General features: G+C 62.2%; 39 protein-coding genes, 1 tRNA gene, 2 pseudogenes and 1 riboswitch. Of the genes and pseudogenes, 25 read left to right on the top strand and 17 right to left on the bottom strand.

Annotated elements, in window-relative coordinates:
- Positions 1–142: 142 nt before the first annotated feature.
- The gene (locus VXJ37_RS19660) at positions 143–637 is read left to right on the top strand and encodes a hypothetical protein (RefSeq protein ID WP_331324692.1); all 495 of its coding nucleotides are present in this window, start codon (positions 143–145) and stop codon (positions 635–637) included.
- Positions 638–663: 26 nt separating this feature from the next.
- Here the strand turns inward: VXJ37_RS19660 and VXJ37_RS19665 are convergent, their stop codons facing one another.
- Both VXJ37_RS19665 and VXJ37_RS19670 read right to left on the bottom strand, forming a co-directional pair.
- Complete coding sequence (locus VXJ37_RS19665) at positions 664–1,719, bottom strand: LacI family DNA-binding transcriptional regulator (RefSeq protein WP_331324693.1); 1,056 nt, start codon at positions 1,717–1,719, stop codon at positions 664–666.
- A gap of 2 nt (positions 1,720–1,721) precedes the next feature.
- Positions 1,722–3,452 (bottom strand): glycoside hydrolase family 13 protein, encoded by a 1,731-nt coding sequence (locus VXJ37_RS19670; RefSeq protein WP_331324694.1) that lies wholly within the window; start codon positions 3,450–3,452, stop codon positions 1,722–1,724.
- A gap of 192 nt (positions 3,453–3,644) precedes the next feature.
- Between VXJ37_RS19670 and VXJ37_RS19675 the strand changes: the two genes are divergently transcribed.
- Positions 3,645–5,015 (top strand): FAD-binding oxidoreductase, encoded by a 1,371-nt coding sequence (locus VXJ37_RS19675; protein ID WP_331324695.1) that lies wholly within the window; start codon positions 3,645–3,647, stop codon positions 5,013–5,015.
- Positions 5,016–5,018: 3 nt separating this feature from the next.
- Here VXJ37_RS19675 and VXJ37_RS19680 read toward each other — a convergent pair whose 3' ends face one another.
- The 4 genes from VXJ37_RS19680 to VXJ37_RS19695 all read right to left on the bottom strand — a co-directional run bounded on the left by VXJ37_RS19680 (position 5,019) and on the right by VXJ37_RS19695 (position 10,178).
- A complete protein-coding gene (locus tag VXJ37_RS19680; RefSeq protein ID WP_331324696.1) occupies positions 5,019–6,437 on the bottom strand; it encodes a DUF4032 domain-containing protein in 1,419 nt (472 codons plus the stop codon).
- A gap of 112 nt (positions 6,438–6,549) precedes the next feature.
- On the bottom strand, positions 6,550–7,632 hold the full coding sequence (locus VXJ37_RS19685; RefSeq protein WP_159632896.1) for an ABC transporter ATP-binding protein: 1,083 nt from the start codon (positions 7,630–7,632) through the stop codon (positions 6,550–6,552).
- A 217-nt stretch (positions 7,633–7,849) separates the two neighbouring features.
- Positions 7,850–8,686, bottom strand: coding sequence for a trehalose-phosphatase (gene otsB / locus VXJ37_RS19690; RefSeq protein WP_331324697.1), 837 nt, complete (start codon positions 8,684–8,686; stop codon positions 7,850–7,852).
- The gene (locus VXJ37_RS19695; protein WP_331324698.1) at positions 8,676–10,178 is read right to left on the bottom strand and encodes an alpha,alpha-trehalose-phosphate synthase (UDP-forming); all 1,503 of its coding nucleotides are present in this window, start codon (positions 10,176–10,178) and stop codon (positions 8,676–8,678) included. The genes otsB and VXJ37_RS19695 overlap by 11 nt, the downstream gene beginning before the upstream one ends.
- Positions 10,179–10,358: 180 nt before the next feature.
- Here VXJ37_RS19695 and VXJ37_RS19700 point away from each other — a divergent pair, with 180 nt between their 5' ends.
- The gene (locus tag VXJ37_RS19700; protein WP_331324699.1) at positions 10,359–11,246 is read left to right on the top strand and encodes a DsbA family protein; all 888 of its coding nucleotides are present in this window, start codon (positions 10,359–10,361) and stop codon (positions 11,244–11,246) included.
- A 145-nt stretch (positions 11,247–11,391) separates the two neighbouring features.
- Positions 11,392–11,465: transfer RNA gene (locus VXJ37_RS19705), tRNA-Thr, on the top strand.
- A gap of 122 nt (positions 11,466–11,587) precedes the next feature.
- Here the strand turns inward: VXJ37_RS19705 and VXJ37_RS19710 are convergent.
- The 3 genes from VXJ37_RS19710 to mobF form a co-directional block, all read right to left on the bottom strand.
- Positions 11,588–12,778, bottom strand: coding sequence for a tyrosine-type recombinase/integrase (locus VXJ37_RS19710; protein WP_331324700.1), 1,191 nt, complete (start codon positions 12,776–12,778; stop codon positions 11,588–11,590).
- A gap of 16 nt (positions 12,779–12,794) precedes the next feature.
- Positions 12,795–13,040, bottom strand: coding sequence for a helix-turn-helix domain-containing protein (locus VXJ37_RS21150; RefSeq protein WP_366307345.1), 246 nt, complete (start codon positions 13,038–13,040; stop codon positions 12,795–12,797).
- A gap of 123 nt (positions 13,041–13,163) precedes the next feature.
- Entirely contained in the window at positions 13,164–16,739 is a 3,576-nt protein-coding gene (gene mobF, locus VXJ37_RS19715) for a MobF family relaxase (protein WP_331324701.1), read from the bottom strand.
- Between the two features lie 608 nt (positions 16,740–17,347).
- Between mobF and VXJ37_RS19720 the strand changes: the two genes are divergently transcribed.
- The 8 genes and pseudogenes from VXJ37_RS19720 (at position 17,348) to VXJ37_RS19750 (ending at position 26,386) form a co-directional block, all read left to right on the top strand.
- Positions 17,348–18,049, top strand: coding sequence for a hypothetical protein (locus VXJ37_RS19720; RefSeq protein WP_331324702.1), 702 nt, complete (start codon positions 17,348–17,350; stop codon positions 18,047–18,049).
- Positions 18,050–18,181: 132 nt separating this feature from the next.
- The gene (locus VXJ37_RS19725; RefSeq protein ID WP_331324703.1) at positions 18,182–18,934 is read left to right on the top strand and encodes a hypothetical protein; all 753 of its coding nucleotides are present in this window, start codon (positions 18,182–18,184) and stop codon (positions 18,932–18,934) included.
- Between the two features lie 85 nt (positions 18,935–19,019).
- Complete coding sequence (locus VXJ37_RS19730) at positions 19,020–19,655, top strand: helix-turn-helix transcriptional regulator (RefSeq protein WP_331324704.1); 636 nt, start codon at positions 19,020–19,022, stop codon at positions 19,653–19,655.
- 13 nt (positions 19,656–19,668) lie between these two features.
- Positions 19,669–20,238, top strand: a complete 570-nt coding sequence (locus tag VXJ37_RS19735) for a hypothetical protein (protein WP_331324705.1) — start codon at positions 19,669–19,671, stop codon at positions 20,236–20,238.
- A gap of 528 nt (positions 20,239–20,766) precedes the next feature.
- On the top strand, positions 20,767–21,090 hold the full coding sequence (locus VXJ37_RS19740) for a hypothetical protein (protein WP_331324706.1): 324 nt from the start codon (positions 20,767–20,769) through the stop codon (positions 21,088–21,090).
- A gap of 239 nt (positions 21,091–21,329) precedes the next feature.
- Positions 21,330–21,641 (top strand): trypco2 family protein, encoded by a 312-nt coding sequence (locus VXJ37_RS19745; RefSeq protein ID WP_331324707.1) that lies wholly within the window; start codon positions 21,330–21,332, stop codon positions 21,639–21,641.
- Between the two features lie 8 nt (positions 21,642–21,649).
- A pseudogene (locus VXJ37_RS21155) lies at positions 21,650–22,201 on the top strand (trypsin-like peptidase domain-containing protein); the annotation flags it as partial.
- A gap of 879 nt (positions 22,202–23,080) precedes the next feature.
- Entirely contained in the window at positions 23,081–26,386 is a 3,306-nt protein-coding gene (locus VXJ37_RS19750) for a hypothetical protein (protein WP_331324708.1), read from the top strand.
- A gap of 263 nt (positions 26,387–26,649) precedes the next feature.
- On the opposite strand, the gene VXJ37_RS19755 is transcribed toward VXJ37_RS19750, so the two are convergent.
- The gene (locus VXJ37_RS19755; protein WP_331324709.1) at positions 26,650–27,360 is read right to left on the bottom strand and encodes a hypothetical protein; all 711 of its coding nucleotides are present in this window, start codon (positions 27,358–27,360) and stop codon (positions 26,650–26,652) included.
- Between the two features lie 765 nt (positions 27,361–28,125).
- Between VXJ37_RS19755 and VXJ37_RS19760 the strand changes: the two genes are divergently transcribed.
- Both VXJ37_RS19760 and VXJ37_RS19765 read left to right on the top strand, forming a co-directional pair.
- On the top strand, positions 28,126–31,791 hold the full coding sequence (locus VXJ37_RS19760; RefSeq protein ID WP_440589836.1) for a tetratricopeptide repeat protein: 3,666 nt from the start codon (positions 28,126–28,128) through the stop codon (positions 31,789–31,791).
- Between the two features lie 967 nt (positions 31,792–32,758).
- Complete coding sequence (locus VXJ37_RS19765) at positions 32,759–33,829, top strand: IS110 family transposase (RefSeq protein WP_331324711.1); 1,071 nt, start codon at positions 32,759–32,761, stop codon at positions 33,827–33,829.
- A gap of 37 nt (positions 33,830–33,866) precedes the next feature.
- On the opposite strand, the gene VXJ37_RS19770 is transcribed toward VXJ37_RS19765, so the two are convergent.
- The gene (locus VXJ37_RS19770; RefSeq protein ID WP_331324712.1) at positions 33,867–34,367 is read right to left on the bottom strand and encodes an Hpt domain-containing protein; all 501 of its coding nucleotides are present in this window, start codon (positions 34,365–34,367) and stop codon (positions 33,867–33,869) included.
- Positions 34,368–34,661: 294 nt separating this feature from the next.
- Complete coding sequence (locus VXJ37_RS19775; RefSeq protein ID WP_331324713.1) at positions 34,662–35,000, bottom strand: YegP family protein; 339 nt, start codon at positions 34,998–35,000, stop codon at positions 34,662–34,664.
- A gap of 1,086 nt (positions 35,001–36,086) precedes the next feature.
- Here VXJ37_RS19775 and VXJ37_RS19780 point away from each other — a divergent pair.
- From VXJ37_RS19780 to VXJ37_RS19790, 3 genes are all read left to right on the top strand, one after another.
- Positions 36,087–36,512, top strand: coding sequence for a ChaB family protein (locus tag VXJ37_RS19780; RefSeq protein WP_331324714.1), 426 nt, complete (start codon positions 36,087–36,089; stop codon positions 36,510–36,512).
- A gap of 84 nt (positions 36,513–36,596) precedes the next feature.
- Positions 36,597–38,765 carry an elongation factor G-like protein EF-G2 gene (locus VXJ37_RS19785; protein ID WP_331324715.1) on the top strand — a complete coding sequence of 723 codons (2,169 nt, stop codon included), beginning with the start codon at positions 36,597–36,599 and terminating at the stop codon, positions 38,763–38,765.
- Between the two features lie 33 nt (positions 38,766–38,798).
- Positions 38,799–40,052 carry an MFS transporter gene (locus VXJ37_RS19790; RefSeq protein WP_331324716.1) on the top strand — a complete coding sequence of 418 codons (1,254 nt, stop codon included), beginning with the start codon at positions 38,799–38,801 and terminating at the stop codon, positions 40,050–40,052.
- Between the two features lie 19 nt (positions 40,053–40,071).
- Here VXJ37_RS19790 and mmsB read toward each other — a convergent pair whose 3' ends face one another.
- The 3 genes from mmsB to chvE all read right to left on the bottom strand — a co-directional run bounded on the left by mmsB (position 40,072) and on the right by chvE (position 44,120).
- Positions 40,072–41,349, bottom strand: coding sequence for a multiple monosaccharide ABC transporter permease (gene mmsB / locus VXJ37_RS19795; protein ID WP_331324717.1), 1,278 nt, complete (start codon positions 41,347–41,349; stop codon positions 40,072–40,074).
- Positions 41,350–41,353: 4 nt separating this feature from the next.
- Positions 41,354–42,883, bottom strand: coding sequence for a multiple monosaccharide ABC transporter ATP-binding protein (mmsA, locus tag VXJ37_RS19800; RefSeq protein ID WP_331324718.1), 1,530 nt, complete (start codon positions 42,881–42,883; stop codon positions 41,354–41,356).
- Between the two features lie 106 nt (positions 42,884–42,989).
- Positions 42,990–44,120, bottom strand: coding sequence for a multiple monosaccharide ABC transporter substrate-binding protein (chvE, locus tag VXJ37_RS19805; protein ID WP_369605611.1), 1,131 nt, complete (start codon positions 44,118–44,120; stop codon positions 42,990–42,992).
- Between the two features lie 265 nt (positions 44,121–44,385).
- On the opposite strand from chvE, the gene araB reads away from it, so the two are divergent.
- The 6 genes from araB (at position 44,386) to VXJ37_RS19835 (ending at position 50,105) form a co-directional block, all read left to right on the top strand.
- The gene (gene araB / locus VXJ37_RS19810) at positions 44,386–46,134 is read left to right on the top strand and encodes a ribulokinase (protein WP_331324720.1); all 1,749 of its coding nucleotides are present in this window, start codon (positions 44,386–44,388) and stop codon (positions 46,132–46,134) included.
- Complete coding sequence (locus tag VXJ37_RS19815; protein WP_331324721.1) at positions 46,131–46,859, top strand: L-ribulose-5-phosphate 4-epimerase; 729 nt, start codon at positions 46,131–46,133, stop codon at positions 46,857–46,859. The genes araB and VXJ37_RS19815 overlap by 4 nt, the downstream gene beginning before the upstream one ends.
- A 29-nt stretch (positions 46,860–46,888) precedes the next feature.
- The gene (gene araA / locus VXJ37_RS19820) at positions 46,889–48,409 is read left to right on the top strand and encodes an L-arabinose isomerase (RefSeq protein ID WP_331324722.1); all 1,521 of its coding nucleotides are present in this window, start codon (positions 46,889–46,891) and stop codon (positions 48,407–48,409) included.
- 4 nt (positions 48,410–48,413) lie between these two features.
- Positions 48,414–49,424, top strand: a complete 1,011-nt coding sequence (locus tag VXJ37_RS19825; protein ID WP_331324723.1) for a LacI family DNA-binding transcriptional regulator — start codon at positions 48,414–48,416, stop codon at positions 49,422–49,424.
- Positions 49,425–49,506: 82 nt separating this feature from the next.
- Positions 49,507–49,710 carry a hypothetical protein gene (locus VXJ37_RS19830; protein WP_331324724.1) on the top strand — a complete coding sequence of 68 codons (204 nt, stop codon included), beginning with the start codon at positions 49,507–49,509 and terminating at the stop codon, positions 49,708–49,710.
- Positions 49,711–49,802: 92 nt separating this feature from the next.
- The gene (locus VXJ37_RS19835; protein WP_018762118.1) at positions 49,803–50,105 is read left to right on the top strand and encodes a DUF4193 domain-containing protein; all 303 of its coding nucleotides are present in this window, start codon (positions 49,803–49,805) and stop codon (positions 50,103–50,105) included.
- A gap of 154 nt (positions 50,106–50,259) precedes the next feature.
- Here the strand turns inward: VXJ37_RS19835 and VXJ37_RS19840 are convergent, their stop codons facing one another.
- A complete protein-coding gene (locus tag VXJ37_RS19840) occupies positions 50,260–51,816 on the bottom strand; it encodes an APC family permease (RefSeq protein ID WP_331324725.1) in 1,557 nt (518 codons plus the stop codon).
- Between the two features lie 161 nt (positions 51,817–51,977).
- Complete coding sequence (locus VXJ37_RS19845) at positions 51,978–53,534, bottom strand: MFS transporter (protein ID WP_331324726.1); 1,557 nt, start codon at positions 53,532–53,534, stop codon at positions 51,978–51,980.
- An 87-nt stretch (positions 53,535–53,621) separates the two neighbouring features.
- Between VXJ37_RS19845 and VXJ37_RS19850 the strand changes: the two genes are divergently transcribed.
- Positions 53,622–54,158 (top strand): TetR/AcrR family transcriptional regulator, encoded by a 537-nt coding sequence (locus tag VXJ37_RS19850; protein ID WP_331324727.1) that lies wholly within the window; start codon positions 53,622–53,624, stop codon positions 54,156–54,158.
- Between the two features lie 94 nt (positions 54,159–54,252).
- Positions 54,253–54,349, top strand: a riboswitch (glycine riboswitch).
- 186 nt (positions 54,350–54,535) lie between these two features.
- Positions 54,536–56,212, top strand: a pseudogene (locus VXJ37_RS19855) (glycine dehydrogenase (aminomethyl-transferring)); the annotation flags it as partial.

A 56,212-nucleotide genomic window follows, 5' to 3' on the forward strand; every position in this document is an offset into this window, starting at 1 on the left:
CTGCACCCGGGAGGGTGTGGGAGAGTAGGTCACCGCCGGACACACGTTCAGTAGGGCCCTGACAAGGAATGTCAGGGCCCTACGACTTTAACCACTGCACCACAATCAGCCTTGCCCAATACCGCGGATAGGATGGTCCCCCATGAGCAGCATCTTCAGCCATGCCCAGGATCCCTTCGGAGACGACGGGCCGCCCGCGCCCGACTCCCTTGAACCGGTGATCAACACGGTTGTTGTGCCAGGTCCGGTGGCCCGCGCGTTCGCTGGGTTTACCGACCACACCCACCTGTGGTGGCCGCTGGAGCAGCACGGCGTGTACGGTGCCGGCTCCTACGTGGAGTTCGAAGAGAACCTGATCCTCGAAACAGCAGACGATGGCCGGACCAGCATCTGGGGAACCCTTGATGATTGGCAGCCGCCCCTGTCGTTCCACGCGACGTGGCACCCCGGCACCACCGCCTTATGGTCCACGGAGCTCTTGGTGGTGTTCCGCGCCGTTGAAGCCGGAACTGAAGTGCGTGTCTTCCACGAAGGATGGGAAGGCGCCGAGGACCCCGGTGCTGCCCGGCAGGAGTACGTGGAAGCCTGGCCGGTGATCCTGGAGAAGTTTGCCCGGTTCATGGGGACGGACGCCTGAGCCGTCAGGTGCCTTCCCTGCGTCGCCTACGCCGGAGACCTGTCTCCGTCCGGTGGCACGGCGGTACTGGTCCGGATGACAAACTCCGTGGGATATTCCTGGTCCTGCACGGCAGCCGCTTCCGGGCCCCCGTCGGCATCACGGCCCGGGCTGTCCAGTAAAGCCAGGGCAGTGGCTGCCGCGAGCCTGCCCTGTCCCCGCGGGTCCTGGTTGATGGTGGTGAGTCCGAAGGTCTCGGCGAGATCGTGCCCATCAATCCCCACGACGGAAAGATCCCGCGGCACCTGAAGCCCGAAATCGCGGGCGGCGAGCATGACGCCCACAGCCATCTCGTCACAGGCTGCGAAGACCGCGGTGGGACGTTCGGAACTGCTCCCCAGAAGTTTGCGTCCGGCCGCGTAAGCGCCCTGGATGGTGAAATCGGCAGTGGCGGTCCACTCCTGCCGGGTGGTCAGCCCCGCTGCTGCCATGGCCTCGGTAAAACCCTTCTGGCGGAGCTTGGGAAGCTTGAAGTCACGGTTCAGCTCGCTGTCGCCCGTGATGTGGGCGATCCTGGTATGCCCCAGCCCGATCAGGTGGCGGGTGGCCAGCGCGGCCAGCCCCTCGTCGTCGATCCTTATGGTCGAGGCGCCACGCAGCGCCCCTCCAATGCCCACGATGGGACGGTGGACGGCCAGCAGCTGCCCAATCTCATCCTCGCTGAGGACGAGCGCCACCGCGATGACAGCGTCGAGGCGCTTGCGCAGCAGGAAGTCGGTCAGGATGCTGCTGCGGCGCCCGGGCTGCTCGCCGACGTTGTAGAGCGTCAGGTCGTAACCGGCGTCCAGCAGGGTCTCCGAAACACCTTCCAGGACCGAGGAGAAGTACCACCGCTGAACGTTGGGTACCACGAGGCCAATATTGTGGTTGCGTCCGGACGCGAGGCTGGACGCATGGTAGGAAGGCACGAAGCCGAGTTCCTTTGCGGCCTCCTGTGCCAAGCGCCGGCTCCTGGAGGAAACGTTGGATTTGCCGCTGAGCGCCCGGGAAACGGTGGCCACCGAGAGTCCGGCCCTGCTGGCAACTTCTTTGATGCCCGCCATGATCAGTCGGTTGCGGCGTCCGGCCCAATTTCTATCCAGGCGGTCTCACCGGAAGCAAGGGCATGGGCTGCACCTCCGGGCAGGCTGCGGATCAGCACCTGGCCGGCAGGCATTACAAGCGGCTCGTGGTTGAGGTTCATAAGCACCAGCGTAGTGCCGTTCAGGTAGCCCAACGAGGATCCCGTGCACCAGTCCTCGGCCCAGGACAGTGATCCCCTGCCCAGGGCCAGCTCCCGGCGGCATGCGATGGCGTCCCGGTAAAGGGACAGGTGCGACGACGGCGAGGCAGCCTGCCGGTCCCGCGCCAGAGCCCCGAAAGAGGCAGGAATGGGAAGCCAGGGGTCTTCCCCCGAGCCAAAGCCAAGGTGGCGGTCCCCGGCGCGCCACGGCAGCGGTACCCGGCAGCCGTCACGTCCCAGCCGCTGGCCGGCGGTCCGGGCGAACGTCGGGTCCTGGCGAAGCTGCCCCGGGATTTCTATGCCGTCCGGCAGCCCCAACTCTTCGCCTTGGTAGAGGTAGGCGGCCCCGGGCAGTCCCAGCATGAACAGGGAAGCAGCGGCGGCACGGCGCCTGCCAAGTTCTTCATCGGGCTGGGGATCTGCGGGCCCAATGCCGTCCCCATCCCGTGGACCTTGTCCGTTGTAGCCAAACCGGGTGGCATGGCGGACCACATCGTGGTTCGAAAGCACCCATGTGCTTGGTGCCCCCACGCCATCGAGGACTGTCAGGGAGTCGGTGATGACCGAACGCAGCCGGTACACGTCCAGGCCCGCGTGGAGGTAGGGGAAATTGAACGCCTGGTGCATCTCATCGGGCCGCACCCAGTGGGCCAGTCGCTGCAGGTCCACACTTGCTTCGGCACAGAGAATCCGGTCCGGGCCGTACCCGTCCAGGATCAGCCGCCACTTGCGGTAGATGTCATGGACAGCCGGTTGGCCGAACATGGGAGCCTCGTGGCCAGGGTACCCGTCGCTGCTGCCGCCATCGGCGCGACCGCCCCACGCCGGAAGGCCAGGCGCCTTGACCAGGGCGTGTGCCACGTCCACGCGGAAACCGGAGACGCCGCGGTCAAGCCAAAAACGTAGCACGCGCTCGAACTCGGCGTGGACGGCGGGGTTGTCCCAGTTGAAGTCCGGCTGGGAAGAATCGAAGAGATGCAGGTACCACTGGCCCGGTTGTCCATCCGGGCCCGCCACACGGGTCCACGCGGGTCCGCCGAAGTGTGACTGCCAGTTGTTTGGCGGCTCCTGCCCGTCCGGACCGGTTCCATCGCGGAAGATGAACATCTCCCGCTCCGGGCTTCCCGCCGGCGCCGCGAGGGCCGCCTGGAAAGCAGGATGCTGATCCGAGCAATGGTTGGGGACCAAGTCCACGATCACCCGCAGACCCAGACGGTGTGACTCGGCCATCATGACGTCGAAGTCGCTGAGCGTACCGAAGACCGGGTCCACGTCGCAGTAGTCACTGACGTCATATCCGGCGTCCCGCTGGGGCGAGCGGAAGAAAGGGGACAGCCAAACGGCGTCCACGCCCAGGTCCGCGAGGTGCGGCAGTTCCGCAGTGATGCCCGCCAGGTCACCCACGCCGTCACCGTTCAAGTCGCGGAATGACCGCGGGTACACCTGGTAGATCACGGCAGAGCGCCACCAGCCGGGAGCCGCATCGGCGGCGTGGATGAGGGTCAATGGACCGGCTAGCGCCAAAGTGTCCTGGATCACAGTATCGACAGACATGGAAGCCAGCATAGCCATGGGAGGCCGATTAAGTGAAAGCGCTTCCATTCTTTACGTTACCGATTGCGTGCTTCCCGCCAGGCGTTGCTCCCAATAACAACTGGAAGCGATTACAGCCAAGGTGTCCCCCCTGCCCGGCACGTGCCGCGACCTAGACTGGGAAAGACATGTCCAACGACGGGTGGAGGCTTTGTGGGAAGCATAGTGGACGAGCTGGAAGCCCTCCTCGGCCCCAATCAACTGGACGTCAGCGAGGTGTCGCTCCGCCGGTACGCCGTGGACCAGGCGCCCGTCATCGACTTCCAGCTTCCCATCGCAGTGGTGTTCGCGGAGAGTGTGGCGGATGTGCAGGCGGTGGTAAAGGCCTGCGCCGACAGCGGTGTGGCGATCGTGCCCCGCGGCGCCGGCACCGGCGTATCAGGCGGCGCCCACGCTACGAGAAACTGCATCGTCCTCTCCCTGGAGCGGATGGACCGCATCCTCGCCCTGAGCCCCGACGACGAGACCGCCGTGGTGGAGCCCGGGGTGGTTAACGCAGTCCTGAATGAAGCCGCCGCCGAGTACGGCCTGATGTACGCTCCGGATCCCGCCAGTTTCCGCAGTTCCACCATCGGTGGCAATGTGGCCACGAATGCCGGCGGCCTGCGGTGCGCCAAGTACGGTGTCACCAGGGACAGTGTTCTGGCCCTGGACGTGGTCCTGGCTGACGGTTCGCTCATCCATACCGGCCACCAGACCTTCAAGGGCGTAGCGGGGTATGACCTCACCGGGCTCTTCGTGGGGTCCGAAGGGACGCTGGGAATCGTCGTCGGAGTTACCGTGCGGCTGAAGTACCTGCCCCGGGAAGTCCATACGGTGGCCGCTTTCTACCCGGACTTCAGGACGGCTGCTGCCGGCGTGCTTGCCGTGGGCAAGGCGCGCGTCCAGCCGGCGATCATGGAATTGCTCGACGGCGGTACGCTCACCCAGCTGGATGACATCCACGGCTCCGACCTCTCCGCACGCGGCCGCTCCCTGCTGCTGGTCCAGACTGATGGGTTCGGCGCCTCGGCTGAAGCCGATCTGGTGCGCCAGGTCCTGCGTGAAGGCGGGGCCACCGTGACCACGGAAGCCAGCGCCGAAGCCGAGCGGCTGGTGGAGCTCCGGCGGCACAGCAGGGGCACCGAGGTTGATGACGAATACCGTGTAGGTGAAGATGTGGCCGTGCCAAGGTCGCGCCTGGTTGATTACGTTGCAGCGCTGGAGGCCATGGCCGCAGCGCAGCAGGTTCACCTCAAAGTCGTGGCCCATGCCGGCGACGGAAACCTGCACCCGACATTCTGGATCGACAGGCAGGGCGCGGCTGTCGAGGGCAGCGCAATGGACCGGCTGCAGGCGGCGCTGGACGAGTCCATCACCGTGGCCCTGGCCATGGGTGGCACCATTACCGGGGAGCACGGGGTGGGACAGTACAAGCTGCGGTGGCTGGGCCAGGAGCAGCCGGAGCCGGTCCGGGAGCTTCAGCGCAGGATCAAGGACGTGTTCGATCCTGCGGGGGTCCTCAACCCCGGAAAGGCGATCTAGGGCTCAGTCGTCGGAATCCGGATATTCGTCGGCGGACTCGTCGGCGCCGTAGCGGGACTCCTCGTTTTCCACCTCAAGGATCTTCAACAGCTCGGTGTCCGGGTTGAGCATGATCGCGGCCTCGTCGCGCCGGTGCCGCAGGATCGAGTCGATGTAGGACTGCACGGCTTCTGCCAGCGGGATGTGGCGCTCCTGCTTCTCGGACATGTACCACCGGTGCTCCAGGACCTCATGCACCACCTCGGCGTGCTCGAGCTTGCCGGAGAGGTCCCGGGGGATGGCGCGGACAATGGGTTCGAAGATCTGGCTGACCCAGAGATGGGCGCTGTATTCCTCGTCCATGTCCGGGTTGTTGTCCGCCCGGAACGAGTCCATGTCATTGAGGAGGCGGCGTGCCTGGTTTTCCTGGGCGTCAAGGCCGGTAAGCCGCAACAGGCGGCGCTGGTGGTGCCCCGCGTCCACCACCTTGGGCTGCAGCTGGATGGTGGAACCGTTTTGCGTGGTCTTGATGGCGTATTCCTCAACGTCGAAGCCGAGCTCATTCAGGCGCCGGATACGTGCCCCCACCCGCCAGCGCTCGCCGAGTTCAAAGGATTCCTTTTCGGTCAGCTCCGCCCACAGCCGACGGTAGCTGTCCATGATCAGCTCGCTGGTGGCCACGGGATCCACTTTTTCCTCGATGAGGCCGCCGTCCAGCAGGTCCATCAGCTCGCCTGCGATGTTTACCCGGGCGATCTCCAGATCGTATTCCCGCTGGCCCTGTGAGAGGTCCGGGTAGAGTTCGCCCGTTTCCGCGTCCACGAGGTACGCGGCGAAAGCGCCGGCATCGCGGCGGAACAAGGTGTTGGACAGCGAGACGTCGCCCCAGTAGAAACCGATGAGGTGCAGGCGCACCATGAGCAGGGCCTGCGCATCGATAAGGCGCGTGAGGGTGTCCTTGCGCAGCATCTGCGAAAAGAGTGCACGGTAGGGCATGGAGAACTTGAGGTGGCGGGTCACGAGGACCGGGTTGAGCGGGCGTCCGTCGGGGGTGGTGCGCCCCGTGATGACGGCCACCGGCTCAACGCACGGGACATCCAGCCGGGCCAATTTGCGCAGCATGTGGTACTCGTGGCGGGCCACATGCTCGGAGGTCTCCTTGATGGCGATCACCGATCCGCCCAGGTGGGCGAAGCGCACGATGTGCCGGGAGATGCCGCGGGGGAGGGCTGCGAGGTACTGCGCCGGCCACTCTTCCAAGGCAATGTGCCAGGGCAGGTCCAGCAGTTCTGGGTCTGCCGCCGCCGCGGTGATGTTCAGTGATGAGGCTACCGAGGCTGCCTTATTGTCATCCGCACTGGCTGCCACAAACCGGGGCAGCTTGCCGATCTGCGCGTAGTCTGTGGGTTCGTCGTGCCACTGGGCGCTGTATTCCTCGGTCATGGCTCAATTCTTCCGTACTTGGGGCGGGGCAGCTAAATTCCTGCACAGGCAGGCTTAAAAGCCGACGGCGGCCCACCGGAAAGGGGGCCGCCGCAGGGTGGAGCTACCGAAATCAGTCGCCGAGGCGAAGGCCGGTCTTGGTGTCGAACAGGTGCACGTGGCCGGACTGCGGACGGACGTAGATGACCTCACCCTTCATCGGAGGACGCCGGCCGTCGACGCGGGCCACGATGTCGTGGTCCTTGCCGTCAAGGTTGGTGTGGCCGTAGACGTAGGCGTCGGCGCCGAGCTCTTCGACGACGTCAACCTCCACCTTCAGGCCTTCACCTTGCGGAGCGGTTTCGAGGTCTTCGGGGCGGCTGCCCAGCGTGACCGTGGAGCCGTGTGCCTCTTCGAGGACGTCGCGCGGCACGGGGTAAACGGTGCCGCCGAACTGCACGCCGCCGTCGACCACGGGCAGTTCCAGCAGGTTCATGGCGGGGGAGCCGATGAAGCCGGCAACGAAGACGTTCTTGGGGCGGTCGTAGAGGTTGCGCGGGGTGTCGACCTGCTGCAGCAGGCCGTCCTTCAGGACTGCCACACGGTCGCCCATGGTCATGGCCTCGACCTGGTCGTGCGTCACGTACACGGTGGTGACGCCCAGGCGGCGGGTCAGGGATGCGATCTGGGTGCGGGTCTGGACGCGGAGCTTGGCGTCCAGGTTGGACAGCGGTTCATCCATGAGGAACACCTGCGGGTTACGGACGATGGCGCGGCCCATGGCAACACGCTGGCGCTGGCCGCCGGACAGTGCCTTCGGCTTGCGGTCCAGGTACTGCTCCAGGTCAAGGAGCTTGGCGGCTTCACGGACGCGCTCGGCGCGCTCTTCCTTGGAGACGCCGGCGATCTTCAGGGCGAAGCCCATGTTGTCGGCCACAGTCATGTGCGGGTACAGCGCGTAGTTCTGGAAGACCATAGCGATGTCGCGGTCCTTCGGGGGAACGTCGGTGACGTCGCGGTCACCGATCAGGATGCGGCCTGCGTTGACGTCCTCAAGGCCTGCGAGCATGCGCAGGGAGGTGGACTTGCCGCAACCGGAGGGTCCAACGAGGACCAGGAATTCGCCATCGGCGATGTCGATGTTGAGCTTATCGACGGCGGGCTTATCTGTGCCCGGGTACAGACGCGTAGCGTTGTCAAAAGTAACTGTAGCCACAGTTATCAATCCCTTCACCGGCAGGTACGTACCGGACGATCCGTTGTGAATGGTTCATGTTTATTCAGTTTTGTTCCTGCAAAGTGCTCCGCGTTTGGGCGCGGGGCACGGCGTGACGCCGCACGCTAGTTGTGCGCCACATCACACAAAGAGTATGCCAGAGGCCGCTCCTTTTGGCGCAAATGTTACGAACGTCACAAGTGGTGCTTGCCACCTCCTAACTGGAGGCGGTCCGCGGGTCCTCTTCGGCGACGGCGATGCTCCGCTCCTGGAGCAGGGCCTCCAACAGCTCCGCGATGTGGACTGGTGCCTCCACCCGATACTGGGCCTGGGTGAAGTCGAGGCCCACTTTGACCCCGACGTCCCCGGGCTCAAGCCGGCCAAAAGCGTCCTCGTCCGTCACGTCATCGCCGGCGAACAGTACGGCGGTGGCTCCGGTGGCTTGCCGGAGGAAGGTGACACCTTCACCCTTCGAGGCATTGACCACGGAAGTCTCGAGGACGCGTTTGCCTTCTTTCAGGTAGACGCCGTTGCGGTCCTGAAGGACCGACCGGGCGGCTGACACGGCGTCCTCTGCCACGTCGTCCGAGGCCAGGCGGGTGTGCAGCACCACGCCGGCGGGTTTGTCCTCAAGGGCCGTGCCCGGCGCTTCCGCAACGATGGCTGACAGTTCAGCGCGCACTTCTGCAAGGAGCGCCTTCTGGTCCCCGTCCAGGGCGAGCTCCGTGGAGCCCGGGCCGAGCCATGCTTCCGCGCCGTGGCTGCCGATCAGAAGGGTGTCCACCGGCGGGGACGCCACCTCCCGCAGGCTGGCGAGGGCGCGTCCGGAGATGAGCGCCGTCGTCGTGCGTGGAAGCACGGCGAGGCCCGCCAACGCTGCAGCCGAGCGTGGAAGCGGCCGCGCATCCTGCGCCCGGCCGACGATAGGGGCCATGGTCCCGTCGAAATCCATGGCGACCAGCAGGTGCTCTGTCCCTGCGATCCGGCGAAGGGCTTCGCGGAGTTCGGGGGAGAGCGCCAGCGGCGCTTTCGTGTGGCGGCCGTCAGGAGTCATCGCGGACCACTTTCTCGTTCAGGGCGCGCAGGAAGTCGGCGGACCAGTGGTCCACGTCGTGGTCCAGGATCTGCCGGCGCATGGACCGCATGCGCCGGGAGGCTTCCCGCGGGCTTAGCTCCACTGCGGCCATGATGGTGTTCTTCAGGCCTGCAATGTCATGCGGGTTGACCAGCAGGGCCTGCTTGAGCTGGTCCGCGGCGCCTGCGAATTCGCTGAGGACCAGTGCGCCGTCATTGTTGTTGCGGGCGGTGACGTACTCCTTGGCCACCAGGTTCATCCCGTCACGCAGGGCGGTCACCAGCATGACGTCCGACGCCAGGTACAGCGCCACCATCTCCTCCACCGGGTAGCTGTGGTGCAGGTAGCGGACTGCGGTGTTTTCGAGGGTGTCGTACGTGCCATTAATGTGGCCCACAGTGCCTTCCACCTCCTCGCGGAGGAGCCGGTACTGTTCCACGCGTTCACGGCTGGGGGAGGCAACCTGGATCAGCGTGGCATCGCCCACTGTGAGCCGGCCGTCGGCCAGAAGCTCTTCAAAGGCCTTGAGCCGGTGCCGGATGCCCTTGGTGTAGTCCAGCCGGTCCACGCCCAGCAGGATGGTTTTGGGGTTGCCCAAGTCCTGGCGGATCTGCCGGGCGCGTTCGATGATGTCCGGGCGCGACGCAAGCTCGCTGATCTGCTTGACATCGATCGAGATGGGGAAGGCCTGCGCGCGGGCGATGTGGGTCAGCTGGCCAGTGTGGTCCTTGACGTGCACCTGCTGCTGCTTCACGCTGGCACCCAGGAAGCGGCGTGCGGAGCGCATGAAGTTGCCTGCATCGCTGACCCGCTGGAATCCCACCAGGTCCGCGCCCAGGAGGCCGTCGATAATGGCCTGGCGCCAGGGGAGCTGGGCAAAGATTTCCGGTGGCGGGAACGGGATGTGGTTGAAGAAACCGATGCGGAGGTCCGGCCGTGCCTCCCGCAGCATCCGTGGGACCAGCTGAAGCTGGTAGTCCTGCACCCAGACGGTGGCGCCGTGGTCGGCGTGGCGCACCACGGCGTCGGCGAACCTGCGGTTGACCCTCCGGTAGGCGTCCCACCACGTCCGGTGGAACTCCGGCGGGGCAATGACGTCGTGGTAGAGCGGCCAGAGGGTGGCGTTGGAGAAACCCTCGTAGTACAGCTCCACATCGTCCGTGCTGAGCTGGACCGGGACCAGGTCCATTCCGCCATGGCTGAAGGGCTTGACGGTCTCATCCGGTGCGCCGTGCCAGCCCACCCAGGCGCCATCCGTCTTGGTCATCATGGGGGCGAGGGCGGTGACCAGGCCTCCGGGGGAGCGGCGCCAGCCGGATCCGTCGTCGCTGTCATCTCCCGGGGCAACGCGGTCAACCGGCAGCCTGTTGGAGACCACCATGAAGTCGTACTTCGTATGGCCGGTGTGGCTTGAACCGGAACTGCCGGCCGTCGCCGTGCCGGCGGGTTTTTCCTGGACGGGTGTTTGCATTGCGGCCCCCTGGGGTTGCTTGTGCCTCTAAGCCACCCTAGCCGGACGGAATCATCGGGGCTATTCGTCCGTTGGTCAACCCGGAGGAATAGTTGAAACCGCAAGCTCAAAGGTTTCTCCCCTAAAATGTTGGGGGTGCCACCACGTGGTCCCCCCTACGTCGACCGACCCAAGGAACTCATGAGCCCCGCAAACGAAGTACGTAAGTCCAAGGCTGAGCGAACCGCGGAGGCCCGCGAAAAGGCGCGCCTTATCCGGGAAGCCCAGGCAAAGAAGGACAAGCGCAACAAGCTGATGATCGGCTGGGGCATCGTGGTGGCTGTTGTTGCCATCCTGGTGGTCGTCGGACTTGTGGTTGCGGGCAACATCCAGCGGAATGCCCCGGTTGCGGACCAGGGGCCCACGCCTGCCAACGCCAACGTGCACGGCGGCGTCACCCTGCTGGCCAACACCGACGTGGCCAAGACGGAGCCCGCTACGGTGGACGCGGCCTCCCTGGGGGACGCCCCGAAGACGCCGCCCGCTGAAGTGGTGGCTCCCGGTGCCGAAGCGGAGGCCGGCAAGCCAGTGAAGGTGGTCCTCTACGTCGACTTCATCTGCCCGGTCTGCAAGAACTTCGAGACGCAGTACAACGACCAGCTCACCACCTTGCGAAACGACGGCAAGATCACCCTTGAATACCGGCCGCTGGGCTTCCTGGACAGCCGGTCCACCACCAACTACTCGTCCCGCGCAGCCAACGCCGCCGCCTGTGTAGTCAACACGGCTCCGGAGAAGTACGCGGACTACTTCAACGCCCTGTACGCCCAGCAGCCTGCAGAAGGCAGCGCCGGCCTCTCCGACAACGACCTGAAGAAGATGGCCTCCGACATGGGCGTCAACATCGGTTCCTGCGTGGATGACAAGACCTACCGTCCTTACGTGAAGTACACGACGAAGGAAGCCGCGGCCATCGGGGTGAGCGGGACGCCCACCGTCTTCGTTGACGGCAAGCAGTGGGGCAAGGGAGACAGCGCCCAGACGCCGTTCCCGGACTTCCTGCAGGCAGCCATCGCCGCCAAGGGCTAAGCCCCGTCAACCGCAAAGGGCCCGTTCCGGAACGTTTCCGGGGCGGGCCCTTGCGGTTTACCCGGCCGGAGTCCGGCGTTTTTACGCCCGGCGGGAGTTGGGCTAACCTTATCTAGCGCCTTCACGGTGCCGCCCCCAGGGGCACGCCTCCTTAGCTCAGTTGGCCAGAGCACCGCTCTTGTAAAGCGGGGGTCGTCGGTTCGAATCCGACAGGGGGCTCTGACACGGCGTTGACCTGCGGTTTTATTACACGACGGGCTCCCAAAGTGGGCTCATTCCGACTTAACTCACCATAAACTCACCATTTTGAGTTTCAGGAACCTCCTCTGTGAGGGCGATTTTCAGCTCATCGATGGACCAGGCTGGGGCTTGAACGGTTCGAGGACCGCGCGGGTATCCAGGGCTTCCTTGTACTCCTCGACGTAATGCTTGGCAGTCATTGAGACCTTGGAATGCCCTGCTTGGTAGGCCGCGGCCTCAACGCCCATGGTTCTGGCTATGAGGGTGGCGTTCGCTTTGCGGAACGTCTTGAGGGTGACCCAGCCGAATCCGATGGAGTCCGCTGCCTTGCGCCAGGTCTTTCCGACGTTGTTCGCGTCGCTGACAGTACCCGTGGACGAAGGAAAAATCAGATTGAGCGGGTTGGGCGTGAGGGCCTTCACTTGTCGTTCCCGCCTGTCCTGAAGCTGGGCGACCAGGTAGGCAGGCACGGTGACATGGCGAATGCCGTGCTGGGATTTCGGATGGTTCTGGATGGCGACGCCCCCGTTGCTCGTCCTGATGACCGTTGCATTGACGAAGATCGTTGGTGGATCGGATTCCAAGTCCAGATCGTCCCAGCGCAATGCGAGGAGTTCCCCAGGTCTTACTCCGGTGCTGATGAGGAAATCGACCATTTCGTGAAGCTCTTGCGTTCGGGTCCGGCCCAGGGCAGGTTCCTTTTCCCAAGCGATCAGCTTGGTCCGGAGTTCCTGGAATTGTGCAGCGTCCAGTGCTTGGGGTTTGGCCGTTTGCGTCCTTGGAATGGATAGACCAAGGACGGGATTGACGGACACGGCGTCGTGTCGGAGGGCAATTTTGAACATCCAGGAAAGCACCGCTCCGCAGGTCCTCGCGGTGGACGGTCCCGTGTCGTCGGCAACGTTCCGGATGAAGTAGTCGATGACTCCGGGTGACGCTTCACCTATCCGGATGGAGGCCAGCTTTGGGGCAATGTATTTCTTGACGGTCGTGGCGTACTTGTCTTTGGTTCGGGAAGCCTTATCGGATCGCTCCAGCTCCACCAGGAAGACCTCGGCCAATTGAGCGATCGTGCTGGCCGCGCTCACGATGGAGTTGCGGGGTGTCTGACGATGCTGCAGCTTGAGGTGCAGTTGCTGGCGCGCCGAGGCTGCTGACGGGCCGCGGGCTTCTACCTTGCGCAGCTTCCCGTCCATGTCGCGGTAGTGCGCCCGCGCGCGCCACGTCTTGGACGTAGCCCGATCAATGCGTACGACTCCCCACGTGCCGAGAGGAGTCGGTTGCCTGCTCATGTTCCTTCGCCGCGAGCTATTGCTCCGCGTGCAGGGAAAGCCACGCGGCGAAGTCCCGACTGCTGATCCGCAGATGCCTTCCGATACGGTACGCAGGCGGACCAACGTGTTTCGCGCGCCACTGGTAGAAAGTCTGCTCTGGAATCTGGAGCTGTGCGCAAATCTCTTTTGGTGTCAGCCATTTGTCCTCCGCTGCGTCTACTGAGCTGCTGCGTTCTGGCACTGTGGTCATGAGGGTCTCCGCTGTGTCTATTGCCGGCATGGTACTGGTTCATGGGAATAAGCGCTCTGGACCGCATGACGTTGCTGCCGTCGAGCCTGTAGATGGATCTACAGGGTCGGGGGTGCGCTTGCCTGGGCTTGGCCGCCCTCTTCTGGTCCGGGCTTAAAGTTGCCAGCCAGCAGCAGTAGGTGATCCTTGCGTGTGGGGACCGTTGTAGGCCCAGTTCGTGCGTCCCAGATCCTCTGGTGGGCGGTAGCGGGCGGCTTCGTCGATGGCTTGTTCGAGGCTGGCGCGTTCCTTTTGCTGTGACCATTCGTAGTCTGCAGGCACAGGACCCAAGGGGAGCGGAGAGTCGCCGATGCCCCACCTGTCTCTGAAGATCGCCACGCCCCGAAGGACTTCCGCAACGTCTTCTGGTGGCACAACTGGAGGCAGGGACTCGAGGAGGTTCTGCTTCCAGTCGGTCTCCAGCATCAAAGAGTCCTGAGTTACCTGTTCTTGTCGGTGTTGGATCCGAGCCCGGACCTGTTCCATCAAGTTGGCGAGGTCGGGACGAGCCGTCCGGACACTTTCGGGTACATCGGCTGGCCCGTTCGTCGGCATCTTGGCGATGTATTGATGGAACTGGTGGTGAAGGACGGCTGCAGGGTCCTTTGCGGAGGCGCCCGTTTCCACAACGCCGCGTACAAGGCGTTCTGCGCCCGGGCGGTTGATTGACGATGCCCGGCGCCAGGCCGCGACGGCCGCGCCCCAGGAAGGGGATTGCTGCAACTCGGCAACTGCCCCGGTGCCGTGGCACGCGACTACCTTGGACAGGTCTTCTGCCCCGGCGATTTGAGCGAGGTAGTCGAATTCCGCGCTGAGCCGTTCCAGGCTCCCTCCAGATGCTTGTTCTGTTTCGAGGATTTCGTGGGCAGTGCGTTCAGCGCCTTCTGCGACGAGGACCTCGGCAAGGACCTGGCGCCAGGACGGCCGCGCGGCAGGGTCGAGAACCTCGTCGTCGAGCGGGTCGTTTTCGCAGACGTAGGCGTGGTTTCCTGCGCGTCCGCGGCTCATGCCCACGTAGAACAGTTCTCGGGTGAGGCGTCCTTGGGTTACGACTGTATGGCTGGTGTCGACGGTGATGCCCTGTGCTCGGTGTGCTGTGGTCGCATACCCGAGCTCGACCGAGGCTTCAAGATAGTCGCGGCGCAGAATAGCGGTTGCGCCGGTGTCTCGGCGGGTGGCCAGGAGTGAGCCGTCGCGTCCGGATACGCGGACAACGTCGAGCAGTGTTCCATTGCGGATGAAGTCGCCGTTGCTGTCCCCGAGGGTGCGGTCGTTGCGGCGGGCGATGATGGTGTCTCCCCGCCCGGCCCGTTCCCCGTCGCTGATCGTGACCGTCTCTTCGGCATCCACGGTGCCTTGATTGACGCGGTCTGTCTGGGCGCGTTCGTTGACCATGTGGACGCTGTCGTTGTCCGGGGCGATAAGGATGGATGTCTTTCCGGCAAGGGTATCGGTGCACCAGTTCAGGTAGGCCAGGTCGACCATGTCCAGGTAGCTGCCGTGGCGCAGCCGCTGGTGCTTTTCGTAAGCGGCGATGGCCGAATAGTTCCCGGCACGAAGTTGCAGGGAGGCGTCCCGTTCCCAGGGCTGGTCGAAGCGCCAGATGGTGGTCAGCCGGGCGGTTTTGTGTTGCCGGTCCAGCCAGCCCAGGATGCCGCCGGCGTCGATCGCGTCGAGCTGGGCAGGGTCACCGACCAGTAGGATCTTGGCTCCGGCGTCGCGGGCCTGGGTAACCAGGGAAGAGAGCTGGGCAGTGGACACCATTGAGGCCTCATCGACGACGACGAGCTGGTTGGGGTGGAACCGCCATCTGTTTTGTTCCGCGGCGAGCCATGTGGCTTGTTGCGCCAGACGGGTCGCCAGAGGACTTCGAGGGATCGCGGCATCGCCGAGTCGCCGCTCCAGAGTGAAGAATCGCTCTGCCCTTTGGGCGACGCCTTGACCGACTGATTCGTGCAGCCACTTGGCGACATTCTCCGTTGTCATTGCTAGTTCGCGGCCGAGGATTTCTGCGCTCGCCGCAGCCGGCGCGAGCCCGATGACACTACCCGCACCGTGCTCTGTTTCCCAGGCTGCTTTGATCGCGCCGAGCGTGGTGGTTTTGCCGGTACCGGCAGGTCCGACCACGGCGTCGAGCCGGTTGCCGCTCGAGAGGACCTCGCCGGCGACGCCGCGCTGGTCGGCGTGCAGCTCAAAGCGGCCGTGATGTCGGTATTTGGTGAGTGCCTCCATGGCGAGGGCGGGGCGCACGGCGGGTCCGCCGTCGTCGTCCCTCGCTGCCATCACGGAATCTTCGCAGGCCAAAGTCCGGGTGTCGGTGTAGAGGCGGGAGCCGTGGAAGTCGAACACCGCCCGGTCTCCATTCCGGAGGTCGGGCCCGGCGTCCGGTGGGAGGCTGTACCGGTGTTCGTTGAGCGCGACGGATTGAGTTTCTGCGGCGGTCGCGACGGCGTCGATCATCGCGTTACGGTCCCCGGGAGTGTCGCAGCGGACGTCGGCGCACACGCGTTCGGCTTCGGCGAGGAGGTTCCAGTGATTCCAGGTGGCGCGCTTGGCCGCGACCCGTTGCCGGGTCAGGGCGGCGACGGCGTCGATCCAGTTCCCGGTGAAGTCGTTGGAGGTGAACGGTGTTGGGTGTGAGCGGCGAATGGTGCCGGCCAGGACGAGGCCCGGCTCGAAACCCCTGACCTTCGCCCTTGCCTGCCATTGGGCCGAGAGCTCATGGAGCGGCGCGATGGTTTGGGGTTTAGGGGTTCTGGTGGAGAGGGTTGCTTGTTGGCGGAGTTTGAGGGTGGTGGTTGCTGTCGGGGGAGCGCCGTGTTGTGTGGCCCATTGGGCGACGAGCTTGTCGGTTTCAAGGTCGATGAGGCGGGAGCGATTCGAGAATTGACGGACAAGATCGTCGTCGATGCCAGTGAGTTGCTGGCTGGGGTTGTGAGTGCTCGAAGCGGGTGCGCGGATTTCTGTATCGGTGCCCAGGTTCCGGTGGAGGGCATCGAATAACAGGCCGTTGTAGCGCTCGCTGGCGGCGACGGCGGCCTTGTAGAGGGTACGGGAGTCCAAAGTGACCCAGGCATCGTCGGTGATGCGCTGGACACGGTTGGCGATGACCACGTGGGTGTGCAGCTGTGGATCACCGGCACGTGATTCCCAATGGTCGAAGGCGGCGGCGATCGCACCCCTGGTGCCCAGGTGGGCGATGCCGCCGCGTCCGGAACGTGTGTGGATGACCGTATCTTCGAGCCATTGCAGGGCGGCTTTGACGGCGGAGTGGTGGGTTTGCAGGATCTCGTCCTGGACCAATCGGGGACTCAATGCCCAGAGGACCGACACGGATTTCGGGACACTGAAGGTCAGGTCGAACCCGACGACGGCGTGGTGAGTTTCGGTCCGGCCCTGCGCCCTTTTGACGACCGTGGGTTTTATGTATGGCCGGCCCAAGGGAGTGGCTGTGTCCGGGTGGAGGGCGTACTCAAAGATTGCTTTCGCGTCGGTTTCCGTGACGGCATCTTCGACGGCGCGGTTGATGCCAAACAGCCCCGAACCGATCCAGCGTCCCGGTGGCGTGCCGGGCTTCAGGTAATAGCCGGTGGCATCAACCGCGGCGACTCTCAGATCATCCATCATGGTGGTCTTGAACAGGTACCTGAGCCCGGACTGGGCAGAGAGCCGGGCGATCGACATCGTCATGCGCTACGCCTTGCCTCGCGGATCGGCCTGGCGCCGGTTGTAAGAGGACCCCTGCCGACGTTCGTCCGGTCTATCGGCGCTGCAGGCGAACAGAAGCGTTTCGACGCCTGGGACGGATTAAAGCCGTCCTCGGACGCCTTGCAATAATTCGTGCTCACGTTGATTCATCCGTCTCGCATCACGTAGCCGCATGACCTCGCCGTGAGCCGGGGCTCACGGCCGCGCCCTGGGTGCCAGAGGTGTGAATGTTGACCGATTCACTGTCGGATGTTGCTGGGCCCATCTGTACAGGGCACAACCCTCTGTCTTTGAAAAGTCGGGCCGGAGTGAGGTTGTCCACAGGATTCGCAGGAGCGGGGGAGGTGAGTCTACTTTATCCACATCCCAGAGCGCCTCATGTTGAAAAAGTGTGGATAAACCGGTGTACAACATGTGGATAACCCACGTACACGGAAATCGGAAGTGTTGAAGACCTTGCATTTGAGGGGAACTACACTGATGGAGTTTTCTACACAGAAAACGCGAAGACCGATCGTGTTGCATCGGTGTTGCCCCTGTCGTGTAAGGTTGACTCGTTTCCACTACGGAAGATGAAGGGGGTGACATGCGTGGAGAATTGGACTGAATCAGCAAAGAGGGATGCCCAGGTACGGCTAGACCAGGTCGAGCGCCGACGATCGGAGTACAAGAGCAAGCTTGCGGAGCTGGATGCGGAAGCTGAGGGCCTTAGTCGTTTCATTTCGGTAATCGAGAAGATGGGCAACGACCAATACTGGAAGACGTTGCTGGGCGCCGGGTCTGAGGCTCAGCGGGAGACCGCGGCCGATGCGGAAAGGCTTGATTGGCTCAGTGCCGACCTCAGCAATTTGGGCAGGCTTAGTGATGAAAAGCCCCAGGGTCCTCTTCAAACACGTAGATTGAGTGAGGAGCTGCCGGACCTTCCTCCTGCTTTGGATGTCACCAGGCAGCCCGACAAGTCCAATACCTCCTACCGCGTAGCGGCGCTCATGAAACTGCACGGCGGAACGCTCAGTTACGACGATGTTTGGCAGGAACTCAAGCGCCGGAACTGGGTTGATCCTGCTTGGTCTAAGCCGCAAGCTGCTGTTCGCCAGGCCATGCGCCGCACCGTTCAGTACGGTTGGACTGTGAGAGCCGGATCAAACGCCTACCGCTACGATCCTTCGTCGCATGCGGACAGAAGGCAGCAAGTTAGCGGAGCGACGGATAGGGGTGCTCCAATTCCACCCCGGAACGAGGAACTGCCATTATCCTCGGGCTACGGTCGTGCCTCAGATGGGGATCAGTGAAGACGGCGATCATGCCAACCGCACGTTGGCTGTTTCAGCGAAGATTGGTTATGAATCCAAGCGAATCTTCGGTGGGATCCGTGCCAGCAACTACAAACACATGCGCGGGTGGCATGGGCATTGGGGGTTACATTGGCTGACGACGACTGGGCGCACACTGACAAGGAGTGGCGTGAAACCCTGGAAATCGCACGCGACTTAGGGTGGTCATGCAGGAAGACGTCTAACCACAACATCAGGTACCTGGAATGTCCTGACCGCGTATGTAAACAAATTGTTTACTCGACGGGCAACGGGACTGAAAACGTGGCGAGAGGAACTCGGAATAAGGTACGAGCATGCCCTCACCGGAACATTGCAGCTCCGCTGGCAGCAGTCCGCGAGTTGCTGGTACACGCTGAGAGGTTCCTTACCGCCGCCGAAGCCATGCTTGCCCAAGACAAAGCGGAAGATCGCATGGCAAATGCCCTGGAACTGGCCGATTCAGCGGACGAACTAATCAAAGAAGCCGAACGAGAGCTTGAGAGCGTGTCCTCGCAAGCCTGTGACGATGAGCACTTGGCGGCCAAAGTCGAGCACATGCTGGATGAGGCAATGGATAAACATGAACGTGGGCAGAAGGTAAAAAGTGAAGCATCCGAGGCCTTCGATAAGGCTGCGGACGAGCGCGAGACCAGCGAATACCTTGTCAAACAGACTCTTCAACCTGACGAAACAGGTCTCGCCCCCGCGGGCCTTGTCCGTGAAGCAAGGGCGGGACTTCGCCGTGCCGATCACGCCCTTCGCAAGCTGCCTCCACGTAATGGTGACGTTGAGGCCATGACCGAACGAACGAGCGAGCTCAGAACGAAATGCGAGAGCCTCCGCCTACGCCTTCCTGCGTAACGACTCAACATCACTCTGCAAAATGAGTTGGCACTTGCCAACTGACTGTGGGATAGTCAGAAAACGAGAAGCAAGGGGACGAGACATGGAAATATCACTGCGCCTCAAGAATCTGGATCTTAGTAACGAAGCAGCTCTCGAACAGATCGTCGAAAAATTTCAAGATGTCATGTGGTCAGAAACCGATGGTTTGACCACGGCTGGCGTGTACGTCGAACGCGAAGACGCGGTCGCCCACGTGATGAAGTACGTACGTGAGATCGAGACCGCCTTTCCGGGTGCCAAGGTCGTGGGGGTCCATCGCGATCTAGTCGGGGCAACGGACATAGCGTTACGCACAGGCGTTAGCAGGGAAGGGGCTCGAAAGTGGGCAGCTCTTCCCGATTTTCCGGCGCCTTTCGACATCATCGGTGCTAAGGACATGAAGGTCTGGATATGGGCCGAAGTCGTGCGTTGGCTGAAAGATGAACGTGCCATCGACATGGGCCAGGATTTGCCAAGTGCAGAGCTAATGACCCAAATCGAGAACTGCATTATGCGCAACCCAGACCACACGACGGTTCAATGGCATCAGATTGCTTCAAGGCAAGCCGCTGCCACGAAATCGCACTTTGAGAGTGTCCAGCCCGCTGTCCGCATCTTTGCGGGCGGCCGCGCCCAGAGGATCGGTAGGGAAACCTACGATCTTGTGGGGGCGGCCGCCCCAGCCTACGCCCACTAAAACGGAGAGAAACTTGTCCCTGCTGAATATCCGTCACGAGGATGCTGAAGTTCCTGTCTCCCCAGAAGACGTCGCCTCAGTGGTAGCCGCGACAGAACCCCTCGAAGTTCGCTTGGATGAAGTACACGCAGGACCTGTCTCTTCGGGTTCCAGCGAAATGAAGGTGAAGCTAAGTCGGGATGAACCTGGGTATGCCTACCTTCCAGAGAGCGAAGTGCTGCTCGTCAGGTTGGAGCACAGCCTTAGTTGCTTCGAGGCGTCGAGCCCAGACAGGACTACAGACATCCGAGCTCATCACATCGCCGCATTCAAGGTTACTCAAGAGCTGGATGTTGATCATGCTGTCCTGTCGGCTTGGATTGAGACGAACGTCTACTTCATTGCATATCCATACGTTCGCCAGTTCTTCACCCAAATCACTGCCTCGTTGGGGCTTTCACCAGTCGTTCTCGGCTATATGAAACGGGCCGAATGGCCGTTTACGGAGCAGGAAACTAAAGATGGCCATGACTTGATCGATTCAGGACAAGAGGGCCCCGCGATTGAATCCAACGACACTGTACGAGTCGATTCAGGTATCTAAGGCGTTTCCTGCCTCGTGGGCTGGACACATCATTGAAGCACTCAAAGCGGCACGTTCAAGGGCTTGCTACAGACCAGGCCTGGTGAAAGATGACCTTGCTCCTGGAGATGATGGTTCTGCCCGGAGGGACAATTGCGAGCTGAAGACGAGAACGGGTGAGGCCGATCGCTTGGTCATTGTGCAGGGGGCACAACACCTTAGCGTCCGTAGGTCTTGAGGCGCGCATCGATGCCAACTTTGGGATGCAGTGAAGCGCCAGAAAGTATGGTGCTAAAAGACTGCCCTCAGCGACCGCATGTGTCAGGTTGAAATTTAAAACCTCCGCCTGGTGCGTCGGTAAATCAGGAAGTGGGGCCCTAGTATGACGTCTCTTAGCATCGTGGCTGACGTCAGGTCGGGGTGTACCTCTTCACGCGGGACAGACGCTCTTGATTAGTCACGATTGGGGGACCGAGCTAAGGACGGCACCGGGTTCGTCTGGGCCATGACAGCGGTCGCGCGGCTTGAAGTGGAGCTAGGGTCTCGGTCATGAAGCTGATCATCCTTCTCGAGGTCAACGGTGTGCTTAACCCGAATCAGGAGCTTGTCGGCGAATCTAAAAACCCGAGTCCTCATCTGTCTGATCTGAAGGTTGCCTTGGTGCGGCGTCTGGCCACCAAAGTCAGGATCGCCTGGGTATCGACATCCCCTTCGGAAGTCATATACTGCCTCGAAGTGCAGCTAGGGCTGGAGGTAAATTGCGGCCGGCAGAGCAGCAAGCACTTCCCGATGGGGGACACCTCGTACCCGCCCTGGAATGGGCCGCGTCTCGTCCCGAAAGTAAGTGAATATGGCTCCAATTGGGCTAAGTGACTGACATCCGGCGTTCTGCCTCTCTAGTTTGATCAGTGCCATGCGGCGAAGTTGCCTCCTCACTCATTACATCGGCCAGCCGATGCTAGGAGCCTGAGTTAAGTGTGGAGTCGCCAACAGAGTTCGGTGCGTCGAGAAAGGAATGGTGATGGAACTACTTATCCACTGCCTATTATGTGCTTGAACCAATATCATGACTCGCACCGTGTGTCGGGTCCTCGGGGAAAGAGGTGGGTTTCATGAATGACCGAATGTCGCTTGCGGATCTCGTGGCCGGGCTGCGTACGGAACTTGACACGGCGCGCAATCAAGCAGCCCAAAAAGGTGTTTCCTTTGAGGTCGGTCCCATCGAACTCGAAGTTACTGTCGAGGCTCAGAAGACAGCCGGAGCCAAAGCCGGTGTGAATTTCTGGGTTGTAACGACCGAAGGTGGAGGAGAGCTTACAACGAAGAAGACCCAAAGGATTCGACTCACGCTTCAACCGGGTGACGGTGAGAACGGGAACAAGCCTGTGCGAATAAGCGGTGACGAACTGCCCAACGAACGATAAGCAAACAGATGACCGGCTGGGACGCGCGGCGTATTGCAGAAGTTATAGCCGATTTTCCCGGCGGGGCGCGTAAGCGCGGGTCAGGTTATCGAGTCACCTCAAGCTTTGTCTTAACGAGCGCACACGTAGTAGAGGGGGCCACCCAGGTAGTTGTCCGCTTCGAAGCGGGGACGACTGCAGCCTCCCCGAAGGAATGGTCTACCAAGTGCGCTCCGCCAACCTCATTAGGATTCGATATCGCCGCGCTTGAGTTGCTGACAGCGCCAACAACCGAACCGATCTATCCACCGGAATATGGTCGTATGGAATCGAGGTTGTCTTACCCGTCGGCGATAGCCGTTGGTTTTCCGGTAAGTCATGCTCGATCGACCCAGGTGCAGGGCACGGTTAAGACTTACCGGGACTCGGTCCAAGCCGTAGGCCATTTGACACCGCTGAGTCAGTTGAAGGCCGGCAAAATGGAACTGAGCATAATGAATCCTCCAGGTTCTATTAGGATGAGTCCTTCAGGCTCAGCTTGGGCAGGGATGTCGGGAGCAGCAGTATGGGTCGCCGAGCGGCTCGTCGGAATTGTCACCGAGGATACTGATCCCGCGTCGGGAAATAACCTCACTGTGTCGCCTTTATCTTCACTTGCGGCGGCCGATAACGGTGATCCCGGTGATCAACTGTTCAATGTTCTCGGGGCTCCGAGGTCCGAGCCTTGGGTAGATGTAACGCTGGCGGACGAACTACAGTCCGTCTTGGCGGACCATCATCGCCAGCTACAGGATCTCGTGCCGGACTCCGGCCTACAGGACCGTGATGCAGAGCTTTCTGCGATGATGCGCTTTTGTCATGAGAACGAAGGTGGCTACTGGGAGTGGAGAGCTGATCCCTGGGCCGGGAAAACAGGCTTGATGGCGACTTTCGCCTCGACAGTACCCACTGATCTTCGCGTCGTTTCCTTTTTCATCGACGGGCAGCGGGTGGGACGCAGAGACGTTGCTTCCTTTCGCCAAGCCGTCTGCCTTCAACTGGACGCCGTAGCTGGAAAGGTAAGCCCGACTCCGCTTACACCCGGTGCTGAGGACCAGACATTCAAAAGGTGCTTAGACGCAGCCGTTACCACGTGTAAGGCACATGGAGCGCAGTTAGTCCTTCTTGTCGATGCCTTGGACGAGGATGCATGGCAAGAGGACTCGGAGAGCTTCGGCACAAGCATTGCTTCTTTGCTGCCTGTAGAACCCAGCGCGGGTTTATATATCATTGTAGCGAGCCGCTATAACCCCGAGTATCCGTCGGATCTACCGGAAAGACATCCGCTAAGAGTAGGCCATTCCAGGCACAACCTAAGATCGTCCCCTCACGCGGCTGAGGTACAGCGAAGAGCCTCCCACGAAGTACGACGGATATTGACGCGTGAGGCTCCGGACCGCCAGGCAATCATTCTCATAGCGGTGGGAGGCTCACTTTCCGTCGACGACATAATTGATATCGCCGGCCTAAATCGCGTAAAGCTTGAGAATACGCTAAAAAACTGCAGGATCATTCGGGCAGCAGATCGCCATTTTCCGGGAAGGTCCACGGACAGCGCATTTGCTTTTTCGCACAAGACCCTACCGGAGCTGACCAGAAGTCTTCTATCTAGACGAGAGATACTTCAGGCGATTGGGGCAATTCTAGAGGCCGGGATGCGGCATGCCCAAAATGCTTGGAGCGACGAAACGCCAACATTCTTCCTGTGGTCGTCCTATCCGGTCTTTTTAGCAAGTCTGGACGATCTGAACCCCCTCATAATCTGCGTGACCGACACTGCCAGACATAAGCAGTTGATGCGGTACCCCGGTGGATACTCACAAATCCGAGAAGAGCTCGATATTTCTGAGGTCGCATTATCCAAACGCACCCCGCAGTTGGAATTGTATCTCCGAATTTCGATAGCTAAAACTGCGACAAGACTAGCGTCGAAACATATTTCTCTCATAATACCGGAAGTATATTCGCGAATGGGCGACCATCAATCAGCTCTTAGCCTCATAGCTGCTATGCCTTATTCTTCGGAAAAAGAAGATCTAACGCTAAAGATCGTTCTCTCGCAGATTAAGTCCGATGATATAGCTCTAGCTACCGACACGGTATCCATGATTAGTAGCGCCGGAAAGCGCGCAATAGGACTGGCGGCCTTGGCTGAAGCGCAGCTTATCCATGGTCAGTACAATGCCGAAACGTTGCGCGATGCATTCAAATCAGCGGTAAGCGTCAAGGGGTCGCTCGACGCATCCTTGGCACTGCGTCAAGTAATAGCTGTCTATTCTATGAGAGGCGAAGTGCCTGCCACTGTCCTTGACGCCGCTTTAGATGCCGCGTGTACTAGCGGGTCAGGGGGTATCCAAGAACTTCTCGAATTGGCAAAGGCGTACTCTGGAGCCAGGATTCCCTCGACCAAACCGTTGCAGCGAGCATACGAGATCGCCCTTTCTATAGAAGGTCCGCTCACTCGTTTTGATGCTTTGTGCGATCTAGCCATGGCATATGCGCATGCCGCTCAGAACATTCCGCCAATTCTTGAGGCACTCACGTCATCCGTCTCATTGTTAGTGCCATCACGTGAGCTCCTGAAGAAAATTCTTGGCCTCGCCGAGGCGCTGGCGGCGGACGGCCTCAATGTACAGCAACTCCTGGACTGTGGGCGAGCAATTGCCCAGTCAAACGTTGATGCAAAGCTTCGCCTGTACTTCGAGTTGGATATTATAGAAGCGGAGTCAGTCTGCTATGGGAGGACGACTGTAGATCCTAGTGTCGTTAATCGATTTGCGCAAAAGTCGGAAGATCCAGCTCTAATCATGCACACTCTCGCGGTGCTGGCAAGGGTTGACTTTGATATACATCCTTTATTGCCAGCTTTGCCTGAGCTTATAACTCGAGAAATGACCTCGGAAGTTCGTTGCGCTTTGTGGGTCCAGCTGATCAAGTTAGCGGGGCCCAGGCACTACCTATCGAAGCAGGCGCTAGGGCAGTTGGATCTTCTAATGCGCTTTGGCGTCTCAAGTGCTTCTCTTGTAGAAATGGCGCGTGTTCAATACGAGTGCGACGAAGACCCTGAGATGTCCCTACGGATGGCAGAGAACCAAGTCCTTCGGAGTTACTCCTTGAATACGATTGAAAATCTTCTCGCTATCGGCAGCATTTGTGCGGAACTCGGTATTGACAGTCGGCCGCCGATGTTGAAAGCGTGGCAAGAGGCCAAGAGATGGGGATTCTCGAAGGATAAATTGTTGCTGGTGGCGCGAGCATTCGCTGCGGCCAAAATGGACGCTGAAGCTGTATTGCATGATGCTGCGGAAATAGCCCGTGACAATGCTGAGTCTCTGGCACGCATCGCATCCTGCCAGTTGGACCTAGCTTTGGACCCGACCGAGACCCTTCAGCGGGCCCTTAAGGTAGCTCGACCGCAGGCGATCCATAATGATGACTTAACTCTATATCGTCTGGTTTGTGTGGAAGCGGAAGTTTCACGTATCAGTGAAGCCACTAACATCGCTGGGCGCATTTCAGATCTCGAGCTTCAGATTCCGGCACTCAAGGCGATTCTAAGTGCATCAAATCAGCGTCATGAGGATTCGCAAGTGCTGGTTGAGCAACTAAGAATTGGCACCGGTCTGCGCTCCCTAACTCAGCGAGCAACATTAATGTCGAGTGTTGCTAGTACGTTGGCTGACAACCAGATGGACTCGGCTTGGGCCCTCTCCGAAGCGCAATTCGCAGCCTATACATCCCCGTTCGACGCCCGCTCTGAGTGCTTGACTGCCCTCGCCGCGGCCCAACTTCATTGTGGTAAAGATCCTACACGGGCTCTAGCTGATGCTCGTCGATTGGTTGCCGACCCTCGCTCGAGTAACCGCGCTCTGCGCCTCATAGAAATTAGTCGTGTGGAACTGTTGGCCGGACTAGACCCCGTTGCTACCCTCGATGAGGCATACAAGACTGCGATAAGCGACTCAGGATCAGCCGCTGTTCAGCTGTTGACAATTCTCTGTACCGCCATGGTAGCGGCTGGTATGAGCTCTACTGCCCAGTTCAGTAAGGCAAAGTCTAGGATCCTTGAGCTAGGTGGCTCGACAGGGCACGCAAAATGCCTCACCAAAATCTACTCGGAATATGTGCGGAGAAGGCTCACTGAACAGTCCCCGTTTCGGGGCGAGCAAAATTGCGTTCAGGCGTGCCAGGAAGCGACGGATGCCATTGTTGCCGTAGAAGATAAGTTGGAACGCATTTCGCTCTTGCTAGAGCTGTCCGTAGCAGTACGCGAGTCTAGTAAAGATGCCAAAATGTTACTAAAGCAAGCCCGGACGGTAGCTTCAGAATTAGAAGATGGAGATTCTCGTTTTAATGCGCTCATGTTGATCGCTGAACAGGAAATTGCCGCTGGAATGGATCCAGATTGGACTCTAACTCGCGCCGGGAACGAAGTTGCGGCTCACGCAAGCTTGATGAAGATCGCCCAATTGCGCGCGCGAACGGGAAGATTAGAAGAAGCTATGCAGGATGCTCGCGCCGTGCCGGACAAATCGCTGTGTGTGAAGGTCTGGTCCGAGGTTGCCAATGTCGCCTCTTCGGCACAAGCGTCGATCGCCAGAGAAGCGTTGACTCTAGCTCTTGCCGAAGGTTCTTGGGTGCCAGTCCTGGAACCTTTATGTAAGTGGGAACCAAGCGCTCTCGAGATTATCGAAAGCTCACTGCTGTCGACCGAAGCTGGGGAGTAGCAGCGCGGACACCATTCAAATGAAGAAGTGCGGTCGCTGAATCTAATTTCACTGCCTAGCAGATCGGAAGGCCCTAATAATTGGGGCGGCCAGAATATGTTCACTTGTGGCACCAGATTCCCGGCATCGTCAGCTGAGCGCGACCTAAGTGGTGCTGGCCGCAGACTGCGACTCGGCTGAACTTCTGGGCTCCGTCCTCGGCTTCCGCAACCTTGCCAATTACATCGCCCGATCGCAATCAACCGGATCGCGCTCACAGCGGCCTAATACCCCGAGTCAACAAAAGCCGGGGCAGTCCCAGCCGATTCTTCAAGCGAACGGAGCTGGCCGCCGTGTGACCGCTTCCACCTTTGGCCGGCTGAATCACGAAACTCGAGATCAACGCCCAACCCATGAGAGCCGTCGCGTCCGTCCCAAAGGGTCCAATCACTCTTGGACTTGATAAAGGCAAGTGAGCCAAACCGCTGTGATGAGACTTCCCACCTCCACTCGCCTTCGGGGTTATACGGGTTGCCTTTGACCTCAAATATTGCTTTATCGTCGTCGTTAACACCAGCGATCGCGGGAGACAGAGCCGTCCACTTGTCCTCCCAGATATTTAGTAACGGTTCTGTTTTTTCCTGAGGCTTCAAGTAAACATAGCAGCGGACATCGTAGACCGGCCCACCATTTCCGTTCCGGACATAAACTTTCGCCACGTGGTTATGCATGACCAGCCAAGCGGACACTTTGGCTGCCTCAGCCTTCCGCTCAGCCTCCTGTGCCATCTTCAGCTGAGCATCTGCGCTTTTTGCTTGACGGTGCGTGGCGCGCCAGGCGAACCCAGAAAACGCAGCCGCGCACACCGCCGCCACACCGACGGCAGCCGAGACCCAAAAGGACGCCCACGCGGCATCGGCTGAGGTTTGTGCTGCATCAGTTGAAATCCTTGTGGCTTCACTAGCCGTCAATAGCAGCAGCTGCAAAGTAAACATGCCTCCAACTACATCACATCACACGGCATGAATCGTACGACGAACCACTTCCAAACGAATTGAGCGGCGGTCGCTGGAGCCAAGATTCTCGCCAGGACGAAAGTCCTAGCAGCTAGTTCTACTCGCACTATCTGAATGCCGATAATGGCGACTCTGTAAGGCTGGGGGAGAGAGTGTTTAGGCAGTCATTTGAAGTCGCGGCAGACCGAGGAGTTCACTCTCTGGTGCGGGCAGCCCTCATGCCGGTCATGTTTTATCCCGTACCCTGTCGGGCCGGACAAGACCGAGGAGATAGGGTTCCGGACTGGGCCGGCGATCATGACGAAGTCCGCCCTGGCGTAAACAGTCCCGTAGCGTTCATTGGAGGGGATGCGGACAAGCAACATCCCGATGCACGCAAATGGCATGAACGAACCCAACGATGCCGCCACCGAGGGAGCCGGCCAGCAAGAGACTACATCACCCAGAACTTCATCTAGAAGCCCTGCCCCGATCTCCTTGCAGGGCCGGAATTCTTACCCACGCAGGCGCCGCTTAAAAAACTTATGCGCGGGGTTGTGGTGCGGGTGGCTCGGGTCGGCAAGTGCATCCATTGGCAGCGCACGGGCCGAGCCGCCAACGCCCAAGAAAGCGCTTTCGAGGATCGACCGCAGGAATGGTAGGCACTCTAGGTCCCTAGGGCGGCGACCGCACCTCTGCTAGTGTTTCGCTATGTCGGCTGGTGAGCTGAACCAAGACGGGCCTTTGGCCGTCCTCCACCAAGCCATGACGGAGGCTGTCAAGCAGCCGTCTATTCCCCGAGTTGTGGTGCTATATGGGGAGACCGGGCGTGGCAAGACTTACTGGGTTCAGCGGTTCTTCGACGACTTAGCGAGGAATAGTCCCGGATACTGGGCGCCGACTCTGACACCAACATGGCCCCCACAGTTGCAACGGACAGTGAACCGGGAGCGCAAGCAGGTGATCCCGGAGGTGGCTGATTTCGGCTCGGTACCCGCGTTCTTTTGGATTGGAGTCGGAGCCAGTCCGGTGGAGGGCGCTGTACAAGTTGAAATGGCCTCCAGTATTGCAGACCAATTGAAGACGCAAATTGGTGCCTTAGTAGAGTCAGCGCGGCGTCGGAAGGCTCTGGGCTGGGAGGCCCTAAAGTTGGCCATCGACGTGACCAGTATAGTGCTGCCGGCTGTCGGCGCGGTAGGGACTGTTAAATCGGCCGTGGAGCATTACGTTGAGTTTTCTAAGCTGGCGGCGCACCGGCCCGAACCACAACAAGCGAGACGTGAGGCCCTTCATGAATTATTCCGGCTTTCATCTCTGGAGCATTCTGCCCCTACGGTTGTAGTCCTCGATGACGCACCTGCCTTGACGGCCGAGTCTTTGTATTTACTTTCTGGGCTCGTCGCGAAAGGTCCTCCCCCGGAGTCGAACCTCGATGACCTGATGGGCGAAACCAAACTTATGAACCAATTCCTGCCACTCGCCGCCGAGAACCGGATTTCGTCTCCTTTGCTCTTTGTCTGCACGGCCTGGGAGCATCGCTTTCTAGGCCGCTTTGAGGATCCCTTTCTCACTTGGCTTCATGAAATGGAGGAGCTTCCGGTCGTAATCGATTGGGTTCCATGCGAGCAGTTCGAGATAGGCGAAGCAGCTTCGATACTGCAATCTGCTAAATGTGGAGTTGATTCGGAGCAGATCCGAAAAGTCATCAAACACATACAGACTTCCAGTCCGGAGGGTGAGCTAGTAAACCCGCTTGTCCTTACTAGCGTCATTGCGAAGATCAACGAGGAACGAGAGGGCTGGGGTTCAAGTTTCGAGTTGGATGATACCGCAATTGCTGCCCTGCCAAATGTCCCTGATCAGCACGTCAGGGACCGTCTCGAAATGGTCAAGGAAACGGCCGGCGTTGGCGCTCGTGCTTATAGTCTTTTTGCTATGCTCGCGCATTACTCGCAGCAAGTTCCTCTAAAGTTACTCGATATTTTGGCTGGATACGAGAACTTCAGCAACATGGAACGACTTAAGCAGTTGCTCACGGATCAATATCTCTGGGTATTAACGGAGTGGAATGCATCGAAGTCTATATTCCGGGTCAGTGAACTGGTGGAGCTTGACCCTGATGTTCATCGATATCTGCAAAGAGAAGACTTACCAAAAGTAATTAACGAGCTTCTAACGACGTGTTGTGCCGACTTGCTCGACTGGTGCATCAAGTTCGGCATGAGAAACAATAGATCGGCGGTTCCCGGAGGAAAGGCGGCCTTCTTCACCCTGGTTTCAGGTGCGAATCGAGTCCTCGCGAGGCGACTGCCCGACCGTCCTAGCGCCATAGCTGTAGCTCTAAGCCTGCTCCGCTGGAACGAGGAGCCACCTCCAGGTGCTTCAGTGCCTTCAAGGGGATACGGGTATGGTGTCGGTCTGCATTGGGACCTCTCAGATGATGACATTGCTAGGTCGATCAAACATTTTGGTGACTCTTGGATCTCTCCCCTTATTGCACAACGGCGGCTGAATGACCTCAGAGAAATTGAAAGCTGCTGTGAAGGAGCGATAGCTGAGCTGGCATCTGTCAATGAACGAATTTTCTTTCCTATTGCCCGTCGTATGCAACGCTTGGGTCACTTTGAGGATGCGGCTGAAATACTTGAGGAACTCGTTTGGGAACATCGGGATGCGGCTCCATTACTGGCCCAAATCTATCTCAGGCAGGGGCGGAAGGATCTCGCTCTCGAGACTTTGAGGCGACGTGCCAACGATTTCTCGCAGTGCGCTATCCAGCTCGCATCTTTGCTCGTCGAGAACGGTGAGCTGGATGAGGCCATACGCGTCCTGCAGCCATACCTGGAAACTGTCCACGAAGTTGGACCTCTGATGGCTCAAATAAACCTGAGAAGGGGTCGCAAGGATCTAGCTTTTGAAGTCCTTCAAGCTGCCGCTGGCCGCTGGCCGCACAGCGCTCTCCGGTTTGGGGCTCTGATCTTGGAGGATAACGGGCCAGCTGAGGCGGCCGTACCGGTGCTGGAGCCATACTTGCAAGTGGACCCGGGAGCTGCGCCATTGCTGGCTCAAATCTATCTCAGGCAGGGTCGGAAAGAACTAGCTAAACAGGTCCTTGGGCCAGCAGCTCGTCGCTTCTCGCTTGCCGCCAATCGGCTTGCTGCTCTGATTCTGGACGATGGGGGACCAGTAGAGGCAGCGATACCAGTGCTGGAACCATTCTTGCAAGTGGACCCGGAGTCCGCCCCGTTGCTGGCGCAAATCTACCTCAGGCAGGGTCGGAAGAATCTAGCTATAGAGGTCCTTCAGGCGGCAGCTGGCAGGTTCTCACTCGCCGCCGGTCGGCTTGCTGCTTTGCACTTCGAGGACGGCGAACCGGCGGAAGCCATGCGTGTCCTGCGCACCGCAACCGCAGCTTTTCCTGATGCCGCAGTCAGCCTGGCACGCGAACTCTTGCGACTCGGACAGCCGGACGAGGCCTGCGACGTATTGGAGCCGTATGTTGAAACGCTCGAAAATGCGGCCGGGTTATATGCCAATGTAAGGGTTGCTCAAGGGCAAGTTGACCTAGCGCTGGCGCGTCTGGAAACAATAGCGGCGAAGAATGCCGACGTATCCGTTATCTTGGCCAAGGCGCTCAGAAAGACGAATCCTCAGAAATCCATTGAATTGCTCACACCTTGGGCGCCGCAGCATGGTTTCGCGGCGGCCGAACTTGTTCGGGAACTGCTTCACACGGGTCAGACTGCAAAAGCCCGTGACTACTTGAGTGCCGCTCGTCCGATACTCCGTCGCGATGGCCTAGCTATAGCGATTAGCCTTTTGTCCGGCGATTTTTCTGAAGGAGCGAGACTCCTTAGCGCCGCAGAACGCGCACACCAAAAGAATAATCGGGTGTTTTTCGTATTGAATACGCTTATGGCCAACATGGCCGATTGTGGACGGCCTGACCTAATTCAGTGGATTCTAGAGGAATGTGACACCCCGAATAGTCAGCGTACCGCCGCAAGCTACGTTCTGACTTTTTGCTTCAACGAACAGAAACGCGCTGGTGGTGCGGATCCGGACGCTGTCGTGGCAACAATTTGGCCGCATCGTGATCAGTCTGCCAGTGCTTGCCGGGCTATCGAGCCGATCCTTTGGCGCTGGGTACAAGACCCTGAACTGGTGGAACCCCCGCTTAACTGCTTTAGTGCCCTCTCGCTTGTGCAAACATTCTTTTCCTTGTCGACCTCAGTCCCAGCGAGGCTTAAATTTGCCGTGCTTGAGCGATTGAAGGACTTCGCGCAGGGAACGCCGGAAATGTATGTTTTAGTGCGGGCTGCTGCGCCTCTATCGCCAGTGGCGGCGGAGGTATACGAAGATGTTTTAGCGCCCGCAAACCTAACGCTTGAGAATTCAGCTGGAGCATTTTTGGATGGAGATGATGTTTGAAGGCGCTCAGACTGCAGTCCGCGCCGGGACCCCTCCACCGCCATTTTGCCCCAAAGTCGCATCGCATCCCGAATCAATGATTCATTAAATCCATCATCGGCAGAAAACCGTCGGGCGGCGACATGCGACTGATCTTTTTGAGTCTAACTGTGATTCTGCGCGCGACAGCACGGCAGATGGGCGCAAAAGGTGGTCAAGCCCCGTGAATCCGCGGAATTCCGCTACGGGACGCCGCCCTGACCGCCCCTAGGAAGCGGGGCCGGATTGATTTATGACGGCGGCGTCGTCCCGGACCCGGCATCATCACCGCCGGGCATAACAACAAGACAGCCCGCACGGTCTCCTACCGCCAAGGCGACGTAATCGACGCACAGACACACAGCGACAGTGCTCAAGGCCATCATCGCCAACAACCGCGCTGGCGGTTGGCGCAAAATCAAAGCCAACTAAACTCCGGAGGCCTAACAGCTGCGCAATCGACGGCAGCACCCCACATCCGCACTCGTTGTCCCCAGATCCTGCACCCAGGCGTCTATTAGGCGGTGTCCAGTTACGCGCGGAGGCTCGTCGTGGCCGCGGATGAGGAGGAAACACAGGCAATGGCAATACCTACGGCGAGCCGGTTTTCACTCTCCCCCGCATGATTCAAACGCCTGTGAGGATTGGAGTGGCTGGTCTGGGATTGGCTGGCAGAGTAAGTGCAGGCCGTTCCACCCGGCGGTCGTGACTCATTAAACGCTTGGCCCCGGCTCCTGTCCGGGTGTCCTGTTATCGACATGTCCGTCTGCTGGGTTGGGCGGCCGGCACCTGCCCGGCCCACCTCGGTGACTTGATCAGAAGATTGTCCGCCTCCGCGCGGGGGCGTGGCTCGTCACAGTGCTGTTCCGAAGTGACCTCTACCCGGACTGGTACCGGCCCGTAACGGCCCTGACCATGTCCGCTAAATGAGGTAGGTGCCAGAACCGCTATGACAATCGTTGCGCATTCCCACCCGTTTGTCGTGGGTGTCGACACCCACGCCCGGAAGCACGTCTTCGCCATCATCGCCGTGCCCAGCGGTGAACGGATTGATAGCCGGGATTTCCCGGCGACGGGGGCCGGTATCAGTCGCGCCATTGCTTGGGTTGCCCGTCGCACCGAAGCGGATCTGGCCACCCTGTGGGTGATTGAGGGCGCGGCTTCTTATGGCGCAGTGCTGGCCGGCGCTGTCGCAGCTGCCGGCTACCAGGTCGCCGAGGCTGCGCGTATGGACGCGCTGCCGCGTCGTGGGGTTGGGAAGTCGGATCCCCTGGATGCGCACCGGATCGCTTCTGGCGTCCTTGCCTTGGAAGAGGACAAATTGCGTCGGCCACGGTTGAACGACGGGGTCCGTGCCGCGTTGCGGGTCCTAGTCACTGCACGTCAATCGATGACAACCGACCGGACAAGGACCGTGAACGCGTTGACCGCACTGCTCCGGACCAATGATTTGGGTTTGGATGCGCGCAGCTCGTTGACCGGAGGTCAGATACTGGAGGTGTCCCGGTGGCGCGCCCATGAAGAACCTCTTGCAGTGTCGGTCGCCCGCTCCGAAGCAATCAGGCTCGCCAAGCGCATCGGCGACCTTGACGCTGAAATCAAAGCAAACGGCTCCCGGATCACCGAACTGGTTCAGGTCAGCGAGGCCGCGCCCCTGCTGCAGGAAGCCGGCTTCGGACCAGTCACGGCAGCCATTTGCCTCACCGCTTGGTCGCATCAGGGCCGGGTACGTTCCGAGGCGGCATTCGCTTCCCTGGCCGGGGTCAACCCCATTCCGGCTTCATCGGGGAATACCATCCGCCATAGGCTCAACCGCGGCGGCGACAGGACTCTGAACAAAGCCCTTCACATGGTCGCTCTGACCAGGATGGCGTTCGATCCGGAAACCATCGCATATGCAGCAAAACGGCAGGCGGAAGGGCGAACCAAGAAAGAGATCAGACGGTGCGTGAAACGCTACCTCGCCCGACGGATCTACCGCACACTCAATGCCAACAGCCTCATGCCATCGCTCCGTTGACAACCATAGAAGAGTCGATAATGGACGTCCCGTCAACCTAGGGAGAAATCGCAGCCACGGCGCCCATGGCGCCAAGCCGGGCCTCGGCGTGCGCCAGCAGCATGGGAGACGCAGCCACCAAAACGTCGACACTGCGTTCCAGAGCCGCTACCTGCACCCGCGCACGCGGGAAGTCACGGGCCGCGACAAGTGGCAGGATACGCGCGCAGTGCTCCGCGATTTCCGTTGCCCCTGCCATGGACGAAGCAGTCTGCAGGCTCAGTACGGAATCAACGGATGCCGCGGGCTCCTCGGCAGCCAGAGCGGCAAGGAGCCGGGACAGTCGAACCGGTTGCAAACTGAAGAAGTCGCTGAGAAATCGAAGGGCCAGAGCAGGGCCGCCAGTATCGTCGGCGATGTCCCACAGGCTCTGCAAGTCGAGAATCGGGTTGTCGCCACAGGCGGCCGCCGCACAACGGCCCGGTTCAGCCCCCGCTGTTTCCAGCGTCTCCGCGACCCCAAGTCGTTGTTCACCATATATGTTGACGGTGGTTTCCAAACGGATCCTCATGAATCATGAGCGCGCGGAACCGACGACAGCCTAAGGACCAGGCGCTCTGCTTGACCTGACCCGTGACACTCTCCCAGATGAGGATCAAGCGGGTGCTTGCCCCCAATCAAGATTCCCTCAAGATCAATAGCCAGCAATACTGGGGCGGGCTCCACTGCCGCCGGCGAAGCCGGCGCTGCCTCTCCCGGTAACTTTGACGACTACCTCCCAAGCATTTTAAAGATCCGACAGTTGATAGATGTCAATGTGCTGGCCAGGGCAGATGAGGTCCTTCCCAGTTGTTCAGGAAAGGTTGTGAATTGCCCCGGCCCACCGCGGACCGGAGACGGGTCGGCGGACCGCCCGCGCGCGGGTGTGGAAGTCAATCTTGGGGACCTTCAGTGAGTCCGCGGCAGGCGCGGCCGAGTCATCGTGGGCCCGACGATCAATTTCATTAAGGGTCGTGCAGGAGTCGGTGATCAGGCCCATTCCTGCATATTCGCGAACGGCAGCGATACCTGCCACGGCCTCAGTTTTGGTGTCAAAGGGTTTGGATACTGCCATCACGGTGCCGTCCGGGGCTGTCAGCCGGAACCTGAAGGATGATTTTGCGTCCACAAACAGTTCGAACATTCCTGCCATTGCGATCCTTTCGGTATGCGGGATCTCCGAGGCTGCGTCATTGCCGCCACTACGCGTCGGCATCGTTGCCTGCGCTTTATAGAGGTATCCCGCTCCAAATTTCCATCAATTCAGCATGCGTTCCCCGAGTCTTTCGCAGGGACAGCTGCCGGCGCAAGGCTTCACTTGTCATCCAGTGGAAGTGATCCCGTGCTCTCGGTCCCGTCCGGGCGAACTGTCCCGCGGAGTACGCAAGGGGCCCTGATCGTTCCATGGTCAGCAACAGACGTGTCCTCCCTCCCTCGTGGTCAGTCAAGGCTGACGCGTGGAGGTGGAACGGATAACAATCCTCCCTGGCCAGGAGCGCTCGCAATCCGGCCTCCCCTGGGAAGCAACCGCACTGTGCCTGGGCATAAGCTACAGGTTTCAAGAAAACCTAGGTGACAGCCGCTCGTCATAGGATTTCGGCGTCGTTCTGATAGGGGACCCACCGCTGGGTATAGGGGCAGGAGTGCAACTTGGGGAACCGTGAGCGGTCCAAAAATTCGTAAGGATATAAGCGACGACGGAGCGCCGAACGAAGTTTTGGACTGCGAGCGGCGCGAAGCGCCCTGGTTGCACGGAGGGCCCGCCCAGCGACGATGGACTATCCGAATGACAAGCAACGGCCATTCTTCGGCTGGCTCATGGTCACGTGACGGCATGGCGGCGCGCTAGGAATGAGCCCGACAGCATTTCTGAGGACGGTATCGCAAGCGGATGGCGCCAAGCCCGACGAGAGGCTCTTCGTGGAGAAGGACTCCAGCTTCGCCGGGGGCGCCGCTGCCTCTGCCCGAGCACGGCAGTCGGCGATAGTCGAGCACGATGCCACCGACTCACCATTAACTCACCATAATCAACGACAAACGACCACTATTCACCGCCTGTCGTAAGCTGCAAAAACCGCTAGATTCCGGGGTTTTTGGACTACTTTCGCACTCGTATTAGCCAGTCGGATCGAAAGCGGGGGTCGTCGGTTCGAATCCGACAGGGGGCTCCATTTCACCTCCGGGTCTAAGCTGGATCCATCCGAATAATCAGCGTGCTGACTAAAGGAGGATGGGTGCCATGCCCAAGACCGGCAAGAACCACCATGCCCGCAAGGACGAAATTCCCTCGACCCTGCAGCGTTCTGACCAGAAGGCGCAGGATACGTTCGCCAAGACCTACGACTCCGCCCTGGAGTCCTACGGCCAGGACGAACAACGGGCCGCCCGCGCGGCGTACGCTTCCCTGAAGCACAGCTACGAGAAGGTGGGCGACCACTGGGAACCCAAGGAACAACGCGGCCCGTCTGACAAGCGCGCAGAGCAGGGAGTCCGCTCGTCAGAACCCACCGCCGGCGGCGTCGATGCCAACGCCTCCAAGGAACACCTCTACAAGCTGGCCAAGGAACTGGACGTCAAGGGCCGGTCCAGGATGGACAAGGAACAACTGGTCCAGGCATTGCAAAAGGCCAACGACGCCGCCACCCGCAAAGCCCGCAGTAAATAGCCTCCGCTCTTGCCGTCCCGTCCGCCAAGGTGTCGAATCAGAGGACACGTCCGGTCCGGTCGGCAACGATGCCAGGAGGTTCCAATGTCGGTGAAGAGCACCAGGGAGTCAGCGCGGGCGGCCGGCAGGAACGGGCCTGATTCCAAGCGGGCGGACCAGGCTGGCGCCATCGCGGCGCAGGACCCGGCGCGGATTCGGAACGTGGCCCTGGTGGGGCACTCCGGCGCCGGGAAGACGATGCTGATCGAGGCCCTGCTCGCCGCCAACGGCATGATCACCCGCAAAGGTTCCATCGCGGACGGCACCACGGTCAGCGACTCCGACCCCGCTGCCGTGCACCAGCAACGCTCCGTCACGGTGTCCCTGGTGCCGCTCATGGTGGATGACACCAAGGTGAACCTCCTGGATACGCCGGGCTATCCCGATTTCATCGGTGAGCTCCGCGCGGGACTCCGGGCCTCCGACGGGGCACTTTTCGTCGTGTCCGCCGTCGAGGGGATCGACGCCACCACCACCGCGCTCTGGGGCGAGTGCGGGCACATGAGACTGCCACGCGCCGTCGTCATCACCCGGCTGGACCATCCGCGGGCAAACTACGACGCCGCCCTGGCCGCCTGCCGGAAAGCATTCGGCGACGGCGTGCTGCCGCTGTGCGTCCCGGTGCGGACCGGGGGTGAGGTCACCGGCCTGCTGGGCCTGCTGTCGCAGGAAGTCAGCGAGTACTCCCCGGGGGAGGGGACACCCGGGATCCGGCCAGCAGCGCCGGACGAGCTTACGGACGCGGAGACTGCCAGGGGTGCCCTGATCGAGGGGATTATCGCCGAAAGCGAAGACGAGACGCTGATGGACCGCTACCTCGAAGGCGGGGACATCGACACCGAAGCGCTGGAAACCGACCTGGAAACCGCCGTCGCCCGCGGGTCCTTCTTTCCGGTGCTGCCCACGTCCGCCGTCACCGGGCTGGGCACCGCGGAACTGCTGGACCTGCTGGTGCGGGCCTTCCCGGCACCCGTTGAACGAGGACTCCCCGACATCACGGACCTTGCGGGGGAGCCGGGCGGGTCCCTGGAATGTGATCCGTCCGGTCCCCTCGCCGCCGAAGTGGTCCGCACCTCCAATGATCCGTTCCTGGGCCGCATCTGCCTGGTGCGGGTCTTCTCCGGGACGCTGAGCGAGGATTCGCCCGTCCACGTCGGCGGCCACGGCCTGGCTGACCGCGGCCACCAGGACCATGACACCGATGAGCGCATCACGCATCTTTACTCGCCACTGGGCGCCACCCTGCGGCCTGTCCCCTTCTGTGTAGCGGGGGACATGTGTGCCCTGGCAAAGCTGGGCAGCGCCGAAACCGGCGACACCATCTCAGCCCGGGAGAACCCGCTGCTGCTGGCCACCTGGGAAATGCCGGAGCCGCTGCTGCCTGTTGCAGTGGAAGCCGATTCCCGCAGCGACGAGGACGCCCTGGCCCGCAGCCTTGGCCGCATCGCGGCAGGGGACCCCACGCTGCGGGTGGACAGGAACGCGGAGACGCACCAGCTGGTGCTGTGGTGCATGGGCGAGGCGCATGCCGAGGTGGTCCTGGACCGGCTGCGGGAACAGGGAGTGAAACTGCATACCGTGGAGGTAGTGACCCCGTTGCGGGAAACTTTTGCGGCTCCCGCCTCCGGCCATGGCCGGCACGTCAAACAATCCGGTGGCCACGGCCAATACGCGGTGTGCGATATCGAAGTGGAACCGATGGAGCGGGGCGGCGGGTTCGAGTTCGTGGACAAGACCGTGGGCGGAGTCATCCCCGGCACCTTCATCCCGTCCATCGAAAAGGGGATCCGCGCACAAATGGAGAAGGGCGTTTCCGCGGGTTTCCCCGTGGTGGACCTGCGCGTGACCCTGGTGGGCGGCAAGGCGCACAGCGTTGATTCCTCCGATGCGGCATTCCAGGCTGCCGGGGCGCTGGCGCTCAGGGAGGCCGCAGCAGCCGGGAAGATCCAGCTGCTGGAGCCGGTGTCGTCAGTGTCCATCACGGTTTCCGACGAACACGTGGGGACGGTGATGAGCGACCTGTCCGGCCGGCGCGGGCGCCTGACAGGCACCACCTCCTCAGGCCAGGGGCTGACGGAGATCAGCGCTGAGGTTCCGGACCAGGAACTCCTGCGGTATGCGGTGGAACTGCGCGCCCTGACGGCCGGCACAGGGCGGTTCCGGCGGCAGTACCTGCGCCATGACCCCGTCCCCTCCAACCACACTCCGTCCTGACGCCGCCAGGCGGGAACCGCCAAAGAGCACACCGTGAACGCCGCGGCGCGAAAGATCCAGACCACCTACCTGATACTGACGCTGGGAAACACCCTTGCGGCCTCGTTCATCTGGGGGATCAACACGCTGTTCCTCCTCGACGCCGGGCTGAACAACCTTGAGGCGTTCGCCGCGAACGCCTTCTTCACCGCAGGGATGGTGCTCTTCGAGGTGCCCACGGGCGTCGTGGCGGACAGCTGGGGCCGGCGCGTGTCGTTCCTATTGGGCACCGTCACCCTGGCGGGGTCCACGTACCTCTATTACCTGCTGTGGCAATTGTCTGCGCCGTTCTGGTGGTGGGCTGCGGTGTCCGCACTCCTGGGCCTGGGCTTCACCTTCTTCTCCGGGGCCGTGGAGGCATGGCTGGTGGATGCGCTGCACTTTTCCGGTTACGACGGCGGCCTGGAAGCGGTCCTTGGACGCGGCCAGATAGTGTCCGGCATCGCCATGCTGGCCGGGTCGGTGGCGGGGGGCGTGATAGCCGAGGCAACCAACCTCGGGGTGCCCTTCCTGCTGCGCGTCGCGGTGCTCGTGGCAATGTTCGTGGTGGCCTTCGTGCTCATGCACGACGTCGGCTTCACACCTGAGCGCTCGGCCCACCCCCTGCAGGCCACCCGGGCAGTCCTGAAGGCATCGGTGGACGGCGGACTGGGGAACCCGCCGGTACGGTTCATGATGCTGGCCGCCCCGTTCACCGAGGGGGTGGGATTCTATGTCTTCTATGCCCTGCAGCCGTATCTCCTGCAGCTCTTCGGCGATCCCAGGGCCTACGCCATCGCGGGGCTGGCAGCGGCCATCGTTGCCGGAGCGGAGATCCTGGGCGGCTGGCTGGCGCCTGTGGTCCGGAAGCAGGTCCGCCGCCGGACCACGGTCCTGATCGCGTCCACGGTCACCAGCTCGGTGGTCCTGATGGTGCTCCCGGCCACCCACAGCTTTTGGCTGGCCCTGGTACTGCTGGCTGTGTGGGCAGTGGTGGCCTCCGCGGGCACGCCCGTGCGGCAGGCCTACCTGAACGACATGATTGCCTCAAAACAGCGGGCAACCGTCCTGAGCTTCGCATCGCTCATGGGCTCAAGCGGCGGAGTGGTGGTGCAGCCCCTGCTCGGCCGGGCGGCAGATATCTCTGGGTACCCCGCATCACTGGCTATTGGCGGCGTGGTCCAGCTGCTGGCCGCACCCTTCATCATGTTGAGCCGGCGCCGGCGCTCGCCGGCGGACGCCGCCACCGGGCTGGCCGCCGCTCCCTGAAGAGCGGCGGCCGAGGATTCTACTTAACGCCGGCTTCCACTGTTTCGCTTGCCGCCGGCGCCGGCTTCTCCTGCGCGGGCGGGGTGGTCTTGAGCTTGAAGCGTTTTGTGATGTCGCCACCGCCGGCGCTGCGGTTCTTGTTGAAAATGTCGAATCCGACGGCGACAAGGAGCACCAGGCCCTTGATGAGCTGCTGGTAATCCGTGCCGAGGCCCAGAATGGACATGCCGTTGTTCAGCACACCCATGATGAGGCCACCGATCATTGCGCCGGCAACGGTTCCGATGCCGCCCGTGACGGCCGCGCCGCCAATGAACGCTGCCGCGATGGAATCGAGTTCGAAGCCCGTTCCACCGGCGGGCTGTGCGGAGTTGAGGCGTGCCGTGAATACGAGACCCGCCAGGGCCGACAGGACGCCCATGTTCACGAAGAGCCGGAAGGTGACGGCCTTGGTCTTGATGCCCGACAGCTCAGCGGCGTGCAGGTTGCCGCCGATGGCGTAGGTGTGCCGGCCGAAGACGCTGTTGTTCATGAGCGCGGTGTACGCGATCACCAGTGCGGCCAGGACCACCAGGACAATCGGGGTGCCCCGGTAGGAGGCGAGCAGGAACGTGATGATGAGCATCAGCAGCGCAGTGAAGGCGGTCTTGATGACAAACCAGACCAGGGGCTCGCTCTCGAGGTCGAACTTCCTGCGGATCCGGCGTTCCTTGAGGGCCTGGATCAGCAGGGCTGCCGTGGCGCCGATGCCCAGGATGACGGTGAGCCACTCCAGCACGGAGGTTCCGCCGGTGAGGTCCGGGAGGAACCCGCCGCCAAGGGCGCGGAGTTCGGCGGGGAACGGGGTGATCTGCTGGTTCTTCAGCGTGATGAGCGTCAGCCCGCGGAAGATCAGCATGCCCGCCAGGGTGACGATGAAGGCAGGGATGCCCACATAGGCGATCCAGTAGCCCTGCCAGGCGCCCACCAGCGCGCCGACCAGCAGGCAGGCGGGGATCGCCGCCCACCAGGGCCAGCCCCAGTGCACGATCATGACACCGGCGACGGCGCCAATGAAGCCGGCCACCGAACCAACGGAAAGGTCGATGTGCCCGGCGATGATCACCATGACCATGCCGATGGCCAGGATAAGGATGTAGCTGTTCTGGACCACCAGGTTGGTGACGTTCTGCGGTTCCAGGAGGATGCCGCCGGTCAGTCCCTGGAACAGCAGGACGATCAGGATCAGGGCAACGAAAATGCCCACCTGGCGCAGGCGGCTTGTGAGGAATCCGAGCGATTCTCGTAGGGCGGACATGTCGCTATTCCTTCTCTTTGGTCATGTAGTGCATCAGGGTCTCCTGGGTTGCCTCGGCGATGGGCACTTCGCCGGTGATGTGGCCGGCGGCGAGGGTGTAGATGCGGTCGCAGATGCCCAGGAGTTCGGGAAGTTCCGAGGAAATCACAATCACCGCTTTTCCTTCGGCTGCCAGTTTGGCGATGATCGTGTAGATCTCGTATTTGGCACCGACATCGATTCCGCGGGTGGGTTCATCGAGGATGAGCACGTCGGGGTCGGAGAACATCCACTTGCTCAGCACAACCTTCTGCTGGTTTCCGCCGGAGAGCTTTCCGGTGATTGCGCCCACCGACGGGGCTTTGATGTTCATGCTCGTGCGGTAGCCATTGGCCACCACGGTTTCCTGGTTCTTGTCCACGAAGCCGCGCTTGGCGAGCTTGCGGAGGGCTGCCAGGGAGATGTTGCGCTTGATGTCCTCGATGAGGTTCAGGCCGTAGTGCTTGCGGTCCTCGGTGGCGTAGGCGATGCCATGCCTGATGGCGTCCGAAACCGTGGCGGTGTTGATTTCCTCACCGTATTTGTAGACCTTGCCTGAGGTGGCGGTGCCGTAGGTACGGCCGAAGACGCTCATGGCGAGCTCGGTGCGCCCGGCCCCCATGAGTCCGGCGAGCCCCACCACTTCACCCTTGCGTACATGCAGGTTGGCGTTGTTGACCACCATGCGGGTGTGGTCCTGGGGATGCCGTACGGACCAGTCCTCGATCCGGAGGACTTCCTCGCCGATGTTCGGCTCACGGTCAGGGTAGAGGCTTTCCAGGTCCCGGCCCACCATGCCGCGAATGATGCGTTCCTGCGTGATTTGGCCTTCGTCGAGCCGCAGGGTTTCGATGGTTTTGCCGTCCCGGATGATGGTGACGGCGTCAGCCACTTTGCGGATCTCATTGAGCTTGTGGCTGATGATGATGCTGGTAACCCCCTGGCCCTTCAGGTGGAGGATCAGGTCCAGCAGGTGGCCGGAGTCCTCGTCGTTGAGGGCGGCCGTGGGCTCATCCAGGATCAGCAGTTTCACTTCCTTGGACAAAGCCTTGGCAATTTCCACGAGCTGCTGCTTGCCCACGCTGATGTGCTGCACCGGCGTGACCGGGTTTTCGTCCAGGCCGACGCGCGCCAGCAGCTTGGCCGCCTCAAGGTTGGTCTTGCGCCAGTCCACCCAACCGTTGGTGGCCTGTTCGTTGCCCAGGTAGATGTTCTCGGCGATGGACAGGTACGGGCTTAACGCTAGTTCCTGGTGGATGATGACAATTCCCCGCTTCTCGCTGTCCGAGATGCTGGAGAAGTTGCAGGGTTCGTTTTCGAAGAGGATCTCCCCGTCGAAGGTGTTGTGTGCATAGACGCCGGACAACACTTTCATAAGCGTCGATTTGCCGGCTCCGTTTTCACCGCAGATGGCGTGCACTTCTCCACGGTTTACATCCAGGGTGACGTCCTGCAGCGCCTTCACGCCGGGAAACGTCTTGGTGATTCCTCGCATCTGAAGAATGGGTGTGTTCATCGTCAATTCCCACTGACTGGTCGAAGCTTGGCCTTCCTGCTGGTGCAGGAGGCGGCGGGAGGGGTTGTGGCCGGGCCGGAGCGCGGCCACAACCCCCTGGCGCTGACTACTTGACGTCGGCGTCGGTGTAGTAACCCGAGTCGATCAGTTCCTTCTTGTAGTTGTCCTTGGTGATGATCACGGACTTCAGCAGGAAGGCCGGGACAACCTTGACCTTGTTGTTGTAGGTCTTGGTGTCGTTCGTTTCCGGCTCCTGTCCCTTGAGGACTGCGTCAACCATCTTGACGGCCTGCGCACCGAGCTGGCGCGTGTCCTTGAAGATGGTGGAGTACTGCTCGCCGGCGATGATGGACTTCACGGAGCCCTTTTCAGCATCCTGCCCGGTGACCACCGGCAGGTTTCCCTTGGCGTAGCCGCCGGTGCTGGTGAGCGCGGAAATGATGCCGATGGACAGGCCGTCGTACGGGGAGAGGACACCGTTCAGCTTGGTGCCCGAACTGTAGGCGGAGGTGAGGATGTCCTCCATGCGCTTCTGTGCAACGGGTGCCTGCCAGCGAAGGATGGCGGCCTGCTCAAACTTGGTCTGGCCGCTGGGGACCTTCAAGGTCCCGGCATCCATGTACGGCTTAAGCGTGTCCATGGCGCCGCTCCAGAAGAAGTTGGCGTTGTTGTCGTCGGGGCTTCCGGCGAAAAGCTCGACGTTGAAGGGGCCCTTGCCGTCCACCTTCTTGCCGCCGGCATCGAGAAGGCCCAGGCCGGTCAGCAGTGACGTGGCCTGCTGGACGCCCACGGTGTAGTTGTCGAACGTCGTGTAGTAGTCAACGTTCGGGGTGCCGTTGATCAGGCGGTCGTACGCGATCACCTTGACATTCTGTTCCTTGGCCTTGGCCAGGACGTCGGTCAGGGTGGTGCCGTCGATGGCGGCGATGATCAGGGCCTTGGCGCCCTTGGTCAGCATGTTCTCGATCTGCGACACCTGGGTGGGGATGTCGTCATTGGCGAACTGGAGGTCCGTTTTGTAGCCGAGATCCTTCAGCGACTTCTCCACGTTGGCGCCATCGGCAATCCACCGTTCCGAGGTCTGGGTGGGCATCGAGATGCCAACCAGTGAATCGCCGGGCTTGGCGGCACTGCCGGACTCGGTTGCCGCTCCGCCCCGGGCGCCGCAACCGGTGGCCCCCACCGTCAGGGCGAGCACAAGGGCCACCGCGCCCATAAGTTTTTTGATTCTCACCATTTTCTCCTTCCGCGGCAGCATTGCCGCGAAGTGTTGTTGGACGGGCAGCGCCGACGCTTCCCGGTCCTGGCCACATTGTTGATGTGTCGGTTCAATATAAACTGCTTTGTGAACGCTAACAAGAGCGCGCTGGGGAAATTTCGAAACTTTTTCGGTTCCGTTGACTTCTTCTTTGTTAGCGTTCACACTAACTCCAGCACCTAGCTTGACCATGACCACTACAAACCCGGTAATGAGGCCCCGCCTCCCGGATGGAGGCAGCACCATGCCAGAGACGTTGTTTACTTCCAGCTCCGACCCCTGCGTCATCGGAGTGGATTACGGAACCCTTTCGGGCCGTGCCGTGGTGGTGCGGGTCCGGGACGGAAAGGAACTGGGCAGCGCCGTTCACGAGTACCCGCACGCGGTCGTTACCGGTGCGCTGCCCAAAGACACAGCGGGCGACGACGGGGCGCGGCTTCCCGGCGAATGGGCACTTCAGGTGCCCAACGACTACCGGGAAGTCCTGCGCAAGGCTGTTCCTGCGGCGGTGGCTGACGCAGGGATCGACCCGGCCGCCGTCGTGGGCATTGCCACCGACTTCACCGCCTGCACCATGGTGCCGGTGAAGGCCGACGGCACGCCCCTGAACGAACTGCCCGCTTTCGCCAACCGTCCGCACGCCTACGTGAAGCTTTGGCGCCACCATGCAGCGCAGGGACAGGCTGACCGGATCAACAAGCTTGCCGCCGAACGTGGCGAGGACTGGCTCCCGCGCTACGGGGGACTGATCTCCTCGGAATGGGAGTTCGCCAAGGGGCTGCAGCTCCTGGAAGAGGACCCGGAGGCCTACGCCGCCATGGACCACTGGGTGGAGGCGGCCGACTGGATCGTCTGGCAGCTGTGCGGCCGGTACGTTCGGAACGCCTGCACCGCCGGGTACAAGGGCATTTACCAGGACGGACGGTACCCGTCGGAGGATTTCCTCGCAGCCCTGAACCCGGAGTTCAAGGACTTTGTCAGCTCCAAGCTGGAGCACACCATCGGGAGGCTGGGCGACGCCGCGGGCACCCTCACCGCGGAGGCTGCTGCATGGACCGGCCTGCCGGAAGGGATCGCCGTCGCCGTGGGAAACGTTGACGCCCACGTCACGGCCCCGGCTGCCAAGGCCGTGGACTCCGGCCAACTGGTGGCCATCATGGGGACTTCCACCTGCCACGTGATGAATGGCGCGGAACTGCGTGAGGTGCCGGGCATGTGCGGGGCCGTGGACGGAGGCATCGTGCCGGGTCTGTGGGGCTACGAGGCCGGCCAGTCAGGCGTCGGCGACATTTTTGGCTGGTTCACCAAGTACGGCGTCCCGCCCGAATACCACCAGGCTGCCAGGAATGCCGGCCTGGGGATCCACGAATACCTCACCGAATTGGCCTCGCAACAGGCCATCGGGGAGCACGGCCTGATCGCACTGGACTGGCACTCGGGCAACCGCTCGGTCCTGGTGGACCACGAGCTCTCCGGCACCGTGGTGGGCCAGACCCTGGCCACCAGGCCGGAGGACACCTACCGCGCGCTGCTGGAAGCCACCGCGTTCGGCACCCGCACGATTGTGGACGCCTTCCGCGACGCCGGTGTTCCGGTCAAGGAATTCATCGTGGCCGGCGGCTTGCTCAAGAACAAACTCCTCATGCAGATCTACGCGGACGCCACCGGCCTGCAGCTGTCCACCATCGGCTCGGAGCAGGGCCCGGCCCTGGGGTCGGCCATCCACGCCGCCGTCGCGGCAGGGAAGTATGCGGACATCCGGGAGGCCGCCGCCGCCATGGGGGCCGAACCCGGCGAGGTCTACACCCCGATCCCGGACAACGTGGCCGCGTACGAGGAACTGTTCCAGGAGTACAAGACGCTGCACGACTACTTCGGCCGCGGCAGCAATGACGTGATGCACCGGCTCAAGGCCATCCAGCGCAAGGCCGCCGTCACGGTTGTCCATAGGTCCGGTTCGCGGGCCGACACCGCCGTGGAGGTCTCCGCATGACCGCCGGAACTGGAACCGAAACCGGAATCCTGCAGACCATTGCCCGGATCCGCGAGGAAGTGTGCGCCCTGCACGCCGAGCTGACCCGGTACGGATTGGTGGTGTGGACGGCGGGCAATGTTTCCGCCCGCGTGCCCGGCACCGACCTCATGGTGATCAAACCCTCCGGTGTCTCCTACCAGGAGCTGACCCCGGAACAAATGATTGTCACCGACCTGCACGGCACGCCGGTGCGGGGTACCAACGTCGGTGGGGGCGGCACCGTCGACTGGGGCAACCCGCCGTTGTCGCCGTCGTCGGACACCGCAGCGCACGCCTACGTCTACCGCAATATGCCCGCAGTGGGCGGTGTGGTGCATACACACTCCACCTACGCCACCGCGTGGGCCGCCCGTGGCGAGGCCATCCCGTGCGTGCTGACCATGATGGGTGATGAGTTCGGCGGCTCCATTCCGGTGGGTCCCTTCGCGCTGATCGGCGACGACTCGATCGGCCACGGCATCGTGGAGACGCTGAAGAACTCCAGCTCGCCGGCGGTGCTGATGCAGAACCACGGCCCGTTCACCATCGGCAAGGATGCCCGGTCCGCCGTGAAGGCGGCCGTGATGTGCGAGGAAGTGGCCCGCACCGTCCATATCTCCCGGCAACTCGGTGAGCCGCTGCCCATCGACCAGGGCGACATTGCCTCCCTCTACGCCCGCTACCAGAACGTCTACGGCCAGTAACTTCCCCCAAAAACTTTTCAGGAGAACCCATGAGCACCGCAGCAAACACCTCCCTCGACGGCTACGAAGTCTGGTTCCTCACCGGCAGCCAGCACCTCTACGGCGAGGAAGTCCTCAAGCAGGTGGCGGCCCAGTCGCAGGAGATCGCCAACCAGCTCAATGCCTCGTCCGCCGTCCCCGTGCGGATCGTATGGAAGCCTGTGCTGACCGACTCTGACGCCATCCGCCGCACCGCGCTGGCGGCGAACTCGGATGATGCCGTGATCGGCGTGACCGCCTGGATGCACACCTTCAGTCCAGCCAAAATGTGGATCTCCGGCTTGGACCTGCTGCGCAAGCCCCTGCTGCACCTGCACACCCAGGCCAATCGCGACCTGCCCTGGGCGGACATTGACTTCGACTTCATGAACCTGAACCAGGCCGCGCACGGCGACCGAGAGTTCGGGTACATCCAGTCCCGCCTGGGCATTGCCCGGAAGACCGTCGTCGGCCACGTTTCCAACCCAGAGGTGGCCCGCCAGGTGGGCTCGTGGCAGCGGGCCGCTGCCGGGTGGGCCGCCGTACGCACCCTGAAGCTGACCCGCTTCGGCGACAACATGCGCAACGTGGCGGTCACCGAAGGCGACAAGACCGAAGCTGAGCTGCGCTTCGGCGTCGCGGTGAACACCTGGTCGGTCAACGAGCTCGCCGACGCGGTGCACGGCGCGGCGGAGTCCGACGTCGACGCCCTGGTGGCGGAGTACCAGGACCTGTATGACGTGGTGCCCGAGCTCCGCGCAGGCGCGGCACGGCATGAATCGCTGCGGTACGGCGCCCGGATCGAACTGGGGCTGCGCAGCTTCCTGGAAGGCAATGGCTCCGCCGCTTTCACCACCTCCTTCGAGGACCTGGGCGCGCTCCGCCAGCTGCCCGGCCTGGCCGTCCAGCGGCTCATGGCCGCTGGCTACGGCTTCGGTGCCGAGGGCGACTGGAAGACTGCCATCCTGGTCCGCGCCGCCAAGGTCATGGGCGCCGGGCTGCCCGGTGGTGCCTCGCTGATGGAGGACTACACCTACCACCTGGAGCCCGGCTCCGAGAAGATCCTTGGCGCCCACATGCTCGAGGTCTGCCCCTCTCTGACGGCACAGAAGCCGCGCCTGGAAATCCACCCGCTGGGCATCGGCGGCAAGGAAGACCCCGTCCGCCTGGTGTTCGACGCCGACGCCTCCCCGGGCGTCGTCGTCGCCCTGTCCGACATGCGCGACCGCTTCCGCCTGGTGGCCAACGCCGTCGACGTCGTTCCCCTGGACCAGCCGCTGCCCAACCTCCCCGTGGCCCGCGCCCTGTGGGAGCCGAAGCCGGACTTCGCCACCTCCGCCGCCGCCTGGCTCACCGCCGGCGCGGCGCACCACACCGTGCTTTCCACCCAGGTGGGCATGGACGTGTTCGAGGACTTCGCCGACATCGCCAAAACGGAACTGCTCACCATCGACGAAGGCACCACCATCCGCCAGTTCAAGAAGGACCTGAACTGGAACGCCGCCTACTACAAGCTGGCCGGCGGGATCTGACCGGGTGCCCTTGCTGAGGCCCCGGCTGGAGGACGTGGCGGAGCTGGCCGGTGTCTCGCACCAAACCGTGTCCCGCGTGGTCAACAACCACCCCAATGTGAGCCCGGAAACCCGCCGGAAGGTGGAGGCGGCCATAGTCCGGCTCGGCTACCGCCGCAACACCGCCGCCCGGAGCCTGGTCACCCGGCGCTCGCAGACCATCGGTGTGCTGGGCAGCGAACTCTCCCAGTTTGGTCCGGCCAACACCCTTTTGGGGGTGGAGTGCGCTGCACGGGACGCAGGCTACTTTGTCAGCGTCGCCGCCTTAAGGGAGGTCACCCGGGGCTCGATCCTGGACGCCGTCCGGCACTTCCTGGACCAGTCCGTCGACGGGATCGTGGTCATTGTTCCGCACTTGGAGACACCGGCCGCCCTGGCGGAACTGCCCATCGGAGTGCCTGTGGTGGCCGTGGGTCCGGATGGAAACCAAGCCATTGGCGGCGTCAGGGTGGATCAGCGCCGCGGGGCCGAGCTGGCGGTGCAGCACCTGATCAGGCAGGGGCACGTCCGGATCGCCCATGTCGCGGGACCGCAGGACTGGATCGACGCGGTGGCACGCGCCGAGGGATGGCGGTGCACCCTGGCAACGGCCGGGCTCGATGCGGACCTGATGATCGAGGGCGACTGGAGCGCCGGCAGCGGTTACCGGATCGGGCGGACAATCGCGGCCGGCCGCGGTGCCACTGCCCTCTTCGTGGCCAACGACCAGATGGCCCTCGGGGTCCTGCGGGCCTTGAATGAGGCCGGCCTCAGGGTGCCCCGGGACATGTCCGTGGTGGGCTTCGACGACCAGCCCGAGGCCGGCTACTTCAACCCACCCTTGACCGTGGTCCGGCAGGACTTCGAGGAACTGGGCAGGCGGTGCGTGGACATGATGCTGGCGGCCCTGGCCGGGACAGAGGAAGCCCGCACCCTGGTGGTGGAGCCTGCACTGGTCCTGCGCAGCAGCACCGCCCCACCCCAGCGGATCCCGTAGTACCTTCGGGGCGGCGGCGGATTTAATCCGGGGGAGACGCCTTCGAAACGTGGCCTCAACAATTGCTGCGTACGTTGCAGGCATGACGGTTACCCTGCTCCTCCGGCTCCGCGACTGGCTGCTGGACACCTTTACCTACGAGTCCGGCCCCCAGGCCGCCGCTGCCATGGCCGACGCCAGCCGCTGGGGCTGGTTGCCGGCGTTGAGCGGGGTGTCCGTGGGCGCGGACCTGGCCCGGTCAGAGCACGTGGAAGCCACAGCCGGAAGCGGCGGAATGTCTGCTTAGCCACACTATTGCGCCACTAGCGGGATGATGCCCTAAACTGCTTCACTGAGGTGCCTGAAATGGCGCTGCGCAGCAACGAAAGTGAATACGCTATGGCTACCGATTACGATGCTCCACGCAAGCAGGAAGAAGAGTCGCCCGCTGACTCTCTCGAGGCCCTCCAGGCGTCCCGGAGCGGCAACGCGCAGACCGCGGTTATCGATGTCGACGAGAACGACACTGCTGAAGGTATCGACCTCCCCGGCGCCGACCTGTCCAACGAGGAACTGACCGTCATTGTGGTTCCCGAGCAGTCCGATGAGTTCACCTGCTCGTCGTGTTTCCTGGTCCGCCACCGGTCGCAGGTTGCCCGTGAAAAGGACGGCCTGAAGTACTGCCGCGACTGCGAAGGCTAATTGACTTCCTGAATTTCACAGCGCCGGCCGCCTCCCTGAGGCGGCCGGCGCTGCTTTGTCTCCAGCTGCGCCCGGTGATCGATGTGCGCACTGCTGGTGACAGCACAAAGATGCCGTGCCCCTGACGCGGGCACGGCACCTTTGGCGTTGGCGTTTATTCCGGGACCACCAGTGCGGGGGTGTCCTGCTTAAGGGTTTCGCCGCGGAAGAAGCCGGGGTGGGTGCGGGACATGATGAGCATGACGACGGCGCCCAGCGCCAGGATGCCGATGCCCAGGACGAACACCAGGCCCACGCCGAAGATCTCCGAACCGCTGCCGAATTCAGGGGAGAGGCTGTCCACGGCGGTCTGGGCGAACACCACGAAGAGGCCCACGCCGCCCACCACCGGGCACACCAGGCGGAAGAAGAAGTGGCGGATGCTGTTGAACAGGCTGTGCCGGAAGTACCAGGTGCAGGCCACGGCGGTGAGGCCGTAGTAGAAGCAGATCATCAGGCCCAGGGCCAGGATGGTGTCATTGAGGACGTTCTCGCTGACCACATGCATGATCGCGTAGAAGCCCGCGGAAAGCACACCGGCCGCAATGGTGGCGAAACCCGGCGTCGAGAACTTCCTGCTGACCCGGCTGAAGGGTTCCGGCAGTGCGCCGTAGTGGGCCATGGCCAGCAGGCTCCGTGAGGGCGACATAAAGGTGGACTGCAAAGACGCCGCCGAACTGGAGAGCACCGCGAGGGACATCAGGATGGCGAAGGGGCCCATGATGGGGGAGGCCAGGGCGGTGAAGATGTTCTCGTGGTTCTCGGCGTTGTTCAGGCCGTTCCCGGTATCACCGACGCCGGCGAACATCATGGTGGCGATGCTGACCAGCAGGTAGATGGCCAGCACGAGGACGGCGGTCAGGGTGCCGGCCAGCCCGGCGGTCTTCTTGCCGTTGGCCGTTTCCTCGTTGACGGTCAGGCAGACGTCCCAGCCCCAGTACACGAAGATCGACAGTGAGATGCCGGCGGCGATCTGGCCGAACGTCTCGATCTTGGTGACGTCGAACCAGTCCCAGCTGAACGGGATGGCCGTCTCCGAGGTGGACCAGTTGGCGAAGGCCATGGCGACGAACAGGCCAAGCACCAGCAGTTGGAAGCCCACCAGGCTGTACTGCACCAGCTTGGTGGTGTGCAGGCCGCGGTAGCTGACCCAGGCGGCAAGTGCCACGAAGACGAAGCAGGTAATGACGTTCAGGGCCTTGTTGTCGGCCAGGTCCGCGAGTTCGGGGGAGCCGGTGAGCTGGGACAGGAAGAGGTAGAAGAAGTCGACGGCGACACCGGCCAGGTTGGACAGCACGATGATGTTGGCCGCCAGCAGGCCCCACCCGCCCATCCAGCCGATCCAGGGGCCGAAGGCCTTGGTGACCCAGGTGAAGGTGGTGCCGCTGTCCGGGGAGTCGGCGTTGAGCTCCCGGTAGGCGAGCGAGACCAGGATCATGGGGATGAACCCGATCAGGAAGATGACGGGCAGCTGGAGACCGGCCTCGTTGACGGTGGGTCCGAGTGCGCTGGTGAGCGTGTAGGCGGGGGCGATGGTTGAAATACCCAGGACGACGACTGCCAGGAGGCCCAGTTGGCCGCCCTTGAGTCCCTTGGCGCTGACGCCGTCTGTTGAGGGGGCGTGGGCGTGCGGACCGGGTTTGGCCGTGCTGGTGCGGATTGTCTCTGTCATGGCACCACTTTCTGGAAGGATGTGAGACGGGAGTCACTATATGAATGGCGTTCATTTAGTATGGGGGTGCCGGCTCTGTGATGCAAGACGCATATGAATCGCGTTCGTTTATGACGTGTTTGGGGGGTCGGCAGCCTCCCCGGTACTGCCGCGCCACCCGGCTAAGACGCTTTGGGCACCTTCCGGAGGACGACGGCGGAAAGGACTGCCGCCGTCGCCATCAGCACCAGCGCAATCGCCGCGGTGATGTGCACCCCTGAGTCGAAGGCGGATTCGGCGGCCGCCTTGACGGCCGCCGCCGCCGGAGCAGGCAGGATGGCTGCGGCCTCCATTGCACCGGCGAGCGTTTCTCCGGCGTTGTGCAGGATGGGCGCTGGAAGTGTCCCGTCCAGCCCTGCGGGCAGCCGGAGGTTGTGCTGGTAGGAGGCTGTCAGGATGGAGCCCAGCACCGCGGTCCCCAGCAATGCGCCCACCTCGTAACCCGTTTCGGAAATGGCGGCGGCAGCGCCCGACTTTTCCGGTGGCGCGGAGCCGAGGATGAGGTCGTTGGAAATGGTTTCCGCGGTGCCGACGCCCAGCGCCAGGACCAGGAGGGCTGCCAGCAGCAGCGAGGCGCCGCCGTCGTGGTTTCCCAGCGCCACCAGGCTGTAGCCCACTGCGCTGAACGTCAGGCCGGCCGCCACAACGTACCCGGGCCGGACCCTCCGGACCAGGGGCACCACCACCAGGCCGGACACCACCGTGGCTACCAGGGCCGGGATCATCGCAATGCCTGCGGCGGACGGGGTCATGCCTTCGAGGAGTTGGAGGTGCTGGGCCAGGAACAGGATGAAGCCGTTGAAGGAAAACAGGGCCAGGATGTTGGCGCTGATGGCCATGCTGAACACCCTGTTCCGGAACAGCGACATGTCCAGCAGCGGGTGTTCCAGCCGGTGCTGGCGCCGGACGAACACGGTTCCCATGGCCAGGCCGACAAGGATGCTGCCCACCCCCGGTACGCCCGGCCCTTCAGTGGCAACCGCCTTGATCCCGTACACCGCAGGCACCATGGCCAGCAGGGAGAGCAGGATGCTCGGCATGTCCACTTTCCCCGGTGCTGGGTCCCTTGATTCCGGGATGAGTGCAGGCCCCAGCGCCGGCAGGGGGATCATGAGGGGTACGGCGACGAGGAATACCGCGCCCCACCAGAACCGCTCCACCAGCCACCCGCCGAAGATGGGCCCCAGGGCTGCGCCGCCGGAGAACCCTGCAGCCCAGATGGCCACCGCCAGCCTCCGCCGGTTGGGCTGGGGGAAGATGTTGCGGATCAGTGACAGGGTGGACGGCATCAGCATTGCCCCGAAGAAACCCAGGGCGGCGCGGCCCGCGATCAGCCATTCGGGTGTGGGTGCAAAGGCCGTTGCTGCTGACAGCACGGCAAATCCCACGCCCCCGGTAACCAGCAGCCGGCGCCGTCCAATGCGGTCCCCGAGGCTGCCCATTGAGACCAGCAGTCCGGCCAGGACCAAGGGGTAGGTGTCCACAATCCATAGGAGCTGCACGCCCGTCGGCTCCAGGGCGCGGCTGATGGCGGGCAGGGCGAACGTCAGGGCAGTGTTGTCCACCGCGACCAGCAGGACTGGGAACATCAGCAACCCGAGGGCCAGCCAGTCCCGCCTCGGGGAGCGGTGCGCGGTGCCCTTCCGGTGTGCCGGCAGGGCGCTGGTGTAAGTCGTCATGCCATTACTGTACCGTCTGGACGGTATAGTTTGAAACCTGCCGCTGCCTTGCGGGTTCCGGAGCCCACGGAAGGCATGATGGAAGGCATGCCCCGAAAGCCTGTAGCCCGTGACGCGGTCCTTGACGCCTTCGAGTCCCTGCTGATCGAGGTGGGGGAGCGCGCGGCCACCCTTGACGCCGTGGCCCGGAAGGCCGGGGTGTCCAAGGGGGGCCTGCTCTACCACTTTCCCAACAAGGAAGCGCTCATCGCGGTACTGCTCGACCGCCTGGAAGGCCTCGCCAGGGCGGACGCCGATGCCATGGCGTCAGCCAGCGAAGGCGCGGCGGCATACTTCATTCGTTCCTCCGTGTGGGCAGACACCCCACTCGACCGGGTGATCGTGGCAGCCACCAGGCTTGCCGAAGTGGCGCATGAAGAAACGCGGCGCCGTTTCGCAGCCATCCAGCAGCGGTGGCTGGACGAGATCGCAGCCGATGTAGGGCCGGGGCTGGCCAAGGCAGTCCTGTACATGGGGGACGGGTTGTATTTCAATGCCATGCTGTCCGTGGGCCCGGCACCGCAAGGGGGAGCGGCCGCTGACGTGGAGGAACTCCTGGCAGCCCTGGAGCGGCTCCGCAGGTAGCCCTCGCCATTTGCCGGGAGGGGTTGCGGCATAGGACAATTGAACGTTGTGAGGGCTGCCACCGGCCACCGCAATCCCACAAATACATAGCCTTTGATCTGCGGCGGGAGAGTTCTGCCGGTGTACAGGCAGGCGCCGTAGGAGCAAATCCTCCCCAGGAATCTCGCAGGCCCCCGTACCGCCGCGGCGAGGCACCTCTGGAAAGCAGCAGGCGGATCCCTGCCCCGATCGGGGCACGGCGACGTTGTGCTCACCGACGGTGCAAGCGGGTCCTGTCCAGGCAGGCACCGCGGAAACTCTCAGGTCCAATACAGAGCGGGGAGGAACCCGAATAGCTGTGGCGTACCCTGCGCCGCCTGAGTAAATGGAGTTCCTTCGTGTCGGTTAGCCCAGCCTCCACCACCTTCGTAGACCGCCATATCGGCGCGCGCCGCCAGGCCGACGTCGACACCATGCTCAAAGCCGTAGGCTACGACACGGTCGACTCCCTCGTGGACACCGCTGTTCCCAACGTCATCCGGCAGGAGACCGTCCTTCGGCTCCAGGACGCGCTCAGCGAGGTCGAAGTCCTCACGGAGCTGCGGAAACTTGCCGGGAAGAACAAGACCGCTGTGCAGATGATTGGCCAGGGCTACTACGACACCGTGACCCCGCCGGTGATCCGCCGCAACATCCTTGAATCGCCGGCCTGGTACACCGCGTACACCCCCTACCAGCCGGAGATTTCCCAGGGCCGGCTGGAGGCCCTGCTGAACTTCCAGACCATGGTGCAGGACCTGGTGGGCCTGCCCATCGCCAACGCATCGCTCCTGGACGAAGCCACCGCCGTGGCCGAAGCGGTGCTGCTCATGCGCCGCTCCAACAAAACCAAACCCGCGGCTGACGGCAAGACCGTCCTGGACATCGACGTGCTCCCGCAGACCATCGCCATTGTGCAGGGCCGCGCCGAGGCGCTGGGCTTCGAGGTGGAGGTCTCAGACCTGTCCAAGGGCCTGCCGGAGGGCGACATCAACGGCATCGTGCTGCAGCAGCCGGGCGCTTCCGGCCGGGTCTGGGACCAGGCCGGCGTTATTTCGGCTGCGAAGGAGCGCGGCGCGCTGGTGACCGTTGCCGCGGACCTGCTGGCCCTGACCCTCATCACCCCTCCCGGTGAGCAGGGCGCCGACATCGCCGTCGGTTCAGCGCAGCGTTTCGGTGTCCCGTTGTTCTTCGGCGGACCGCACGCCGCCTACATGGCGGTCCGCAAGGGCCTGGAGCGGTCGCTGCCCGGCCGCCTGGTGGGCGTGTCCAAGGACGACGCCGGTGTTCCCGCCTACCGTCTGGCCCTGCAGACCCGTGAACAGCACATCCGCCGCGAGAAGGCCACGTCCAACATCTGCACCGCCCAGGCGCTGCTGGCCATCGTCGCCTCCATGTACGCCGTGTACCACGGCCCGGACGGCCTCAAGGCCATCGCCGGAACCACCCACGGACACGCCCGCACCCTGGCCGCCTCGCTGGAAGCTGCCGGCGTCGAGGTGGTGCACAAGAGCTTCTTCGACACCGTCACCGTCCGCGTCCCGGGACGCGCCGCCGCAATTATTGCCGACGCGGAGGAGCGCGGGATCAACCTGCGCAGCGTGGACGCTGACACCGTGGGCATCTCCCTGGATGAAACCACGACGGCGGCCGTCGTGGCCCAGGTTGCCGGCATCTTTGGCGCCACCGCAGGTGAGGGTGAAGGCTTTGCGCTGGAGGCCGCCGTCGAGCGTTCTTCTGACTACCTGCAGCACCCGGTGTTCAACACGCACCGGTCCGAGACCCAGCTGCTGCGCTACATCCGGAAGCTTTCCGACCGTGACCTTGCGCTGGACCGGACCATGATCCCGCTGGGTTCCTGCACCATGAAGCTGAACGCCACGGCCGAGATGGAAGCCATTTCCTGGCCGGAGTTCGCCTCCATCCACCCGTTCGCCCCGGACTCCCAGACCGAAGGCTGGCGCGAACTCATCGCCGACCTCGAGGCGGACCTGACCACCATCACCGGCTACGACCAGGTGTCCATCCAGCCCAAC

The sequence above is a fragment of the Pseudarthrobacter phenanthrenivorans genome, from assembly GCF_036455295.1.
Taxonomy (GTDB): domain Bacteria; phylum Actinomycetota; class Actinomycetes; order Actinomycetales; family Micrococcaceae; genus Arthrobacter; species Arthrobacter phenanthrenivorans_C.

What these genes read in the sequence shown, in the direction of transcription:
- mobF (WP_331324701.1), bottom strand. Translation starts at nt 16,739, where the DNA reads ATGACGATGTCGATCGCCCGGCTCTCTGCCCAGTCCGGGCTCAGGTAC.
- VXJ37_RS19680 (WP_331324696.1), bottom strand. Translation starts at nt 6,437, where the DNA reads ATGACCGAGGAATACAGCGCCCAGTGGCACGACGAACCCACAGACTAC.
- mmsA (WP_331324718.1), bottom strand. Translation starts at nt 42,883, where the DNA reads ATGAACACACCCATTCTTCAGATGCGAGGAATCACCAAGACGTTTCCC.
- VXJ37_RS19765 (WP_331324711.1), top strand. Translation starts at nt 32,759, where the DNA reads ATGACAATCGTTGCGCATTCCCACCCGTTTGTCGTGGGTGTCGACACC.
- VXJ37_RS19760 (WP_440589836.1), top strand. Translation starts at nt 28,126, where the DNA reads ATGACGGAGGCTGTCAAGCAGCCGTCTATTCCCCGAGTTGTGGTGCTA.
- VXJ37_RS19660 (WP_331324692.1), top strand. Translation starts at nt 143, where the DNA reads ATGAGCAGCATCTTCAGCCATGCCCAGGATCCCTTCGGAGACGACGGG.
- VXJ37_RS19785 (WP_331324715.1), top strand. Translation starts at nt 36,597, where the DNA reads ATGTCGGTGAAGAGCACCAGGGAGTCAGCGCGGGCGGCCGGCAGGAAC.
- VXJ37_RS19665 (WP_331324693.1), bottom strand. Translation starts at nt 1,719, where the DNA reads ATGGCGGGCATCAAAGAAGTTGCCAGCAGGGCCGGACTCTCGGTGGCC.
- VXJ37_RS19740 (WP_331324706.1), top strand. Translation starts at nt 20,767, where the DNA reads ATGAAGCTGATCATCCTTCTCGAGGTCAACGGTGTGCTTAACCCGAAT.
- chvE (WP_369605611.1), bottom strand. Translation starts at nt 44,120, where the DNA reads ATGGTGAGAATCAAAAAACTTATGGGCGCGGTGGCCCTTGTGCTCGCC.
- otsB (WP_331324697.1), bottom strand. Translation starts at nt 8,686, where the DNA reads ATGACTCCTGACGGCCGCCACACGAAAGCGCCGCTGGCGCTCTCCCCC.
- VXJ37_RS19700 (WP_331324699.1), top strand. Translation starts at nt 10,359, where the DNA reads ATGAGCCCCGCAAACGAAGTACGTAAGTCCAAGGCTGAGCGAACCGCG.
- VXJ37_RS19695 (WP_331324698.1), bottom strand. Translation starts at nt 10,178, where the DNA reads ATGCAAACACCCGTCCAGGAAAAACCCGCCGGCACGGCGACGGCCGGC.
- VXJ37_RS19780 (WP_331324714.1), top strand. Translation starts at nt 36,087, where the DNA reads ATGCCCAAGACCGGCAAGAACCACCATGCCCGCAAGGACGAAATTCCC.
- VXJ37_RS19845 (WP_331324726.1), bottom strand. Translation starts at nt 53,534, where the DNA reads ATGACGACTTACACCAGCGCCCTGCCGGCACACCGGAAGGGCACCGCG.
- VXJ37_RS19815 (WP_331324721.1), top strand. Translation starts at nt 46,131, where the DNA reads ATGACCGCCGGAACTGGAACCGAAACCGGAATCCTGCAGACCATTGCC.
- VXJ37_RS19850 (WP_331324727.1), top strand. Translation starts at nt 53,622, where the DNA reads ATGCCCCGAAAGCCTGTAGCCCGTGACGCGGTCCTTGACGCCTTCGAG.
- VXJ37_RS19775 (WP_331324713.1), bottom strand. Translation starts at nt 35,000, where the DNA reads ATGGCAGGAATGTTCGAACTGTTTGTGGACGCAAAATCATCCTTCAGG.
- VXJ37_RS21150 (WP_366307345.1), bottom strand. Translation starts at nt 13,040, where the DNA reads ATGCCGGCAATAGACACAGCGGAGACCCTCATGACCACAGTGCCAGAA.
- VXJ37_RS19840 (WP_331324725.1), bottom strand. Translation starts at nt 51,816, where the DNA reads ATGACAGAGACAATCCGCACCAGCACGGCCAAACCCGGTCCGCACGCC.
- VXJ37_RS19730 (WP_331324704.1), top strand. Translation starts at nt 19,020, where the DNA reads ATGGAAATATCACTGCGCCTCAAGAATCTGGATCTTAGTAACGAAGCA.
- VXJ37_RS19670 (WP_331324694.1), bottom strand. Translation starts at nt 3,452, where the DNA reads ATGTCTGTCGATACTGTGATCCAGGACACTTTGGCGCTAGCCGGTCCA.
- mmsB (WP_331324717.1), bottom strand. Translation starts at nt 41,349, where the DNA reads ATGTCCGCCCTACGAGAATCGCTCGGATTCCTCACAAGCCGCCTGCGC.
- VXJ37_RS19755 (WP_331324709.1), bottom strand. Translation starts at nt 27,360, where the DNA reads ATGTTTACTTTGCAGCTGCTGCTATTGACGGCTAGTGAAGCCACAAGG.
- araA (WP_331324722.1), top strand. Translation starts at nt 46,889, where the DNA reads ATGAGCACCGCAGCAAACACCTCCCTCGACGGCTACGAAGTCTGGTTC.
- VXJ37_RS19835 (WP_018762118.1), top strand. Translation starts at nt 49,803, where the DNA reads ATGGCTACCGATTACGATGCTCCACGCAAGCAGGAAGAAGAGTCGCCC.
- VXJ37_RS19745 (WP_331324707.1), top strand. Translation starts at nt 21,330, where the DNA reads ATGAATGACCGAATGTCGCTTGCGGATCTCGTGGCCGGGCTGCGTACG.
- VXJ37_RS19710 (WP_331324700.1), bottom strand. Translation starts at nt 12,778, where the DNA reads ATGAGCAGGCAACCGACTCCTCTCGGCACGTGGGGAGTCGTACGCATT.
- VXJ37_RS19830 (WP_331324724.1), top strand. Translation starts at nt 49,507, where the DNA reads ATGACGGTTACCCTGCTCCTCCGGCTCCGCGACTGGCTGCTGGACACC.
- araB (WP_331324720.1), top strand. Translation starts at nt 44,386, where the DNA reads ATGCCAGAGACGTTGTTTACTTCCAGCTCCGACCCCTGCGTCATCGGA.